Here is a 56,681-nt window from a genome sequence, read left to right on the forward strand (position 1 = left end):
CAACCCCCAGGAGCCGAAACTGAATTACTCAGTCCAACTCCCGGGGGTCAGTTCAGTAGCCCGAGGCATCCGATTCGCCGGCGCGAGGCTCGCTCGCGCGTGGTTCGCGACTAGACCTGCACGTTGTTGCTGTTGGTCGAGTGGGCGAGCGCCTTGGCCTTCAGGAGGTCGTACTCCTGCTGCGTGATGGTGCCCGAGTCGAGCAGGCCCTTGGCCTTGGCGATCTCGTCGGACGGGCTCGCCGAGGTGCCGACCGTCTGGCGGATGTATTCGTCGGTGGCCTGCCGGGCCTCGACCGCGTCGCGCTGCGCGCGCTCGGCCATGCCGCGGCCGCGTGCGATGAGGTAGACGAGGGCGGTGATGAACGGGAAGAAGATCAGGAAGATGATCCAGACGGCCTTCCACCAGCCGTTCAGCTTGTGGTCACGGAACAGGTCGCTGATGATCGCGATGACCGCCCACAGATAGGCGATGAACGCGAAGATCCAGATCGTCCACCAGATGATGTCCCAGAAACTGTTCCAGAAGCTCATGACTGGCCTTTCTTCGGTTGTGGGGGCGCGAGAGGAGTGCCCTTGGGTGCACCATATCGCGTGACGGCATCGATTGTCATGAAATACTCAGGTAACGATTTCGCCGTCGGATGGGGGCGTCGTGAGTCAGCATCAACCGGGGCCCGAGCGGCCCGATGCGAGTCAGCGCCCTGAGTTGCCCACCCCGACGCCGCGCCAGCTGCTCGTGCTCTCGGTGCCCGCGATCCTCGTCGGTGCGGCCACCGGGCTCATCCTGTGGACGGTGGACCGCGTCTCCGAGGCCGTCTCCGACGTGCTCTGGACGGCCCTGCCCGACGCCATCGGCGTCGACCCGTCAGGCTGGTGGATCCTGCTCGTGCTGACCGCGACCGGGCTCGCCGTGGGGCTGTGCCTGCGATTCCTGCCCGGCCATGGCGGGCCCGACTCGGCGACGACCGAGCTCATGGAGCCGCCGCTGCCGCTCAGGACGCTGCCGGGCCTCGCGATCGTGCTGCTGCTGGCGCTCGCGGGCGGCGTGAGCCTCGGCCCCGAGAACCCCATCATCGCGATCAACGTGGCGCTCACGGTGGCCGTGCTCGCCCGGCTCATGCCCGCCGTGACGCCGAAGCTCGCGATGCTCATGGCGGCGGCCGGCACGATCGGCGCGCTGTTCGGCACGCCCGTGGGCGCGGCGCTGCTGTTCACGGGCACGCTCGCCGCGATCCGGGGCGGGGGCGCGCTCTGGGACAAGCTGTTCCTGCCGCTCGCCTCGGCGGCCGCCGGGTCGGTGACGATGCACCTGCTCGGCCAGCCGCCGCTGTCGTTCACGGTGCCGCAGGACACGGTCGAGCCCGTCGACTTCCTGCTCGGCATCGTGCTCGCGTGCGTGTGCGCCGTGATCGGGCTGGGTGCGAACTGGCTGTTCCCGTGGGTGCACCGCACGTTCCACGCGCTGCGCAACCCGATCCTCATCCCGACGGTCGGCGGCATCGTGCTGGGCGTGCTGGGCATGATCGGCGGGCCGATCACGATGTTCAAGGGGCTCAGCCAGATGGGCGAGCTCATCGAGAACGTCGGTGAGGAGACGGCCGGCGACCTGGCGCTGATCGCCGCGATCAAGATCGTCGCGCTGCTCGTCGCGGCGAGCGCCGCGTTCCGCGGCGGCCGGGTGTTCCCCGCGGCGTTCATCGGCGTCGCGCTCGGGCTGCTCGCGCATGCGCTGCTGCCTACGTTGCCCATCGCGCTCGCGATCGGGTGCGGGCTGATCGGCATCCTGCTCGTCGTCACACGCGACGGCTGGATGACCCTGTTCCTCGCCGCGGCGGTCTGCGGCGATCTGGCGCTGTTGCCGTGGTTCTGCGTGATCGTGCTGCCCGCGTGGTTGCTGGTGTCGCGCGCGCCCGAGTTCCGGATCGTGCCAGCGGGTGGGGCGGATGCCCCGGCCAGCCCTTCCCCTCGGGCCTGAGTTGGGCCATCATCGGCATCGAGCGCACTGTGGCGCGAGGCGCGCGGTCGCCTGACGCTCGAGGGGAGTCGTCATGTGGGGCAAGCGGAAGAAGGCCGCGCGGAGCGCGGCGGGGGCCGCCGGGTCGGCGGCGGCGATGCGGTCTCCGAATGGCGACGGCAGGGCGGGGGCGCGTGCAGGCGCCGGCGTCGCCGCGGGCGGGACGATCGAGCCGGCACCGCCGCCGCATCGCACGGCGTTCATCCTGGTCGGGCTCGGCGGGGCCACCGTCGCCGCGTTCGGGCTGGCCGGGATCGGCTCGATCTTCGCGGTGTCGTTCTTCGCGCTCGTGCTGACGATCTGCGTCTACCCGATCCGGTCGTGGCTCGAACGTCACGGTGTGCCGCGCGGGCTCGCGACGGGCGCGGTGATCCTCGCGGTCGTGCTGCTGCTCGGCGCGTTCGGCGCGGCGCTGTTCGTCTCGTTCGCGCAGTTCGCGGCGCTGCTGCCGCAGTACACGGCCGAGCTGCAGTCCTGGGTCGACGACTTCGGCGCGTGGCTCACAAGCGTCGGGTTCGGGCAGGAGCAGGTCGACGGTCTCGTCTCGGGGCTCGACCCGGGGGCGATCGCGGGCGTCGTCGGCGGCGTGCTCGGCAGTGCGGCGGGACTGATCAGCGCGATCGTCATCCTCGTCACGATGCTCATCCTGATGGCGATGGACGCCTCGTACGCGAAGACGCTCACGCGGGACCTGCGCCAGCGGAAACCGTTGCTGGCCGAGGCATCCGTCGGCTACACGATCGGCGTGCGCCGCTACATGGTCGTGACGACCGCCCTCGGCGCGGCGCAGGGCATCGTGAACTGGATCGCGCTCGTGCTGCTCGGCGTGCCGGGCGCGCCGCTCTGGGGACTGCTCGCGTTCATCTGCAGCTTCATCCCGAACGTCGGGTACTTCATCGCGATCGTTCCGCCCATCGTGTTCGCCGCGCTCGTCGGCGGCTGGCCGCTCGTGATCGCGGTCATCGTGGTCTACGGCATCGTGAACGGCATCATCCAGTCGATCATCCAGCCGCGCGTCGTCGGCAACGCGGTCGCGCTCAGCCAATCGCTGACGTTCTTCTCGGTGCTGTTCTGGGCGGTCGTGCTCGGGCCGATCGGGGCGATCCTCGCGATCCCGCTCACCCTGCTCGTGCGCATGCTGCTCGTCGACTCGAACCCCGCGAACGCGTGGGTGCGGCCCGCGCTCGGCGATCTGGACGAGGCACGACGGGTCATGGACGCTGAGGACGCCGTGGCCAAGGCCGAGCGGCACCGGAGGCGGCACCCCGAGGAGATCGCCGAACCGTGACCCCGCGCCGTCTGCGCGAGGGAGCGCTGACACGACCACCCGGGGCGACGTGGTCGCGCGCGCGGTCACGGCACTGACCCCGCGCGCGCCGGCTGGAATCGGGCCTCACGTCATTCGCCTCGCGGGTTCGGGTTCGGGCTCGGTTCGGGCTCGGGCTCGGGCTCGGGTTCGGGCTCTGCGCTGTGGCGGGCTTTGCCGCCGAGTCGTGGGATTCGGTCGGGGTCGAGGTGCGGGGGTGGGATGAACCAGACGCGGCCGTTTCTTATGCGGAGGTCCCAGCCGTGGTCGTGGATCTGGTGGTGGCACCCGGTGCAGAGCATGACCCCGTTGGCCAGGTCGGTCCGCCCGCCGCGGGACCACCATCGGATGTGGTGCGCGTGGGCGTAGGTGATGTTCGCCCCGCAGGACGCGCAGCCGCCGTCGCGTTCCATCAGCGCGAGCCGTTGGAATCGTGAGAACAGCCGGGTGCTGCGGCCCAGGTCGAGTGGGACGCTGTCAGTGCCGAGCGCGGCCGGGATGAGTTCGGCATCTGCGGCGAGCTTCCGCGCGGTTCCTGCGGCGATGGGTCGGTCGATGCCGTCGATCTCCGCGACCCCGAGCCCGTCGCGGAGCGCCTCGACGCTCATCCGCACCACGACGGTCGTGGTCGGCAGCGACCCGGGCCCGGACTGACACCCCAAAGCGTGCCGGGCGAGTTCAGCGAGGGCATCGGCCTGCAGTTGCGGGATCGATCGTCGATCGTGGATCACCGCACCCGGCGTGCCATCGGCACCACTCGCTCGACCGGTTCGCTCCCGAAGCGCGGATTCGCGCGAACCCGCGGGCGCAGCCACCGGGCCGACTGGCGTCGTCGCCGAACCGACTGCTCCGGAACCGCCTGCGCCACCGGAGCCGCCGGAGCCGCCGGAGCCGCCGGAGCCGCCGGAACCGCTTGCGCCGCCTGCGCCGCCTGAGCCGCGGCAACGGAACGCGTCGCTGACGAACGCGTCCAGCGCGGCCTTGATCGGCGCGGCGGTGACCGGGTCGAGCCGGGCTTTCAGGTGGAACACCCCGTCGGGGTCTTCACGGAACGTCAGCGACCGTTCGGCATGCAACCGCTCATCAGTGCGGGCCACCTGGTCGGCGTCGAGCTGGGCTCGGGCTGCGTTCACCGCACGGACCACCAGCGACAACGGCTGCCCCGCGGCGACGCGCACCAGGCGCTCTTCGTGCGTGGCCAGCAGGCCCGGGTCGGCGCCCAGCTCGACACCGGTCAGCATGCCCGTGATCAGGTTCGCCGCCTCCACACTCACCGACCCGGCATCGAGCCCGGCCCGCACGTGGGGGGAACTTCGCCGGGAGTACTTCACCGGTGAACGACACGCGACCCCGGGTCGCCGCCCCGACCCTCAACAACCGGGACGCCGCACCCGCGTCGCCCCCGGTCGCCGCGGCGACCAGCTTCACCGGCGACGAGTGCCCGTGCTGCTTCGCGAGACTCTCCGCCCCGAACTCCGGCCGTGACCGTGCCGCGACCTCGTCCGACGCGTGCGCCAGGAACGCCTCCGCCGCACGCTTCACCGACGCCGCCTGTTCGACCACCCGCACCAGCCCCGGCCCGCTCAACGCGGCGAAGGGCTCCTCACCCGCACCGCCAGCGCCACCGCCGAACGCGGGCTGTGCCTGCGCCCACGCCAGGGTCAACGCACCGAGCGCGGTGTGCAGCCGATCCAACGGGGAAGTCGTCATGCGGGACAGTCTGCCCCCACCCACCGACATCCACCCCGCCGCCGAAACCTGTCACGATCAGCGGTTTTACCTCTGGAGAACCGGCCCACCGACGCATCCTGTGGAGGAGCCGCCGCGAACCGCCGCGGACCGTGCCAGGACGCGACCGTCTTGCCTGGCTGATCGACTGATCCGATCCAGGATCACGTCCGGACTGAGGAACTCTCCCGCATGAGCCATCCGGATCGACGGTTGGCGAGCGTGATCGCTATCACGCCCAGGATGCTCGGGGCGAGGTTTGGCAAGCACGTTCCGATGAGGAGTGACCCGCGGAGTATCCACGCGCGTTCGATCCGTCGTTCCGCGACTCGTGCTTCCTCGGCGTGGTCATCGCACCGAGCAGAGGGGCGCCCGTGCTTCCCCGGTTTCGCGGCCGTCAGGCGAGCTGCGACTCGATCCGGCCGTCGGCGACCGCGGCGAGCAGCGCGGCGTGGTCGGCCTCCGTGCGGTCGGCGTAGGCCGCGGCGAACGCCGCGAGTGCCGCGGCGAACGCCCGCCCGCCCCCGACGTAGCCTGCGATCGGCGCGGCGTCGCCGCCACGCGCGTGCGCCCGCGCGAGCACGAGCCCGCAGTACTCGGCATAGAGGAGCATCGTGTCGGGCTCCATGCGTTCCGGCGCGAACGACCCCTTCCAGTCGCGGAACTGGCGCACGTAGAAGTCCCGGTGCCGGCCGTCCAGTCCCTCCGCGCTCGTCCACCCGAGCAGCACGTCGCTCAGCGCCTGCATGAGATGCGCGCCCTCGACGACCCGTCGCCCCTGATGCTCGTACGCACTCGGCTCGTCCTCGGGCTCCAGCACCGAACGCTGGGCCTCCTTGGCCTGGAGCACGAGCAGGTCGTCGCGGCCGTTGCCGCGCAGCAGCACGATCCACGCCCGCGTGCCGACGCTGCCCACGCCGACGACCTTCAGCGCGAGGTCGACCGGCCGATAGCGCGCGAGGATCGAGCGCCGATGCGGGGGCAGGGAGCGTTCGTACCCCGAGAGGATCCCGCTGATGCGCTGCCGGACGTCGTCCGGATCGACGCCCTGCCGCTCGATGAGCTCGCGCAGCGGCAGCACGAGCGGCGCGTCGAGCCGGAAGCGCAGCTCGCCGTCGACCTCCTCGGCGAGCGAGGCTGCCGCGCTCCGGCTGTCACGGCCGACCGTCTTCTCGATGAGCTTGAGACCGCGCTTGGCGGCGCGGGCCGGGACCCGGCCCGCGAGCGAGGTGAGCACGGCGCGCGCGTCGATGTGCGAGGAGAACAGGGCCATCGTCGGTGTCCGCGCGGCCTCGTCGATCGCGGTGGCGTACGCATGGACCATCCGCTCGACGACCCGCCGGCGCGTCGCGTCGTCGAAGCCGCGAGCCCTGGCCGCGACCTCGAAGCTCGCCGCCATGCGCTTCACATCCCACTCGAACGGCCCGGTCGCGGTCTCGTCGAAGTCATTGAGGTCGAGCACGAGCGAGCGCTCGGGCGACGCGTACAGTCCGACGTTCGCGAGGTGGGCGTCGCCGCACAGCTGCGTCGTCAGGCCGCTCGTGCCCCGCTCGCGCAGGTCGCGCGCCATGACCGCGGCCGCACCCCTGAGGAACGCGAACGGCGACGCCCCCATGCGCCCGTACCGGATCGCGATCAGCTCGGGCACCCGGGTGAGCGCCTGCGACTCGAGGATCGCGACCGCGTCGCGGTCGCCCGGTCCGAGCGCGGCCTGCTCGTCGATCGGGGCGTCGGTCCGCGCGGCGCGCCCCGCGGCTCGGCGCGCCTTGCGCGTCGCGGCCGCATCCGTCGAGGCATCCGCCGATGTCGATGTCGATGCCGGTGCACCCGATGCCGGTGCACCCGATGCCGGTGCACCCGGCGCCGGCGCAGCCGCCGCCGTCAGCGAGAGATCGAGGTCCATGTCCGCCTCCTGTGGCGTCCGCCCCCGGAGTGAGGCGTTCCCAGACGGCTGACGTGCTCGGCGCATGGCGTGGCGTCCGGTGGTGACGCATCTGACTGCATGATACGAGCAGAATGCCCCTATCGCGAGCGCCACGTGAGCGATACTCTGCATCTGGATCCAGGGTGTGTGAGACCTGGGTGTCGGGCGTCCTGACGAGGGAGAGGTCATGGCTGATTTCGAGTACGGTCCGGTAGAGATCCTCGTCGTCGGGTTCGAAGGTGAGCGCCCCGATGCGCCGACCTTCGACGCGATCGCCGACCTCGTCGAGGCCGGCGACATCCGCCTGCTCGACGCCGTCATCATCTCGCGCGACGCCGACGGCAACCTCGACGCGATCGAGTTCGAAGACCTCGGCGACGAGGTCGACGTCACCGAGATCGAGCTCGAGGCGAGCGGCCTCGTCGGCGAGGACGACTACGCCGACCTCGGTCAGGTGATCCCGCCGGGCACGTCGGCCGCGATCCTCGCCGTCGAGCTCGTGTGGGCCAAGCACCTCGCGTCGAGGTTCGCCGAGTCGGGCGGTGTCATGCTGCACGCCGAGCGCATCCCGGCACCCGTGGTCAACGCCGTGCTCGCCGAGGCGAGCGCGGAGGAGTCCGCGTAGCCGGCCCGACCGTCCCACGTATGTACAGGCAAGACGAATCGAGAGGAGCGACGGGATGCCGTTCGTCAGAAGGGTCGGCCGGCCGGGCTTGATCGGCATGGCCGCACGCACCGCGGTGGTCGCAGGCACCGCGACCGCGGTGTCGGGGAGCGTCGCCCGGCACCAGCAGCGCAAGGCCGAGGAGCAGTATCAAGACCAGTACGCCGCCCAGCAGGCGCAGGCCGAGCAGGCGCAGGCCGAGCAGGCGCAGGCCGAGCAGGCCGCGACGCAGCAGGCGCCGCCGTCGGCCGGGGGTACCGACATCGTGGCCGAGTTGCAGAAGCTCGCGGCGCTCAAAGACCAGGGTGTGCTCTCCGACGCGGAGTTCACCGCGGCGAAGGCCAAGCTCATCGGGTGACACGCGACGCGTGTCGCCGCCGGTCCCGCACAGGTTCCGCCCCAGACGACGCCCGGATGCCCCGTCGACGATGCCGGGGCTCCGGGCGCCGCCGCGCGTGGCGCGGAAACGACCCGGTGTCCACCCCTTGCCCCGCGCGGTCGATGCGTACGTACCATCAGGCATGACCGTTGCGTTGCGAGGCCTGTCCACCGTCGTGCCCCCGACCGTGCTCGTGCAGGAGGAGGTGCGTGACGTGTTCTCGGCTCAGCCCGGCCTGAACCGGCTCGCGCAGCGGATCATCACGACCTCCTTCGACGTGTCGGGCATCGCCACGCGGTATACCGTGATCGAGGAGTTGAGCCGCGAGGCGCACCCCGACGAGCCCGTGTTCTTCGACCTCGAGAGCGGTGACCTGCTGCTGCCGGGCACGAAGGCGCGCAACGAGCTGTACGCGGTCGAGGCCAGCCGCCTCTACCTGGAGGCCGGCCGCGCCGCGCTCGACGCGACGCCCGGCCTCGAGGCGAGCGACGTCACGCACGTCATCACGGTGTCGTGCACCGGGTTCTACGCGCCCGGCCCCGACTACGTGCTCGCGCGCGACCTCGGCTTGCCCCCGGGGGTGCAGCGCTACCACCTCGGGTTCATGGGCTGCTACGCGTCGGTTCCGGCGCTGCGCATGGCGAAGCAGCTGTGCGAGGCGGATGCCACGGCCGTCGTGCTGGTGGTGAGCGTCGAGCTGTGCACGCTGCACCTGCGTTCGTCCAACGACCCGGACACCATCGTCGCGTCGTCGCTGTTCGCCGACGGTGCCGGTGCCGGCATCGTGACCGCGCGGCCGCTCGAGCCCGGCGAGCGCGCGTTCGACCTCGATCGCTTCGCGACCAGGATCACGCCCGTGGGCGAGGGCGACATGGCGTGGAAGATCGGCGACCACGGATTCGAGATGGTGCTCTCGAACGCGGTGCCCGCGATCATCGACGAGCACGTCACGGGTGCGCTCGAGCCGTTGTTCGAGGCTGAGCCCGCGCTGGTCACCGCGCTCGAGACGGATGCCTCGGGCGACGCGATCGAGCACTGGGCGATCCATCCGGGCGGGCGCAGCATCCTCGACAAGGTGGAGTCGCGGCTCGGTCTGTCCGAGGCGCAGCTGGTGCCGGCACGCCGCATCCTGCACGACTTCGGGAACATGTCGAGCGCGACCGTGCTGTTCGTGCTGCGCGACATCCTCGACCGGGCGGAGGCCGCCGACGGCGACCGGGTCGCCGCGATGGCGTTCGGGCCGGGGCTCACGGTCGAGTCGGCGTTGCTCACGGTGCGGGGCTGAGGGTGGCGGCCGGCGCGGACGCCTCGCGGCGCGCGGGCGGGCGCGACGAGCGGGCGGATGCCACGGGCGGGGCGTCGGACCGGGCCCGGAGCCGGGACCGGAACCGGCGCGGGGATCCGGACCGGGGCCGGGGCTCGCACCGGCGCGGGCTCGCCGCGCGCGACGAGGCCGCTCGCGAGCTCATGGACGATCCCGCGTGCGACCTCGCCATGCTGGAACGCACGTACGAGCGGTTCGGGCTCGTGAACGCGGTGGTCTCGGGCCAGCGTGCGGTGTATCGCACGTGGATCCGGCCGCGCTTGCGGCGGCGTGCCGCGGTGGGCGACGTCGGTCGCATGCTCGACGTCGGCACGGGCGGCGCCGACCTGCCGCGCCGGGTGCTGCGCTGGGCGCGCGCCGACGGCCTGCCGCTCGAGGTGGTCGCGATCGACCCCGACGAGCGCGCGATCGACTTCGCGCGGCGGCGGCCGCCGATGCCGGGCCTCGAGCTCAGGCCGGTGTCGAGCCGGGAGCTCGTCGCCGGGGGCGAGTGGTTCGACGTGGTCGCGTCGAACCATGTGCTGCACCATCTGACCGGGCAGGAGCTCGGGGCACTGCTGGCCGACTCCGAACGGCTCGTGGCGCCGGGAGGCGTCGCCGTGCACGGCGACATCGAGCGCACCCGGTACGGGTACGCGGCGTTCTGGCTCGGCACGTTGCCGTTCCAGCCGAACCTGCTGCGCGGTTCGTTCATCCGCCCCGACGGGCTGACCTCGATCCGCCGCAGTCACACCGCCGCCGAGCTCGCTGCGGGGCTGCCCGCCGAGTGGCAGGTGCGGCGCGCGTTCCCGTCCCGCCTGGAGGTCGTCTGGGAGGCGCCGCTGTGACGCCTCCCGTCGGTCGAGGAGCGCCCGGCGACCCCGTCGGTCGAGGTGCGCCCGGCGGAGGAGGGCGCGTATCGAGACCCGGCGGACCCGTGCACGACGTCGCGATCGTCGGCGCGGGCGCCGTCGGCCTGCTGCTCGCGTGCCTGCTCGCGCAGCGCGGGATCGACGTGGTCGTGCTCGAGCGACGATCCGGGCCGGGGGATCGCACCCGCGCGATCGGCATCCACCCGCCCGGGCTGCGCGCCCTCGACGCGGCCGGCGTCGGCGACGAGGTGCGCCGGCTCGGCGTGCCCATCGTCGACGGCGTGGTCACCTGCGAGGGCCATGAGCTCGGGCGGCTCGCGTTCGACGACGAGCCCGTGTGGTCGCTGCCGCAGCGCGAGACGGAGACGCTGCTCGAGACCCGCCTGGCCCGGCTCGCGCCCGGCGCCCTGCGCCGAGGCGTCGAGGTGACCGGCCTCGCCGAGCACGACCACCACGTCGACCTGCGCACTCCGGAAGAGATGCCGGTACGCGCGCGCTACGTCGTGGGCGCCGACGGGGTGCGCAGCGCCGTGCGCTCGCTCGCGGACCTCGAATGGATGTCGCGGCGCGGCAGCGCCGAGTACGTCATGGGCGACGCCGACGACACGACGGATGCGCCGGCCACCGCCCTGCTGCGCTTCGAACCGGCGGGCGTGGTCGAGTCGTTCCCGTTGCCGGGTGGCCGCCGTCGCTGGGTGGCCTGGGTGCGCCGAACCCCCGCGCCGCTCACGCCGGCGGCGCTGGCCACGATCGTGGCGGCGCGCACCGGGGCATCCGTCGACCTCTCGACCGCGACCGAGCCGAGCCCGTTCTCAGCACGTCAGCACCTCGCGGACCGGTTCGCGACCGGGCGGGTCGCACTCGTGGGCGACGCCGCCCACGAGGTGAGCCCGATCGGCGGTCAGGGCATGAACCTCGGCTGGCTCGACGCCGTACGCCTCGACGCCGAGGTCGCCCGGGCCCTCGCCGCGGGCGCACCCGCGAACCCGTTCGGACGCTACGGCCGTGCCCGCCGAGCCGCGGCGCTCCGCGCCACCCGGCAGGCCGCGTTCAACATGGCCATGGGCGCGCCCGCCGCGGGCGCGCGCCTCGCCCTGCGGAACCGGCTGGTGAGGGTGCTCGCCGTGTGGCCGCTGCGCGCGCTGCTCGCGTCGGCCTTCACCATGCGACGGCTCTGACCCCGGACGTCCACCGTCCCCTCGCGGTTCACTCCCGCGCCATTTCCTGCCCACAGCGCCACTTCCTGCCCACCGCGCTACGCCCGGCCGACTGCGCCGCGCACGACCGTCGCGGTTGGCGCAGTCCGTCAGAAGTGGCGCGGGCCGTGAACGGGAGTGCCGTTACGCGACGCGCGAGAGCACGAAGACCGGGATCTGCCGGTCGGTCTTCGTCTGGTACTCGTCGTAGTGCGGCCAGGTCTCGTTCGCGCGGCGCCACCACTCGTCGCGCTCCGCGCCCTGCACCTCGCGCGCGATGTAGTCGTGCTTCGCGGCGCCGTCCTGCAGTTCGACCTCGGGGTTCGCCACCAGGTTGTAGTACCACGCCGGCTGGTCGGGCGCGCCGCCCTTGGACGCGACCACGGCGTATTCGCCCTCGTGCTCGACGCGCATGAGCGCGGTCTTGCGGAGCTTGCCGGACTTCGCGCCGACCGAGGTCAGCACGATGATCGGGCGCCCCTGCATCTCGTTCGCCTCAGCGCCTGCGGTCTGCTCGAACGTCTCGGCCTGCGTCCGCGCCCACTCGGCGGTGCTCGGCGCGTACTCACCCTGCAACGGCATCTACGGTCCTCCTCGGTCGACGTGTGTGGTCTCTTCCCGAGGTTAACGCGTTTCGAAGCAAGCGCATTCCGACCCGGCGGTCCTCGGCGGGCCGCCGCCGAGCGTTCACCGCGGTGAAACCCGGCCGCTGCCGCTGCGCCGCCATCCGGCCACCGGCGGCCGCTAGCGTCGCCCACCCCGGCAGTCCCCGGCCCGGCCCGCGGGTGGCCCGGCGGCATGCGCCCCACCGCGACGCGGTCGGCGAGTCGCGCAACGACCTCGGATGCCTCGGGCCCGCCCCGAGGCATCCGAGCCGCCGGAGTCGCGTGCTGCCCGCGGTGCCGGCTGCGGGACACGCGAGCCGCTGAAACCGAGCGCTGCCCGCGGAGCCGGCTGCGGGAAGCGCGAGCCGCCGAGCCCGCGTGTTGCCGGCGGTACCGGCTGAGGGAAGTGCGAGCCGCCGAGCCCGCGTGTTGCCGGTGGTGCCGGCTGCGGGAAGTGCGAGCCGCCGGGGCCGAGTGCATGCCCGCGGTACCCGTCGCGGGGAGGTGCGGGCCGCTGGGGCCGCGTGCATGCCCGCGGTACCCGTTGCGGGGAGGTGCGGGCCGCTGGGGCCGCGTGCATGCCCGCGGTACCCGTCGCGGGGAGGTGCGGGCCGCTGGGGCCGCGTGCTGCCCGCGGTGCCGGCTGCGGGAAGTGCGAGCCGCCGGGGCCGCGTGCTGCCCGCGGTACCGCCTGCGGGACATGCGAGCCGCCGGGGCCGTGTGCTGCCCGCGGTACCGGTCCCGCGCGGGAGGCGGACCGCGTCGGGCGCGGGCTACTGCCCGGCGGCGGCGCGGGCAAGCGCGGGGACACCGCCGCGCGAGCGGCGTACGATCGGGGCACCGACGACGAGGAGCGTGACCATGAGCGATCGACACGGGGCGTATGGCGAAGAGCCCGAGGTGATGAGCATCGGCATCCAGGCGGCGTTCGGCACGGGGATCGTCGGCGGGCCGCAGGGGCGCCGCGGCGGCGCCGGCTCGCTCGACGACGGGGGCCACGACCCCGGCAGCCGCGCCGACGAGACGGCGGGTGAGGTCGCCGAGGACATCTCCCACCTGCACGGCGAGGACGGCGGCCAGGAGGAAACCGGGCTCGCGCCCGGCGAGTCCGACTGAGGTCGCCGATTCCGCGTGCGCGGGCGCCACTGCGGACGTTTCCGGTTCCTCGTGCGTGCGCGCCACTGCGCACGTTTCCGGTTCCGCGTGCGTGCGCGCCACTGCGCACGTTTCCGGTTCCGCGTGCGCGGGCGCCACCGCGCACCTCGCCAGTTCGCGCGCGTGCGCGCCACCGCGAGCCCCAGCGCGCCTGCACACTCCGGGTTTCGCGCCCGTGCACGCCGCCGCGGGCTTCGCGCGCGCTGACGCAGGGCCGCCGCGGTCGCTACGGTGGCTCTGTGGAAGCTGCTTCGAACGACTTCGCCGCGACGCCGACGCTCTCCGGGACCGTGACCCGGCTCGAGCCGCTCGCGGCGGATCACGCGGACGCGCTCGCCGAGGCGGTCGCGGTCGATGAGCTCTGGCGTACCTGGTACACGCGCATCCCGTCGCCCGAGGGCATGCGCGACGAGATCGAGCGTCGACGGGGGATGCAGGCCGAGGGCCGGTTGGCCCCGTGGGCCGTCGTCGACGCGACGACCGGCCGGCCCGTGGGCATGACGACCTACCTCAATCTCGACCCCGCCAACCGGCGACTCGAGATCGGGTCGACCTGGCTCGGCGTCGACGCGCAGCGGACCGGCATCAACGCCGAGGCGAAGCGGCTGCTGCTCGCGCGGGCCTTCGAGGAGCTGGGCTGCATCGCGGTCGAGTTCCGCACGCACTGGCACAACCACCAGTCGCGCGCGGCGATCGCGCGCCTCGGCGCGAAGCAGGACGGCGTGCTCCGGAAACACGTGATCTTCGAGAACGGCACCGTGCGCGACACCGTCGTGTTCTCGATCACAGACGACGAGTGGCCCGCCGTCAGGGCCGGCCTCGACGCGCGCCTCGAACGGCACGCGCGGCGCTGACCCCGACCGGCATTCGCGATGGAAGACCCGCGTTCGCGATGGAAGTCGGGAAGTGGGTTGGAGTGTCTGCAGAGCGGGACTCCAACCCACTGTTCGGCTTCCGTCACACTTGCGGTGCGGTGGCGGTGGCGGTGTCACGGCGGCAGCGGCAGGCAGCGGATGCCTCGGGGTCAGGCGCGCTGCAGCTCGAGTGAGAACTCGATGAACCCGGTCGGCTCGACCGACACGAAACCGAGGTTCGGCGCCTCGACGCCGAAGTCCGCGAACGTGATCGGGATGCTGCCCGCGACCTGACCGGTCTCGCCGTTCAGCACGGCCTCGAGCTCGACCGTGACGGTCTGCGTCACGCCCGCGAGCGTGAGGTCGCCGGTCGCCTGGACGGTCTGCACCTCGCCGACGACGGGCGCCTCGTCGGTCGTGATCGCCTCGGTGAGCACGAACGTCGCCGTCGGGTGCTCGTCGACGCGCAGGGCCGTGTCGCGGAAGTAGTCGTCGCGGTTGCCCGAGTCGGTCTCGATCGTGGCCACGTCGACGGTGAGCTCGGCTGCGGTGAGCGAGAGCTCCTCGACCTGCAGCGTGCCGGTCACCTGCTCGGTGCGGCCGACGACCGTGACATCCGTGCCGTTCAGCACCTCGTCGACGCGGTAGCCGGCGTACGAGCCGGCACCCACCGACCAGGTCCCCGACAGGTCTTCGGCCGAGTCGTCGGCGCCGGCGCCGGAGCCGGCGTCCGCCTCGGCGCTCGGCGCCGCGGTGACGCTCGGGGCCGCCTCGGCCTCGCCCACGATGACGTCGCGATAGATGACCGGACCGGCGATGGCCGCGGTGGCGCCCAGCACGACCACCCCCGCGACGATCGAGGCGACGATGATCTTGGTGCGCTTCTGCATGCGGCTCCCCGGTGCTCGCGAGACGGTGACGCACCTCAGTTTTCCGTGCGAAACCATGAAGTCGCCGAGCATTCGCCCGACGTTCGGTCAACCCCCCCCTTGACCCAGCGCGCAAAGTTGAGTTCAATAGACTCAAGTTTGAAACGAAGGGACACGACCTTGGCGAACATGCAGGGTGCGCCGAACTCCCAAGAGGAGCAGAAGTCGGCGCTCGAACAGTTCGGCGTCGACCTCACCGCGCTCGCGCGCGCCGGAAAGCTCGACCCGGTCGTCGGCCGCGACGCCGAGATCCGGCGCGTGAGCCAGGTGCTCACGCGCCGCACCAAGAACAACCCGGTGCTCATCGGCGAACCCGGCGTCGGCAAGACCGCGGTCGTCGAGGGCCTCGCCCAGCGCATCGTGGCGGGCGACGTCGCCGAGTCGCTCAAGGACAAGCGGCTCGTCTCGCTCGACATCGCCGCGCTCGTCGCGGGCGCCATGTACCGCGGACAGTTCGAAGAGCGCCTGAAGAGCGTGCTCAAAGAGATCGACGAGTCCGAGGGCGAGATCATCACGTTCGTCGACGAGCTGCACCTGCTCATGGGCGCGGGCGGCGGCGAGGGCTCGGTCGCGGCCTCCAACATGCTGAAGCCTATGCTCGCGCGCGGCGAGCTGCACCTCATCGGCGCGACGACCCTGAACGAGTACCGCGAGTACATCGAGAAGGACGCGGCGCTCGAGCGCCGTTTCCAGCAGGTCTACGTCGGCGAGCCGACGGTCGAAGACACGGTCGCGATCCTGCGCGGCCTCAAGGGCCGCTACGAGGCGCACCACGGCGTCACCATCACGGATGCCGCGCTCGTGGCCGCCGCGTCGCTCTCGAACCGGTACATCACCGCGCGGCAGCTGCCCGACAAGGCCATCGACCTCGTCGACGAGGCCATGTCGCGGCTCAAGATGGAGATCGACTCGAGCCCCGTCGAGATCGACCAGCTCAAGCGCATCGTCGATCGCATGAAGCTCGAGGAGCTCGCGCTCAAGAAGGAGAAGGACGACGCCTCGAAGGAGCGCCTCGCGAAGCTGCGCGAGAGCCTCGTCGAGAACGAGCGCGAGCTCGCCGAGCTCGAGGAGCGCTGGAGCCGCGAGCGCATGGGCCTGAACCGGGTCGGCGAGCTCAAGAAGCAGCTCGACGCCGCGATCACGCAGCGCGACCTCGCGCTGCGCGAGGGCGACTACGCGAAGGCGTCGAAGCTCGAGTACGAGACGATCGCGAACCTCAAGCGCGACCTCGACGCGGCCGAGCAGGCGGATGCCGCCGGCAATGCCGCGGGGGAGCCCCGCATGGTGAACGAGCAGGTCACCGAGGAGGACATCGCGGCCGTCATCTCGGCGTGGACCGGCATCCCGGTCGGCAAGCTCATGCAGGGCGAGACCGAGAAGCTGCTGCACCTCGAGGCCGAGCTCGGCAAACGCCTCATCGGCCAGAAGCCCGCGGTCGCCGCGGTGGCCGACGCCGTGCGCCGCTCGCGCGCGGGCCTCAGCGACCCGAACCGGCCGACGGGCTCGTTCCTCTTCCTCGGCCCGACGGGCGTCGGCAAGACCGAGCTCGCGAAGGCGCTCGCCGAGTTCCTGTTCGACGACGAGCACGCCATGGTGCGCATCGACATGTCGGAGTACGGCGAGAAGTTCTCGGTCTCGCGGCTCGTGGGCGCGCCTCCCGGCTACGTCGGGTACGAGCAGGGCGGGCAGCTGACCGAGGCCGTGCGGCGCCGGCCCTACTCGGTCATCCTGCTCGACGAGGTCGAGAAGGCGCACCCCGAGGTGTTCGACGTGCTGCTGCAGGTGCTCGACGACGGGCGGCTCACCGACGGGCAGGGCCGGACGGTCGACTTCCGCAACGTCATCCTCATCCTGACCTCCAACCTCGGCTCGCAGTACCTCGTCGACCCGACGCTGAACTGGGCCGAGAAAGAGGAGGCGGTGCTCGCGACCGTGCGGCAGGCCTTCAAGCCCGAGTTCGTGAACCGGCTCGACGACATCGTCGTGTTCTCCGCGCTCAGCGAGCAGGAGCTCGCCGAGATCGTGAACCTCTACATCGACCGGCTCGCGGCCAGGCTGCACGAGCGCCGGCTGCAGCTCGGGGTCACGCCCGACGCGAGGTCGTGGCTCGCGGAACGCGGGTACGACCCGCTGTACGGGGCGCGGCCGCTGCGCCGCCTCATGCAGAAGGAGGTCGACGACCGGCTCGCGCGTGCGCTGCTCGCGGGTGAGATCCGCGACGGCGATGCCGTCGTCGTCGGGCTCGCCGCCGACGGCGATTCGCTCACGGTCGGCCGGGCCGAGTCGATCGGCGCGGACGACGACGGCGTCATCGACGCCGAGATCGTGGAGTGACGTCCCCGAGCGGAGATCCGCCCCCCGGCGGATCTCCGCTCGTTCCTCCCGGCGATCCCCCCGGGGATGAGGCCTCCCCGTATTCGCCGCAGGCTCTGCGGCGATTCTCACAGCCCGGGTCCGGCGCCGACAACACCCCGAAGTGGGGACCGCCGGCCGGGATGACGTAGGGTGGAGGACAGCAAGGGGAGTACTCCTTCCGCGACTGCTCGTCAATACGAATGCACCGAAGCGTTTCCGGGCCGTCGGTCTCACCGCGTGTGAGATGGAGAAGACCTTGGCAAGATCCGTCTGCCAACGTCTGGAGTCCCCATGTACGTCACGCCGCTCGTCTGGGCCATCACGATCGCCGTCACGATCGCGTTCTTCGTCTACGAGTTTTTCGCCCACGTGCGCAAGCCGCACGAGCCGACGATCGGCGAGTCCGCACGCTGGTCGGTGTTCTACATCAGCCTCGCGCTGATCTTCGGCGTCGGCGTCGGGCTCGTGTCCGGATGGGACTTCGGCGGCGAGTACTTCGCGGGATACCTGACCGAGAAGGCCCTGTCGGTCGACAACCTGTTCGTCTTCCTGATCGTCATGACCGGCTTCGCCGTGCCGAAGGCGTACCAGCAGAAGGTGCTCATGATCGGCATCGTCATCGCGCTGATCATGCGCGGGGCGTTCATCATGGCGGGCGCCGCGATCATCGAGAACTTCTCGTGGGCGTTCTACCTGTTCGGTGCGCTGCTGCTCGTGCTGGCCTATCGTCAGGCGTTCGGCGGCCACGGCGGCAACCCGGCCGACAACTGGTTCGTCAGGTTCGTGCGGCGCATCCTGCCCGTGACCGACGAGTACCACGAGGACCGGCTCACCGTGAAAAAGGGCGGCAAGCGGTTCGTCACCCCGATGCTGCTCACGATCATCGCGATCGGCTTCATCGACCTCGTCTTCGCGCTCGACTCCATCCCCGCGATCTACGGCCTCACCGAGGAGGCGTATCTCGTCTTCACCGCCAACGCGTTCGCGCTCATGGGATTGCGGCAGCTCTACTTCCTGATCGGCGGGCTGCTCGAACGTCTCGTGTACCTGGCGCAGGGCCTCGCGGTCATCCTCGGCTTCATCGGCGTCAAGCTCGTGTTCCACGCGCTGCACGTCAACGAGCTGTCGTTCATCAACGGCGGCGAGGGCGTCGACTGGGCGCCCGAGATCCCGATCTGGTTCTCGCTGCTGTTCATCGCCGCGACCATCACCGTCGCCACCGTCGCGAGCCTGGTGAAGACCCGCGGCGATCGCGAGAAGTCCGATCGCGAGCGGTTCGACGGCGAGCCGATCCCGGCGGCCGAGCCCGCGAACGACCGCGCGGCGGCGCCGGGCGAGCGGGCCGGCGAGCCCGCGCGCGACTGAAGCGAGCTCGGACACCGCAGGTGCCCGAGCTCGCGTCGCGCGACCCTCAGCGGGCGGGGTATCGGATGGGTGCGCGGTGCACCCGGTCGCACGCCTCCGTGAGGACGCCGAGCAGATCGCCGTCGGCGGCGGAGAACGACTTGCCGTCGATCGCGAGCGGCGCGCCGAACACCACGACCGGCGCACCGATCTCGGGACATCCGACCGCCTGATCGATCGTGAGCCCGCCGACGGCCTGCACCGGGACCGTGGTCGCGGCCACGATCGCCTCGAGGTCGGTGAGCGGCGTGAGGCCCCAGTCGGGGTGCGCGTTCCGGTGGTCGTAGCCGATGTGGTGGATCACCATGCCGACGCCGAGCGACTCGAGGCGCGCACACTCGGCGACCCGGTCGGGAGCGCCCAGGTCGTCGCCCATGACCAGCATGCCGAACCGCTCGCCCGCGGCGACGACCGCGTCGACCGTCGCATCGTGGGCGCGGCCCATCACGATCACGGCGTCGGCGCCCGCGTCGCCCATCATCTCGGCCTCGAGGTAGCCGCCGTCCATGGTCTTCAGGTCGACGATGAGCGGATGATCCGGGAACTCCTTGCGCAACGCGCGCACCGCGTGCAGGCCCTCGGCCAGCACGAGCGGCGTGCCGACCTCGATCCAGTCGGCACCGGCCTCGACGGCGATCGCCGCCGTCTTGAGCGCCTCGGCGTTGGTGGTGAGGTCGAGCGAGACCTGCACGAGCGGGCGGGTGAGGGTCTCGCGGGTGAGCTCGCGGATGGATGTCGACACGGGTCAGGCCTCTCTGCGGGGGGTGACGAGGTTGCGCAGCGGTGCGCCGCGCAGGTGGGCGGTGAGGTTCTCCTCGATGAGCCGGGCGGCACCGAGCGGACGGCCGCCCGCCGAGTGCGGCGTGAGGATCGCGTTCGGCAGGTCCCAGAGCGGTGAGCTCGGCGGGAGCGGCTCCTGCACGGTCACGTCGAGTGCGGCGCCGCCGATCCGTTCGGCGCGGAGCGCTTCGATGAGCGCGGCCTCGTCGATCGTGCTGCCGCGGCCCACGTTCACGACCCACGCGTGCGCCGGGAGCGCCGCGATCAGGTCGGCGTCGAGCGCGCCGTCGGTCTGCGGGGTCGACGGCAGGATCATGATCAGCACGTCGGTCGCGGGCAGGATCTCCGGCAGGTCGGCGGGGGTCAACACGGACACGTCGCCGGCCCTCCGCGCCCGGGTCGCCACGCCGGTGACGTGCGCGCCGAGCGCGATCAGGTGCGGCGCGAGCGTCGAGCCGATGCTGCCGTAGCCCCAGATGACGACGTTGGCGTTGCGCAGGGTGGAGAACAGTCCGGGGCTCGGCTCGGGCTGGATGCCGCCGAGCTCGCTCGCCCAGCGGTGGCCGATCTGCGCCCGCACGAGCGAGTGCAGGCGCCGGGCCGCCGCGAGCGTGAGCGCGAGGGCGTGCTCGGCGACCGGTGCGTCGTGCAGCGAGCGGCCGCTCATGATCGCGACCTCGGGCCGGAACCCCGCGGCGAGGGCGGCATCGCTGCCAGCCGAGAGCAGCTGCAGCCACTCGAGCTGCGGCAGACGCGCCGCCGCATCGACGAACAGCTCGTTCGGCATGCCCCACGCGACGAGGCCGCGTGCGTCCGTGTGCGCGTCGGGGACCGGGACGGTCGGGTCGAAGGTGACGACCTCGACGCCCGGGATGGCGGTCTCGAAGGCGACGTGGTCGGGCACGAGCAGCTTCATGCGACGCCTCCGGCCTGGTCGGTGGCGGCCGGGTCGGTGGCCGGGAAGGGCGTGCCGCTCGCGTCGCCGAGGGCGGTGAGCTCATCCGCGGTCGCGTCCGGCAGCTCGATGCCGGACGCGAGCCGCGAACGCCGGGTGGCCTCCTCGGGCTCGCCCGGCACGAGCACCTGCGCGAAGCCCGGTGCGGGCGCCGTCGCGTGCGCGGCGTCGACGAGCCCGTCCATGCGGGCGACGAAGTCGTCGAGCGGGATGAACCGGGTGACGTCGATCGCCATCATCCAGTGTCCGACGTCCTGCGGCTTGTTGAAGTCGGTGTACATATTGCCGATGTCGCCGGCGACCGCGGCGCCGGTCAGGACACCGCCGAGCACCTCGATCAGGAAGCCGAGCCCGTACCCCTTCGGACCGCCGGCGGGCAGCAGCGCGGTCACCGCGTCGGGATCGGTGGTCGGCACGCCCTGCGCGTCGACCCCCCAGTCGCCGGGGATCTCGGTGCCCTTGGCCTGGGCGAGCAGCACCTTGCCCATCGCGCTGGTGCTCGTCGCCATGTCGAGGCTCACGGGGTCGCCGCTCGTCGGCGCCGCGAACGCGAACGGGTTGGTGCCGAGCAGCGCGTCGCGGCCGCCGAACGGCACGACGATGGGCTCGGAGTTCGACACCACGATCGCGACCTTGCCGCGTCGGGCGAGCGCGCGGGCGTAGAACCCCGCGGTGCCGAAGTGCGTGCTGCCGCGCACGGCGGCGGTCGCGATGCCGAGCTCCGAGCTCAGGCCGTCGATCTCCTCGACGGCCGTCCGCGCGGCGAGCTGCCCGGGCGCCCCGGCGGCGTCGATGCGGACGACCGCGCCCGAGCGCTCGACGACCGGGGTCGAGCCGGGGACGACCAGGCCCGCGTCGATGCGTGCGCGGTAGGCGGGGAGCCGGATGACGCCGTGCGAGTCCACACCGCGCAGGTTCGCATCGACCAGCGTCTCCGCGAGGTAGGCGGCGTCGTCGGGGCGGTAGCCCCAGGTTTCGAGCAGTGCGGCGGCCCAGGCGTGCAGGCGGCCTCCGTCGATGATCATCGCGGCATGTTCCTTTCGCGTCGTTGCGGAGCGGTGTGCTGGCGCGTCTCCAAGACCTCATAATAGTCTTACTCGTATGACTTTTATATTCAATGACGAACGGGAGTGTCGATGAGGATCAGCGTGTTCCCCAAGGGGGACCTGGATGCACTGGCCGTGCAGCGCACCATGACGGTGTTCGAGTGGATCGAGAAGGCCAAGCCGCTTCCGGCCGAGGGGCTCGAGCTCTACAGCGGCATGTTCTGGCAGACCGACGACGCCTTCGTCGACTCGGTCGGCGAGGCCCTCGCGAACGCCGGGTTCGAGATGCCGATGCTGTGCGCCTCGCCGGACTTCACCAACCCCGAGGCATCCGTGCGCCAGGCCGAGTTCGACCGTGAGGTCGAGATGATCCGGATCACCGCGCGACTCGGCGGCCGCGGCGCCAGCACGCGAGTCCTCTCGGGGCAGCGGCACCCGGGCGTCGCGGTCGAGCAGGGCATCGAATGGGTCGTCGACGCCTACACCCGGCTCATCCCGATCGCGCGCGAGCTCGGTGTGACCCTCGCGATGGAGAACCACTACAAGGACGGCCACTGGACGTACCCCGAGTTCGCCCAGAAGGCTGAGATCTTCACGGCGATCGTCGACGCGATCGACGACCGGGCCACGTTCGGCGTGCAGTACGACCCGTCGAACGCGATCGTCGCGGGTGACGACTCCGCCGAGTTCCTCGAGCAGGTCATCGACCGTGTCGTGACGATGCAGGCCTCCGACCGCTCGCTCGCCCCCGGGGCGAGCCTCGACGAGCTGCGCCAGAGCGACGGCACGATCGGCTACTCGCCGCTGCTGCAGCACGGCGTCATCGGGCGAGGCATGAACGACTACCCCCGGATCTTCCGGACGCTCGCGGCCGCCGGCTACGACGGCTGGATCAGCATCGAGGACGGCGTCAACGGCATGGGCGAGATGGCCGAGTCGGTCGACTACCTGCGTGAGGCGCGCGACGTCTACTTCGGCGGATCGACCGCGGTCCGCGTGCAGAAGCACGAGGAGGCGCTCGCCGCGGCCGGACTTCCGAGCATCGCCAAGCCCGAGCTGGAGCGCGCGCGATGAAGGCGCTCGTGAAGTACGGGCTCGAGGACGGCGACGTGGAGGTCCGCGACGTCGCGGAGCCCGTGCTGCTGCCCGGCACGGTGCTCGTCAGCGCGCGCGCCGTGGGCGTGTGCGGCTCCGACATCCACATGTGGCGGAACGGGCAGAGCTGGGATGTCGCGCTTCCGGTGACCCTCGGCCACGAGACGGCCGGCGTGATCGCGGCCGTGGCCGACGACGTCACCGGCTGGCAGGTCGGCGATCGCGTCGTGTGCGAGACCGCGGCCTCGATCTGCGGCAGCTGCGCACTGTGCCGGACCGGCCGGTACAACCTCTGCCCGGAGCGGCAGGGCTACGGCGCGGTCCGCGACGGCGCGTTCGGCGAGCTGCTGCTCGCCGAGCCGCGGGTGCTGCACCGCATCCCCGACACCGTCTCCTTCGAGCAGGCCGCCATGACCGAGCCGTTCGCGGTCGCGTTCAACGCACTGGTCGAACGCGCGTCGGTGACGCCCGGCGACCTCGTGGTCATCCAGGGCGCCGGTGCGATCGGAGCGCTGTCGCTGCTCATCGCCAAGCTGCGCGGCGCGGGCACGACGGTCGTGCTCGGCACCCCGGTCGACGAGCACCGGCTCGCCACGCTGCGGGGTCTCGGCGCCGACCACACGCTCGACATCACCAAGGAGGACCCGGTCGAGCTCATCCGCTCGCTCGGTGACGGGAACGGCGCCGACCTCGTCGTCGACGCGACGGGCGTGAGCGTCGCGCTCAAGCAGGCGCTCGAGCTCGTCCGCCCGTTCGGATCGATCGCGAAGGTCGGCTGGGGCCCGCAGCCGCTGAACTTCAGCCTCGACCCGCTCGTGGCCAAGGCGGTGACCCTGTACGGCTCGTTCTCGCACACCTGGACGACGTGGGAGCGCGTGCTGTCGCTGTTCGCGTCGGGCGCGCTCGACACCAGCGCCGTGCTCGGCGGCGTGTACGAGCTCGCCGACTGGGAGCGGGCGTTCGAGGACATGGAGTCGGGGCGGAACATCAAGTCCGTCATGGTCATGCCGGGCTGAGATCCGCCGCTCGATGCGAAAGACGAGGGTGCGCGCCGCTGGGCGCGCACCCTCGTCTCGTGTTCGACCGGCGTGCGCGGCTACTGCGCGCGGACCCGGGTGTGAGTCTGCTCGAACTCGGCGAGCGTGAGCTCGACCAGTTCGAGCGCCCAGGCCTGCGCGCGTTCGGCATCGCGCGCGACCAGTGCCTCGGCGAGCCGCACGTGCGACTCGACCGCCTCGGCGGTCATGTCCACCATGCCCGGCCGGGTGTCCTGACCGCGCAGGTGCAGCGTCACGCCGATGGTGTCGGCGAGCTGGGCGATCACGGCGTTCTGCGTGCCCTCGAGCATGAGCCGGTGGAAGGTCTCATCGGACTCGAAGAACGTCCGCGTGTCACCGTTCCGGTACGACTCGCGCATCACGAGCGCGTGCCTGAGCATCTCTTGGGCGAGCTCTGGTGAGAGTCGCGCGGCCGAGAGCCCCGCAGCGGCGTGCTCGAGCCCGAGCCGCAGCTCGAGGAGCTCCTTCATCTGGTCGATGTAGCCGGGACCCTGACCGCGCCACTTCACGACGTACGGGTTGAGCAGATCCCAGTTGCTCGGCGGGAGCACGCGCGTGCCCACCTGCGGGCGCGCCTCGAGCAGCCCCATCGAGCCGAGCGTGCGCATGCCCTCGCGCACGACGGACCGCGAGACCGAGAGGCGCTCGCACAGCTGATCGGCGTGCAGGATGGTGCCGACCGGGATGTCGCCGTCGATGATCTCCTGACCGAGCACGTCGACGACCTGCGCGTAGAGGCCGGTTCCGATGCGTGCTCGGTATCGTGCGGTCCCGCCTCTGAGGTCTGCCACCGTCCAGCCTTCCGTCATTCGAGCGCCGCGAACTCGTATTCGCCGGCGGCTGCGGCGGCTTCGTAAGCGAGCCGGGGGACCTGCGTCGCAAGCTTTCCGCCGCTGATATCGATGAGCGTACCGGTGATGTAACCCGCAAGGTCGGAAGAGAGGAAGCAGATCAGGCTGGCAATGTCCGTTTTCGATCCCCACCGGCGGAGGGTCAGCGTGTCGAGCAGGCGGTCCTGTTCGGCCTGCGGCAGTTCGTCGAAGTGGTTCATCGCGGTCGGCACCATGCCGGGCGCGTACGCGTTCGCGGTGATGTTCCACGGGCCGACCTCACCCGCGAGCGCCCTCGTGAAGTGCGCGACCGCGATCTTCGACGAGGCGTATGCGCCGCTCGCGTAGATCGGCGAGATGGCCGCGAACGATGCGGCGTTCAGGATGCGTCCCGAACGCTGCCGCTTCATGACGGGCAGCACCGCCCGGCACATCAGGAAGGTGCCCTTGAGGTTGACGTCGTGCACGAGGTCCCAGGTCGCCTCGTCCAAACCGTCGATCGGTCCGTTCCCGACCACGCCCGCGTTGTTCACGAGGATGTCGATACGGCCGAACTCCTGCTCGACGGCCGCGACGACCTCGTTCACGCGGGCACTGTCGCGGATGTCGCACGCGAACTCGCGATGCGCGGCACCCTGCTCGTCGAGGAGGCGGCCGGTCGCCTCGAGGTCTGCGGTGCTCACGTCGACCGACACCGTGGTGACGCCTTCGCGTGCGAGGGTGCTCACGATCTCGCGACCGATTCCGCGCCCGACTCCGGTGACGATCGCGACCTTTCCGCGCAGGTCGATCTCCATGGCACTCCTTCGTCCGTCTTGTGTCGCAGTGAAACGACTAGTATGAATTATTAGAGTAATCATACGGCCGCACCAAGGCCGCGCGAAGTAGCGCGATCACCGAGAGGAGATGCGATGACGCATCGTAAGGGACTGAAGGCTGCCGCCCTGGCAGTGGGCGTACTGACCGCCGGCGCGCTCGCCGGCTGCGCAGGCGGAGGGGGTGAGAGCTCCGATGTCCTCCGCGTGACCCTCGCGAACCACGTGTGGACCGACATCATCAAGGACAAGATCCCCGAGTTCGAAGAGGAGACCGGGCTGACCGTCGAGCTCACCCAGCTCGGCGAGGACCAGCTCTCCGACCAGTACAACGTCAAGCTCAACGCGGGCACCGACGAGATCGACGTCATGATGTACCGCCCGCTGCAGGAGGGCAAGCTCTTCGCGCAGAACGGCTACCTGGCCGACCTCACCGACCGCGCCGAGGGTGCGGAGGACTGGGACTGGAGCGACTTCCAGGCCGGCCCCGTCGAGGCCACCTCCTACGAGGACACGGTCGTCGGCGTGCCGCTGATCACCGAGTCCGAGGTGCTCTACTACCGCACCGACCTGCTCGAGGCGGCCGGGCTCGAGGTGCCGACCACGCTCGACGAGCTCGAGAACGCGGCCAAGGTCATCTCCGAGGCGAACCCCGGCACGGCCGGCTTCATCGCCCGCACCGGCAAGTCCGCGGCCGTGACCCAGTTCTCGAGCTACCTCTTCAGCTTCGGCGGCGACTTCAGCGACGGCGACTCCGCCACGGTCAACTCGCCCGAGGCGGTCGAGGCCTACGAGTACTACGGCGGCCTCATCAACAAGTACGGCCCCGAGAACGTCAGCACCGACATGAACTGGGCCGAGGCATCCGCCATCTTCGCCCAGGGCCAGGCCGCGTTCTACACCGACGCGAGCAGCCTGTACCAGAACATGGCGCTGCCCGAGAACTCGACGGTCTCCGACAAGCTCGGCTACGCGCCGTTCCCTGAGGGGCCCGCAGGATCGAAGCCCTACTCGATCCCCGCGTGGGCGCTCGGCATCAACGCCGACTCGCCGAACCAGGACAACGCGTGGCAGTTCATCGAGTGGGCCACGAGCTTCGACACGGTGCTCGCGACCCAGGAGGAGGGCGTGCCCGGGGCCCGCGCCTCGGTCTGGGCCGACCCGGCCGGCACGGCCAGCTTCCCGCCCGCGCTCGCCGAGGCGATCAACGCCAACGCCGAGAACGGCGTCGGCTACGACCGGCCGCAGGTCGTCAACGTCGCCGAGGCGCGTGAGATCGTCGGCGACCCGATCGTCGTGGGCATCACCGGCGGCGACGTGGCCGGTGCGGCCGAGAGCGCCGAGGAGAAGTTCCAGGCCTTCCTCGACGACGAGAACCAGTAACGACATCGCATCCGAGCCGGTGGGCCGCGCACCCCGCGACCCACCGGCTCGCCTCGACCAAAGGAGGTGACCCGTGAGCACGACGGCCCAACACGACGTCGGCGCGTGGGAGAAGTACTCGCGCTGGGTGAACAAGCGCCGGAAATGGGTGTTCGCGGCACCCGCGATGATCTTCATCGCGCTGCTGCTGATCTTCCCGCTCGCCTGGACGCTGGTCCTCAGCCTCACGAACTCGAGGGGCTCCGTTCGGGCGCCGTTCGACTTCATCGGCCTCGAGAACTACCTGAACATCCTCACCGACACCGAACGGTTCTGGCCGGCGGTCGGGCGCACCGTGTATTTCACGGGCGGCGCGCTCATCTTCGAGGTCGTCCTCGGCATCGCGATCGCCCTGCTGCTCTGGAAGCCGTTCAAGGGCGAGAAGTGGGTCCGGGTCGCCATCCTCCTCCCGCTGGTCGCGACGCCCGTGGCGATCGGCATGATGTGGCGGCTCATCTTCGAACCGAGCATCGGCTTCGCCAACGAGTTCCTGTCCTGGTTCGGCATCCCGGCGCAGCCCTGGCTGAGCAGCCCGGACACCGCGCTCAGCACGCTGATCTTCGTCGACGTGTGGCAGTGGACGCCCATGGTCACGCTCATCATCCTGGCCGGCCTCACGGCGCTGCCCGAGGAGCCCGACGAAGCCGCCCGCGTCGACGGCGCGAACTGGTGGCAGCGGCTCTGGTTCGTGACGCTCCCGCTGCTCGCGCCGACGATCGCGGCCGCGGTCATCCTGCGCGGGATCGACGCGCTGAAGACGTTCGACATCCTGTACGCGACCAAGGGCAAGGGCGGCGGCTCGTTCCATGAGGTCGAGACGCTGAACATCTACGCGTACGGGCTCAGCTTCGACTACAACCGGTACGGGCAGTCCTCGGCCGTGCTGATCGTCTTCTTCCTGATGATCATCGGCCTGATCTGGATCATGTCCCTGCGCAAGAAGGCGGTGAACAAATGAGCACCCGGAACCTGACCCTGCCGCCCGCCGGCGGCCAGGCCGAGACCGACAGCACGCGCAGCGTGACCGTGCCCCGGGAAGGACGGCGCAAGCGGTTCCCGTGGCCGACGTTCGGCCGTGGTGTCGGGCTCGTGGCCGTGATCGTCACGTTCGTCGCACCGATCCTCTGGATGGTGCTCGCGAGCTTCAAGACGAACGTCGACATCTACGATCCGTCGAAGATGTTCAGCTTCGTGCCGACGTTCGACAACTACGGCACCGTCTTCGGGCAGGCGAACTATGGCGCGTTCATCTGGAACTCGTTCTTCGTCGCGTTCGTCGCGACCGCGCTCTCGCTCGTGCTCGCCGTGCCGGCCGCGTACAGCATGAGCCGGTTCGTCATGGGCAAGTCGGCCATGGCCGTGCTGCTCGCGCGCATCATCCCCGGTGTGAGCCTGCTCGTGCCGTGGTACATCGTGTTCTCGCAGATGCGGCTCGTCGGCAGTTTCGCCGTGCTCATCCTGTCGATGATGTTCGTGTCGCTGCCGCTGATCCTCTACATCATGATGTCGTACTTCCAGTCGATGCCCGAGGAGCTCGAGGAGGCCGCGCAGGTCGACGGTCTGACCCCGATCGGCGCGTTCCTGCGGATCACGCTGCCGCTGTCGATGCCCGGCGTCGCGACGGCCGGGATCCTGTCGTTCATCTTCGCCTGGAACAACTTCATGTTCGCGCTCGTGCTCTCGGGCGCGAGCACGAAGACCCTCCCGGTCGCGATCTTCGACTTCGTGGGCTACGCGAGCATCGACTGGGGCGGGCTCATGGCCGCCGCGGTGATCGTCACGCTGCCGATCATGGTGATCGCGCTGTTCACGCAGAAGTACATCGTTTCGGGCCTGACGGCCGGCGCGACCAAGGGCTGACCCCCCGATCGGGTCGACCGTGCGGCGGGGCCGCGGAGTTCGCTCCGCGGCCCCGCCGTCGTTCATGCGACCGTGTGCACGCGCGCCGAGCTCACTCGGTCACGCGGCGATACGTGCTCACGACGACGCCGCCGTCGAGGGTCCGGCTGTCGACGAGCGCCAGCCGGCGGAGCGGGAACCCCTCGGAGAACAGCCGCTTGCCGGTGCCGAGCACGATCGGGTAGACCATGAGCCGGTACTCGTCGATCAGGTCGTGCTCGGCGAGCGACCTGATCAGCACGGTGCTGCCCCAGATGCGGATCTCGCCGCCCGGCTCGTCGCGGAGCCGCGCCACCGCGGCGGGGACGTCGTCGCCGAGCAGATGCGAGTTCTTCCACCCGACCTCGGTCAGCGTGCGCGAGGCGACGTACTTGGGCACCCGGTTGTAGAGCCTCGTGAGCTCGCCATCCGGCCCTTCGGCGTCCTCGTCCCACACGCCCCAGGAGCGCGAGAAGATGTCGTACGTCTTGCGGCCGAGCAGGAGTGCCTCGGTCCGCGACTCCCACTCGCCCACGAGCTCGCCCACCTCGGCCATGTCGTACGTGAACTGCCAGCCCCCGTGCTCGAAGCCGTCCTCACGGTCTTCGTCCGACCCGCCGGGCGCCTGCGCGATGCCGTCGAGGGTCAGGAAGGTCTGTACCACGATCGAGCTCATCGGAACGTCCTCTCGTCGAGACTCGCCGTGCGCTCGCCGTCGAGCGCATCGGCCCGACCATACCCATCCCGCCGCGTGCCCGACACCCCCTGGGGCGCGCTGCGCCATCTCAGTGTTCGGATTCCTGCTGACCTGCGCCCGATTCGAGATCGGCGCCGGCCCAGATGCCGGCTTCGCCGGAAGCTTCCCATTCGTCGAGTGCGGCCGAGTAGGCATCGCCGAACTCAGCTTCGCGGCCGAGACGCACAGTGCGGCACCACTTGATTGGCATGCAACCAGGATAGTGGTATTCAGCGACCCCGTACCCGTCGGTCTCGACCGACGTCCGGGTCAGGCTGCGACGGTGACGAGTTCCTCGAGCGGCAGCCGCTCGCGCCGGACGTGTTCGCGCTCGCGCAGCGCGTCGGGCAGGTTTGCGGCGTCGCCCAGTACGCCGATCGCCGTGACCGACACGACCTCGAGCCGGTCGTCGAGGCCGAAGGCGTCGCGGATGCGGGTCGCGTCGAAGCCGCCCATCTGATGGGTGTGCAGTCCCTCGTGCTGCGCCTGCACGGTGAGGTGCGCGACGGCCTGGCCGAGGTCGTACCTGGCCCACGGGCGGACCTTGCCCTCGGCGTCGACGGTCTCGGCGAGGTTCACGACGAGCACGGCCGCCGAGTCGGCCCAGGCCTGGTTGAACCCGAGCAGCGCATCGTGGATCGTGGCGAAGCCGTCGGTGCCACGGCGCGCGACGATAAAACGCCACGGCTGCACATTGTTCGCCGAAGGCGCCCAGCGGGCGGCCTCGAAGACGGTACGGAGAGTCTCGGTGGGCACGTCGGCCGTGGGGTCGTAGGCGCGGGGGCTCCACCGCGCGACGAGCGCGTCGATAAGCGGAGCCGTGGTGTCGGCGTTGCGGTTCTGCGTGGCGAGGGTCATCGGACGTCAGCTTTCGTGGTGCGGTGGATCAGTGCCGGGGCGCCGTCGTCCCGGTCGATTACAACGCATGAAAGCCCGGCGTATTCCGTTCCGCTTCCCGCTGGTCGATTGAGCTACGCGCCAGCGAGCGTATTGAGACCCCGCCCCTCAGCCCGTCGCGAGCTCTTCCCTGATCCCCGCGACGAACGCGTCGATGTCGGCCTCGCTCGTGTCGAACGAGCACATCCAGCGCACCTCTCCGCGCGAGGCATCCCAGTCGTAGAACCGGAAGCCGCGCTCGCGCAGCCGGTCGGCGACGCCCGCCGGGAGCGTCGCGAACACGCCGTTCGACTGCGTCTCCTGCGTGAACCCGAGCCCGGGCAGCTCGCCCGCCGAGATACCGGCGTCGAGCGCGTCGCGCAGGCGACGCGCCATGGCGTTCGCGTGCGCCGCGCTCCGCAGCCACAGGTCGCCCTCGAGCAGTGCGATGAGCTGCGCCGAGACGAAGCGCATCTTCGAGGCGAGCTGCATGTTCAGCTTGCGCAAGTAGGTCAGGCCATCGGATGCCTCGGGGTTCAGCACCACGATCGCCTCGGCGCCGAGCGCACCGTTCTTGGTGCCGCCGAAGCTCAGGACGTCGACCCCGGCGTCGCGCGTGAACGCGCGGAGCGGCAGGCCGAGCGACGCGGCGGCGTTCGCGAGCCGCGCGCCGTCGAGGTGCACGCGCATGCCGAGCCCGTGCGCATGCTCGGCGATGGCACGGATCTCGTCGGCCGTGTAGGCCGTGCCGAGCTCGGTGGTCTGCGTGATCGACACCACGAGCGGTTGCGCGCGGTGCTCGTCGCCCCAGCCCCATGCCTCGCGGTCGATGAGCTCGGGCGTGAGCTTGCCGTCGGGGGTCGGCACGTTGAGGATCTTGATCCCCGCGACGCGTTCGGGTGCGCCGCCCTCGTCGGTGTTGATGTGGGCCGTGCCCGCGGCGACGACCGCGCCCCAGCGCGGCAACATCGACTGCAGCCCCGTGACGTTCGCGCCCGTGCCGTTGAACACGGGGAGCGCCTCGACGCCCTCGCCGAACTGCGCCGCGAACACCTCCTGCAGGCGCGCGGTGTACACGTCCTCGCCGTAGGCGACCTGGTGGCCGTCGTTCGCGGCCGCGACGGCGGCGAGCACCTCGGGGTGCACGCCGGAGTAGTTGTCGGAGGCGAAGCCCCGGAAGCCGGGGTCATGGAGCTGCGAGGTCACCGCACCATCCTGCCACCCACGGCACCCGTGCCGGGTGCTCCCTCCGGGGACGGAGCACCCGGGCGCCTACTTCCCGTCCCAGGCGAACGCAGGGTCCGCAGTGCAGGTCATCCGCACGAACGCCCACGGGTCGGCGAACCAGTCGATGCCCACCCTGATGTCGAGGCCGCCGGCCGCCTGCCCGCTGGGATGCGATCGGTAGCGGGTGTGGCCGGACTTCGTGAACGTCGTGAGAGATGAACTCGTATCCACGACGAAGCCTCTGCCGACATTCTTGCCCGGTGTGCCTGCCCGCGAGTCGAGCCACATCCCTGCGGGGCAGTCGCCGTGCACGAGCTTGTCGATGGGGAGCGCTGAGAAGATGTCGTCGAAGAGGACCCGGTGGTAACTCCCACGGTCATCGAACCAGTGGTCGGCGATCTCCAAGGTCCAGCTGACCGAGGTCGAGGTCTGCACTCTGCCCGGAAGCGATGGGTGCGCGGTCGCCGTGACCGTGATCGTGTACTTCCCCGGTTCGGCGTGCTCGGGTGAGCCGGTGATGAGGCCGTCAGCGCTGATCGAATACCCGGTCGGCAGTCCACTTGCCGTGAAGGTGAGTGATGAGGTGTCTGCGGGCGCATTCGCCGTCACCTGATAGGAGAATGCTCGGTTCTGGAAGGGCAGCGGCGGTGCGCTGGTGATCACGGGCGCGTTGTCGGCCACGGGAAGGGGCACCCACTGCTCGACGAGCTGCATCGTGTTCCAGTCGAATGCGGCGAGCTTGACGATGCTGTCTGGATTCGCCTCGGTCGGCAGGCCGGTGACCAGACCGGTCGGGTCCATGCTCAGTCCCGGCGGCAGGTGCTCGGCCAGGATCGACTTGGCGTTGCCGGCAAAAGTGAACTGGTGGGTGAAGGGGACGTTCACCTTGGCGGCCGGCGCTTCATTGAAGAGTGTGCCTGACGGAGCCGAATTCCCTTCGGCGTGCTGCAGAGTCTGGGCGGGCACTGTGCCGGCTTGCGCTGACTCGGTCGCGTGGGCCGCCGTTGACATCGCGATGCTTGCGGCGACTGCGCAACCGATGGACGCCAGCAGCCGTCGAGTTCGCTTCGAGCCCATGTGCGTCGTTTCCTTGTTGCTTGTTCCATGATGCATGATGCACACCAGCATATCACGACTAATATATGAGCTTTGCCGCGTGCGGCACGAAGCGAGAACATTCGCCGGCCCCGCCCTGGATGGGCGGGGCCGGCGAACGACCTGGCGTCCGCGGCTCAGCCGCGCAGCGCCTGCAGGAACGGCACGCGCGCCCCCGTGCGCAGCAGCGAGTTGCGGTAGACGCGCTCGCCGATGAGCACCGCGAGCGCGGCCGTCGCGGCGAGGATGAGGAGCGACAGGATCGGCTCCCACCACTCGGCCTGCCCGAGGAAGACCCGCACCGGCATGCCCACAGGCGCCGAGAACGGCACGTAGCTCATGATCGTGAGCACGGTCGGGTTGTCGTTGAAGAAGATGATCAGGAAGTACGGGATCATGATCAGCATCGTCACGGGCGTGGTCACGCCGCCGACGTCCTCCGAGCGCGAGACGGTCGCGGCCGTCGCGGCGAACAGCGCCGCGAGCATGATGAACCCGACGATGAAGAACGCCACGAACCACAGCACCGACGGGCCGAGCCCGCCCAGCAGGATCCGTTGCCCCGTGACGGCGAGCCCGAGGATCGCGAGCGCCGCGATCGCGATGATCTGCCCGAACGCCAGGATGCTGTTGCCGAGCACCTTGCCCGTGAGCAGCTGACGCGCCGACACCGTCGACAGCAGGATCTCGACGATCCGGGTCTGCTTCTCCTCGACGACCGACGCCGCGATGGTGCTGCCGAACGTGAGGGCCGCGAAGAAGAACACGATGCCGAACCCGAACGCCACGAAGTACGCGAGCAGCGGGTCGGCCGTGGCCGGCTCGAGGATCGCGGTCGGCGGCTGGATCGCGAGCGCGCTCGCGACCGAGCCGGGCGCCTGGTCGAGTCCGATGACGGTCACGTCGAGGCCGGCGGATGCCGCGTCGGCGCTGCCGGGCGAGGCCGCCGTGAGCCCGGCATCCGCCACCGCGTCGGTCGGCGCGACGATCGCGTCGACCTCCTCGTCGCGCAGCAGCTGCTCGGCTGCCGCGAGGTCGTCGGCCGGGACGGACTCGAGGCCGGAAGGCTCCGTCACGACGCTCGACGCATCGCCCACGACCGCGACCTTGGTCGGGCCCGACGCCGTGCCGCTCAGCACCGAGCTGAGGATCACGGTCGCGAGCACCGCGAGCATGAGCAGCCCCGTGGTGATGAGGAACGCCTTGCTGCGGAGCTTCGTCGAGACCTCGCGGCCCGCGACGAGCCCTGCGCCGTGACTGAAGCCCGGCGTGCGCCAGTCGCTTGTGGCGCGCGCGGCGCGCTGATCGACCTTGCTCATTGCACGACCTCCCGGAAGATCTGGGCGAGCGTCGTCTGCTCGCGCGTGAAGCTCACGACATCGCCACGGCGCACCGCCTCGGCGAGCACCGCCTGCCGCGAGGCATCCGTCTCGGCCTCGAAGAGGGCCCAGCCGCCGTCGAAGCTCGCGACCGTGACGCCGGGGATGTCGCGCACCCAGCCGGCGTCGCCGGCCGTGAGCAGCTCCCAGCGGTCGGAGCCGTGCTGTTCGCGCAGCTCATCGCGCGACCCTGCGGCGCGGATGCGGCCGCCCGCGATGATGACGAGGTCGTCGCACAGGCGCTCGACCACGTCGAGCTGGTGCGACGAGAACAGCACGGGCGCGCCCTTGGCGGCCTCGTCGGCGAGCACCGACTGCACGGTGTCGACGGCCATCGGGTCGAGACCCGAGAACGGCTCGTCGAGCACGAGCACCTCGGGCTGGTGCACGAGCGCGGCGGCGATCTGCGCGCGCTGCTGGTTGCCGAGCGAGAGCGACTCGACCGTGTCGTTCAGGCGCTCGCCGAGGCCGAGCCGCTCGAGCAGGTCGGTCGCGTTGCGGCGCGCCGCGGCCGGGGTCCAGCCGTGCAGGCGCGCGAGGTAGACCGTCTGCTCGAGCACCTTCATCTTCGGGTAGAGGCCGCGCTCCTCGGGCATGTAGCCGAAGCGGCGGCGGTCGGCCGCAGTGATCGGGGCGCCGTCGAGCCGCACGCTGCCGCCATCCGAGGCGAGCACGCCGAGGGCGATGCGCATGGTCGTGGTCTTGCCTGCGCCGTTGCCGCCGACGAAGCCCGTCAGCCGGCCGTCGCCGACGGTGAAGGTCACGTCGTCGAGCGCGAGGCGGTCGCCGTAGCGCTTGGTGAGATGGTCGAGTTCCAGCATGGTGCTCACGCTACGGATGCCTCGGGGCGGGCGGAATCCGTCACGCGACGGAATTCGCGGGCTCCGCCGTGCGGTGGAGGGCTGCGCTTCCGGATGTCGGAGGGGGTGGGTAACGTCGCACGCGTGACTGAGGAAGGCTCGACCCAGGCGGCGGCGAGCGGCGCGGCGGCCGGCGACGCGGCGGCCGGCGGCGTGGTGCCGCCGCCGAACGGCATGCGCACGTTCCTGCAGATCCTGGGCAACACCCTCATCGCGAACGTCACGACGAGTTTCCTGTGGTTCGCGCTCACGTTCTGGGTGTATCTCGAGACGCGTTCGGTGCTCGCCACGGGCATCATCGGCGGCGCGTACATGCTGTTGATCGCGGTCTTCGCGATGATCTTCGGCACCATCGTCGACCGGCACCGCAAGCTCCAGGTCATGATCTTCTCGACCGTGGTCACGCTCGCGTCGTTCGTGATCGCGGGCGTGCTCTACCTCGTGCAGCCCGAGGCTGCGCTCCTCGATCTCGGCGGACCGTGGTTCTGGCTGTTCTCGGGCATCATCCTGTTCGGCGCCGTGATCGAGCACATGCGCAACATCGCGCTGTCGACGACGGTCACGCTGCTCGTACCGGTCGAGCGGCACGCGAACGCGAACGGCCTGGTCGGCACCGTGCAGGGTGTGGCGTTCATGGTGACGAGCGTGTTCAGCGGGCTCGCGATCGGCCTGCTCGGCATGGGGTGGACCCTCGTGATCGCGATCGCCCTGACGCTCGTCGCGCTCGTGCACCTGCTGTTCCTACGCGTGCCCGAGCCGAAGCCCGAACCCGAGGGCGGGCACGCGCCGGCCATCGACCTGCGTGGCAGCATCGCCGCGATCCGGTCGGCCCCGGGGCTGTTCGCGCTGATCCTGTTCTCGACGTTCAACAACCTCATCGGCGGCGTCTACATGGCGCTCATGGACCCGTACGGCCTCACGCTCTTCCCAGTCGAGATCTGGGGCGTCGTGCTGGGTGTGACCTCGACCGGGTTCATCATCGGCGGGCTCGCGATCGCGAAGTTCGGGCTCGGCAAGAACCCGATCCGCACCATGCTGCTCGCCGTGATCGGCATGGGCCTGCTGGGCGCACTCTTCACGATCCGCGAGTGGTGGGTGCTCTACGGGCTCGGCATCTGGGTGTACATGGCCATCGTGCCGATCATCGAGGCGGCCGAGCAGACCGTGATCCAGAAGGTCGTGACCTTCACGCGCCAGGGCCGGGTGTTCGGGTTCGCGGCCGCGGTCGAGTCGGCGGCCGCGCCGGTCACGGCGTTCCTGATCGCGCCGATCGCCGAGTTCTGGATCATCCCCTACATGGAGTCCGACGGCGGGTCGCAGACCTGGGGCTGGCTGCTCGGCGAGGGCGACGCGCGCGGCATCGCGCTGGTCTTCCTCTTCGCCGGCCTCACCATGGTCGTGCTCGCGCTCCTCGCCTTCGCGAGCCGCGCCTACCGCCTCCTCTCCGCCGAATATCAGCAGGCGCCTCCGGCGGAGGCCGCAACGTTGGTCGAGTAGCGAAGCGTATCGAGACCCGGTGACCCGGGCTCGAGAGCGCCTCGCCTGGGTCTCGATACGCTCGCTGGCGCGTAGCTCGCTCGACCAGCGGCTCGGGCCGGGTCAGCGCAGGCGATAGGTGAGGCCGACGTGGCCGCTCTCCATGGGCACGGCGCGTTCGAGCTCGAGGCGCCGCTCGCTGAGCGCTGCCGGCGTGAATGAGCGCCCTGCGCCGATCAGTGTGGGCACGACGCGGAGGCGCAGCGTGTCGACGAGGTTCGCCTCGAAGAGGGCGTCGGCGAGCGTGAGGCTGCCCCACACGATCACGTGATCGAACCGCGCTGTGAGCGCGGTGATCGACTCGATCGCGTCGCCGCGGAGGATCTCGACCGCGCCGGTGTCACCCCACGGGGCATCCGCCAGCGTGTTGGACACGACGAACTTCGGGAGCCGGTTGATCGGCTCGGCAACGATCTCGACGTCCGGGTCGGCCGTCGGCCAGTAGCCCGCGAACATGCGGTAGGTGTTCGCGCCGAGCAGGATCGCGTCGACGTCCTGGATGAACGCGAGCTGATCGGCGTCGTTCGGGTTGCCCGCCTCGGCGGCCTCCGCGAAACGCATCCCGCCGTCGGGTTCGGCGGCGTAGCCGTCGACGCTCACGATCTGTTCGACGGTGAGACGGCCCATCAGCGTGGCTCGGTTTCGCCGTCGGACATGCCTTCGAGGTGGGCGTCCAGCTCTTCGAACGCCTCGGTCCAGCCGTCGTGGACGTTGTCGTCGCCGGGCGCGCCGGCGATGCCGACCAGGTGGAAGGTCTGCAGGGTCTGCCGTCCGGCGTCGCCGTGTTCGGCGAGGTCGACCGTGATGACGGGCATGCGCTCGTCGGCGTCGTCGGGCGAGCCCCAGGTGAAGACCAGGCGCGACGGCTCGGTGACCTCCAGGTACGTGCCGGCGGTGGGATACGCGGTGCCGTCCGCGGTGACCATGGTGTACCGGTACCGCCCGCCGGGGCGCACGTCGAGCTCGACCTGTTCGCGCGGGGTCGTCAGCCCGTGCGGATGCATCCAGAACGGGGCTTCGTCGGGGTCGGTCCACGCTCGCCACACGGTCTCGCGCGGGGCGTCGAACACGCGCGTGATCGTGAACTGCGGGGCCTCGGCGCCGAGCTTCGCTGCGGTGACCGCTGTCTGGTCGGTCTGTTCAGTCATCGTTCGCTCCGTTCATCTCGCGGAGTCGCCGATCGAGCAGGTCGAAGCGCTCGCCCCACTCCTCGCGGTGTCGGTCGACCCAGGCGGATGCCTCGTCGAGCGGCGCCGTGCGCAGCGTGCATCGCCGCCACTGCGCGTCGGCGGTGCGTTCGATGAGGCCCGCGCGCTCGAGCACCTTGAGGTGCTGCGAGATCGCCGGCCGGCTCATCGCGAACGGCTCAGCCAGCTCGCTCACGGTGGTCGGCCCCTCGCGCAGCCGCGAGATGATCGCGCGCCGCGTCGGGTCGGCCAGCGCCTGGAACACCGCACTGAGCTCATCCGCCGCCACGTAAGCAACTCCTTAATTAATGATTCGCTTACGCTACCGCACATGGCGACCATCGGCAAGCGCCCGCGTGACGCGTTTCGCATGCCGTGACCGCGTGCTCGACACTCCACGACCTCGCGAACGGTCGCGGATGGCGGGTGCCCCGGTACCGCACGACCTCGAGAACGGTCGCGGGTGGCGGGTGCCCCGGCGCCGCACGACTTTGCGAACGGTCGCGGGTGGCGGGTATCCGCGCGCTGCACCCGCCATCTGCGCCCGTTCGAGTTGGGTGTCCGGCGCGGCGCGGCGCGGCGCGGCGCGGGGAGCGGGCCGGGGTCAGGCGTGGGGGCGGACGATGCCGTGCTCGTAGGCGTAGACGACGGCGTGCACGCGGTCGCGGAGGCCGAGCTTCATGAGCACCTTGGAGACGTGCGTCTTCACGGTCGCCTCGCCGACGTACAGGCGCTCGGCGATCTGCACGTTCGAGATGCCCTCGGCGAGCAGCTCGAGCACCTCGCGTTCGCGCTCGGTGAGGGTCTCGAGCTCTGCAGGCGCCGCCGCCGCCTCGCTCGGTCGTTCCACACCGTCCTGGATGTGCGATCTTGGCTGTGAATCCGCCGGTTCGGCCGCCAGGATCGCGCGTTCGGCACGGCTTCCGGGCGAGGCATCCGTCGCCCGAGCCCTGGTACGCGAGACCGCCTGGATGACGTGGCGCGTCACATCGGGGGAGAGCAGCGCGTCGCCGCGCGCGACGACCTGCACCGCGTCGATGAGCTGCTCGGGGCTCGAGTTCTTGAGCAGGAAGCCGCTCGCGCCGGCCTCGAGCGCCTGGAACAGGTAGTCCTCGCGGTTGAACGTCGTGAGCACGAGCACCGCGGGCCGGTCGCCGCCCCGGGCGACGATGCGCCGGGTGGCCTCGAGGCCGTCCATGCCGGGCATCTGCACGTCCATGCATACGACGTCGGGGTCGAGCTCCGCCACGGCGGCGATCGCCGCGTGGCCGTCGGCCGCCTCGCCGACGACCTCGAGCCCCGGCTCGGAGTCGAGGATCGTGCGGAACCCGCCGCGCACGAGCGCCTGGTCGTCGACGACGAGGATCCGGACCGTCACGCGATCTCCTTTCGGCGAGCGGGCAGGCTCGCCCGCACGAGATAGCCTCCGTGGCGCCGCGCGCCCAGCTCGAGCGTGCCGCCGACCGCGGCCACGCGCTCGCGCATGCCGACCTGACCGAGCCCGCCCGCGCCTCCCGCGGGTCCCGCATCGGTGCGCCCGCGGCCCGTGTCGCCCACCTCGACCTCGAGCGCATCGTCGGTCCAGCGCAGACGCACCTCGGCGGACGCGCCGGGGCCCGCATGCTTGCGCACGTTCGTCAGCGCCTCCTGGACCAGCCGGTACGCCGTCAGCGCGACGACCGTGCTCGCCGACCGGGCCTCGCCGATCACCGCGATGGTCGTCGGCACGCCGTTCGCGGTCGACTCGGCCGCGAGCGCATCGAGGTCGTCGAGCCCGTGCGGCGCCGCCGCGACCGGGCCGGTCGGCGGATGCGCGTCGTCCCCGCCGTTCGCGCCGTGCCGGAGCGTTCCGAGCAGGCCGTGCAGCTCGGACACCGCCTCGCGCGCGCTCTCCTCGATCGCGGAGAGCGATGCGATCGCCCGCTCCGGATCTCGTTCGAGCACACGTCGGGCCGCCCCGGCCTGCACGCCGATCACCGACACGTGATGCGCGACCACGTCATGCAGCTCACGCGCGATGCGGAGCCGTTCGAGCGCCACGGCCCGATCGCGTGAGCGTTCGCGCTCGACCGCGAGCTCCTCGGTGCGCTGCTCGAGCGCCGCGCGACTGCGTGCCGAGCGGTACGCGGTGTCGCCGAAGTACCACGCGCCGCCGAAGAACAGCACGTTGGTGAGCACGTTGATGAGCGCATAGCCCACATAGGGGGAGATCGGCCCGTTCGTCGCCTCGTCGGAGAACGGCATCTCGGGCGCGTTCGACGAGATGATGAGCCCCCAGAACAGCCACGCGAACATGACGAGCACGACGAGCCCGCGCACGAGGCCCGCGATCCGGCGGCTGCGCCCCCACGCACCCACCGTGTACACCGCGATGAACAGGCAGATGTTGTAGACGAGCAGCTCGGCGATGCCGGTCGTGCCGCCGATGACGAGCGCCACGCTGCACACGATGACGACGATCTCGGGCGCGACGCGGCGGAACGCGAGGGGGAGCGACATGGTCGCCGCCCAGATCGCCTGGTGCCAGAACGGCGCGTCGTCGCCGACGCCGGTCGTGCGGTACAGCAGGCAGCTGATCAGCATGCCGCCGAAGAGCACGAGTGCGAGCCAGAGGTCGCCCCGCCGTTGAGCGGACGTCGGCCGCGGGCGGACCCACTCCACGCCGTCGATCACCGGCGGCGCGGCCGATGCGGACGGCCGGGCCGGCGCGGCCGATGCTGGCTGCCGTGCCGGGGCGGGCGACGCCGAGGGCGCGCCGTCCTGGCGCATCGGGCCGGGCGAGACGGGGGAGGTCACCTGGTTCACGCTAGCCGCGCGTGCCGCCCGAGACATCCGTCACGCGACGGAGGCGGAGCGACCCGGGTCAGCGCGCGTTCTTCGGAGTGTGCGCGTGCGTCCGCTCATACGGGCGCAGCAGATACCGGGTGCCGAGCCAGCCGAGCAGCGCCGTGATGACCCATACGACGACCGCGGCGAGGATCCAGCCGCCGATCCCGTCGAAGCTCACGCCGCCCGGGAACAGCGACGCGATCCACAGCGCGAGGAAGGTCGAGATGAGGCCGGCGACGCCGGCGACCGCGGGGGCCGACCGGTCGAACACCTTGCGCACGAGCCAGTCGAGCGCGGCCTGCACGACCGCGAAGACGACGATCGCGACCAGCAGGCCGGCCCACTCCAGGTGGAACGCACGAACCAGCAGTGCGGCCAGCGCGAGCGCGAGCGCGGCGCTTCCGAGGAAGATTCCGAGACGGATGAGCACACGCACCATGATCCGGAGCGTACTCCCCGTCGAGGCATCCGTTGCCGAGGCCTGCCGACCGGAGCATGATGATCGCGTGAGCGGACGAGGGTGGTTCGGGTGAGCACCACCGGCGGCACCACCGGCGGCACCGCCGGCGACGTGCGGCACACCGCGCGGCGCGTGCAGGGCGTGTACTTCACGTTGCTCATCGGGAACACGCTCGCGGCCTCGTTCATCTGGGGCGTGAACACGCTCTTCCTGCTCGACGCCGGGCTGTCGAACCTCGAGGCGTTCGCCGCGAACGCGTTCTTCTCGGTCGGCATGCTCATCTTCGAGGTGCCGACGGGCGTGGTCGCCGACACGCTCGGCCGCCGGGTGTCCTACATGCTCGGCACGATCACGCTGTCGGTCACGACCGTGCTCTATTACCTGCTCTGGCTCACCTCGGCGCCGTTCTGGGCGTGGGCGGTCGTCTCGGTGCTGCTCGGACTCGGCTTCACGTTCTTCTCGGGCGCCGTCGAGGCGTGGCTCGTCGACGCGCTCACCGCGACCGGGTATCAGGGCGATCTCGAGCGCGTCTTCGGCCGCGGCCTCGCGCTGTCGGGCGCGGCGATGTTCGTCGGGTCGCTGCTCGGCGGCGTCGTCGCGCAGGCGACGAACCTGGGCGTGCCGTTCCTGATCCGGGCCGGCATCCTCGTGGTCATGTTCGTGGTCGCGGCGCTCGTGATGCGCGACCTCGGGTTCACGCCCGCGGGGCGCGCGCACCCGATCGAGGCGACCAAGCAGGTCATGCGCGCCTCACTGAAGTACGGGCTCGGCCGCCCGTCGGTGCGGTACGTCATGTTCGCGTCGTTCTTCACGTCGGGCGTCGGCTTCTACGTGTTCTACGCCCTGCAGCCCTACCTCGTGGAGCTGTGGGGCGATGAGGGCGCGTACACGATCGCCGGTCTGGCCGCGGCCATCCTGTCGGGATCGCAGGTCATCGGCGGCTGGCTCGCGCCGTGGGTGCGCCGTCGGTTCCGGCGGCGGACGACGACGATCCTGCTGAGCCTCGTCGTCGGCAGCGTCGTGCTGGTGGCGCTCGGCGTGTTCCAGAACTTCTGGGTCGCGCTCGTGCTGCTCGTCGTGTGGGGGCTCGTCGACGCCGCGGCCGGACCGGTGCAGCAGGCGTACCTGAACGGCATGATCCCGTCTCAGCAGCGCGCGACGGTGCTGTCGTTCGACTCGCTGCTCGGCAGCGCGGGCGGCGCGGTCGTGCAGCCCGTGCTCGGGCGCTCGGCCGACGTATGGGGGTACGCGGGCTCGCTCGCGTTGAGCGGGGCGATCCAGGTGCTCGCGGTGCCGTTCATGTGGCTGAGCCGGCGGCAGGGCGCGTCGGCCGATGTCGAGTGACACGCCGAGGCCCCCCTTGCGGGGGACACAATGGTCCGTTTAGGGTGGCTCGCGATGCCCGAGACCTCGCGAGCCGGCCGGCGGACACGTTCGTCGCGGTTCGGCGAGCGTCGTCGCGCGCTGCGCCGGCGTCCTGTGGTGCTGGCGCTCAGCATCGGCGTCGCCGCACTGTGTGCGGCGGGCGTGGGGTTCGGCGCCTACGCGGCGATCGGCGACGGAGCCGGGCCCGCGGCGCTCGGCTCGCAGATCGGCATCAAGACGCCCGGGCAGGCCGGGGACGAGGTCGTCGCCGAGGGCCGCGCCGATGCGGGTGACGTCGACGGCGTCCCGGTCACCGAGCCGCCGGCGTCCGGCGCGCCGCCCGAGACGGCACCGCCGGCGACCGCGCCGCCGACCGCTGCACCGCAGCCGTCGCCGGGCCCCGAGCCCAGCACGCCACCCGTTCGAGACCCGTCCGACCCGTTGTCACCCGGCTACAACCCGCACCTGACGCCCGGGGACCCGGCGTACGTCCCCGAGGAGGAGCGCGCCGCGTGGCTCGGCCGCCAGGAGCTGATCCGCCAATGCATGAACGCGGCGGGCTTCGAGTACCTCGAGTGGGAGTGGTGGGAGGGCGGCAGCCCGATGCCCGCCGGACTCGACGCGGAGGCCGAGGCGGCGTGGATGACCGCGCTCCGCGGACCCGAGCCCGCTGAGGCGGCGGCCGGCGAGCCGGCCGGTGGCTGCGAGGCGGCCGCGCAGCAGGCCGCCGACGAGGGCAACGACGCCGGCGACCCGGTCACCGCCCCCGTGCCCGGTCGCGATCCGGCAGCGCCGACCGAGCGTGAGCGGTGGCTCGCGTTCCAGGACGCGGTGCGGGCGTGCATGGCCGAGCAGGGCTTCGTCTACGAGTACTGGGAGTACTGGAACCCCGAGGACCAGACGTCGGGCGGCTCTCCCGCGATGCCGGCCGGGCTGAGTGCGGACGAGCGCGCCGCGTGGAACACCGCCGCGTTCGGTTCGCCCGACGCCTCGGGGGCCGAGCACCCGCTCGACGGCGGCGGCTGCTGGACCACGGGCGCCGAGGCCGTCGACTACCGCGAGTTCCAGTAGCGCGCTCGCCGGACCGGGGGCTACCCCTCCCCCAACGGCACACCATCGAGGATGACGCGCGGCCGCCGCTCGGCCCACAGCAGCGACGGATCCTCCAGCGGGTTCCCGCTGAACACCAGCACGTCGCCGCGGGCGCCGGGCGCGATGCGTCCGAGGCCGTCCTCACGCAGCAGCGCCGCGTTCACGGACGTCACGCTGCGCAGCAGCTCGAGCACGCCGGTGACCTCGCTCTGGAGCCGGAGCCCGTGCAGCTGCTCGCGCTCGAGGTCGCCCATGAGGTCGGTCCCGAATCCGACGGGCACGCCCGCGGCCCGCGCGCGTTCGATGGCGACCCGGCCGTGCTCGAGCACCTCCCCGTTCTTCGCGAGGCCGACGTCGGTCATGCCGAGTGCGGCGCCGTGGCGCGACATCGCGTCGTAGGTCGCGAGCGTGGGCACGAGGTAGGCGTCCGCGGCGGCCATGGCTGCGGCGGTCTCGTCGTCGAGCAGGTTGCCGTGCTCGATCGAGCGGATGCCGCCGCGCAGCGCGTGGACGATCGCGTCGGGCGAGTAGGCGTGCGCCGCGACGTAGCGGTCGCGGCGGGTCGCCTCGTCCGAGACCGCGAGGAGCTCCTCGAGCGAGTACTGCGGGAGCTTGAGCGGATCGGCCGGTGAGATCACGCCGCCCGACGCCATGACCTTGATCGCGTGGGCGCCGCCCCGCAGCCGGGCGCGGACCGCGATCCGGAGCGGGTCGACCCCGTCGACGATCTCCAGGCCGGGGCCGTCGTGGAAGCACAGCGTGTCGTCGACCGCGGTCGGGTCGCCGTGGCCGCCGGTCTGGCTGAGCGCCGCCCCGGTGTAGAAGTAGCGCGGCGACTCGAGCTTGCCCTCCTCGATGGCGCGGTGCAGGCCCGCGTCGCCGCCCGCGACGTCCCGGACGGTCGTGAAGCCCCGGCGGAGCGCCGCACCCAGGCGCAGTCGCGCCGTGAGCGCGGTGTAGCTGAGGTGACGGGTCTCGTTGTGTAGCAGGTTGAGGGACACGGCGTACGCGTGCAGGTGGGCATCGATGAAGCCGGGCGTGACCACGCCGCCGCGCGCGTCGATGACCTGGTCCGGCTCGTCCGCCTCCGCACCGTCCTCGGCGATGAGTCCGTCGCGGATCAGGAGGTCCCGCGGCTCGAGCTCATCGGAGACGCCGTCGAAGACGAGCGCGTTGCGGATGAGCACCGAGCCCCCGCGTCCGGCGAACTCGGTCATGAGGCCAGCTCCGGGAACGCCGCGGCGCGTGCCGCGACGACGGCGGGCGTCGCGTCGCGCACGATGTCGAGCGCGACGGGCACGGATGCCTCGTCGAGGCTGCCTTCCGGACCGAGGAAGTTGATCGACGCGATCGTCTCGCCCCCGTGCACGACGGGTGCGTTGACGATGGCGCCGCAGCCGAGCGCCTCGATCGTCTCCCAGTCGAAGAAGAACTCGCGCACCGCGGTGCGGTCGGCGCCGAGGAACGGACGTTGTCCCGAGATGACCTGCTCCGACCAGATCGGCGAGGTCTGCGACGGGTCGGTGCGCTTGCGCCCGCCCACGGCGTACACCTCGGGGTGCGACGAGTACACGCGCGAGATCTCACCGCCGTCCGGGGTCAGGACGGTGACGGTGAAGAGCACCGTTCCGAGCAGGTCGCGCGCCTGATCGGCGGCTTGGGCGAGGGTCGTCGGCGTCATGGGGATGGAGCTCCTGTTCATGGTCGTTGCGGTGGTGGGTCGGTGGTGGCCGGGGGCGTGACCGGGGTCGGGGTCGTCGCGGTGGTCGTGGTCGCGTGCTGGTCGAGCACGGCCAGGAGGAGATGCGTCGAGAGCTGCTGGTCGGGTTCGTCCAGCCGGACGCCGAGCTCGACCGCCCGGCGCAGGCGGAGCTGGAGCGTGTTGCGGTGGACGCCGAGTGATTCCGCCGCCGCGGTCACCGACCCCGCGTGCCCGAGGTAGGCGACCACCGCGGCCCGCACCTCGGCAGCGTGCGGGTCGGCGAGGAGCCGGGGGAAGGTGCTCTCGGCCAGCTCGCGCGCGTCCTCGACGGGCAGCAGCCGCTGGAGGAGCGGCGTGCCGAGCCGCCGGAAGTCGACGACGCGCCCGTCGGGCTCGGCGAGACGCGCGGCGAACCAGGCGCGGGCGAGCAGCCGGGTGGGCGTCGTCACCGGCTCCCGGTCGAGGGCGACGCCGACGGCGACCCCGAGCGGCCCGAAGGCCGACCGGGTGAGCTCGCGCAGCTCGGGAAGGACGGTCGAATCCTCCGGTGTGAGCGGGATGAACGCGAACCATCCGGTCCGGGTCCGCGCCAGCGGCATCTGTCGGAACTGGCGCCGCCAGCGCTCGCCGAGGACCGGCGCGATCCGATCGGCCTGCGGCCCGGCGTCGCCGCGGGCGACGCGCAGGACGACCGCGAGCAACGGCGTGCCGGGGGGCCAGGGCGGCTCGATCGAGGTCCGGCCGTCCGCCCCGGCCTGCGAGACGGGGGCCTCGGCGACCTCGCCGTCGACGATGCCCTGAGCTCGGGTCGCGGTCAGCGCGGCGAACGAGAGCAGCGGTGCGGCACGCGCGGCGCCGTCGAGCTCGTGTGCGAGGAGGAGCGCACGGACCGTGGCCCGCGCGCGCGTCAGCGCGTGATGCGCGAGCTGCTGGTGCGCGGGGTCCACGATGGCGACGAGCTGCTGGTCGCCGCCCTGCGCCTGGCTCTGCGCCTGGGTCTGCGCCGGGCTCTGCACCGGTGCGAGCGGCACACGGGTCACGCCGGTCGCATCGCCGGCCGCCCCGGACTCGGCGACCGGGATCCCGGCGACGTGGAGTTGCACGAGCGCGCCGTCGAGCTCGCGCGAGAGCTCGTCGAGCACCTCGCCGAGGGTCGCCGCGCGGTTCACCCTGGCGTGCAACGCGTCCAAGCGGGTCAGCACGCCGGCCTCGAGGGCGCCGAGCTCGCGCGCGAGGGCGAGCGCCGTGTGGTCGATGCCCTGGTCCGTCGTGAACAGGGCCACGCCGAACCGGCGCGCGAGCTCGACCACCGTCTCCGAGAACGCCTGGGCCGGCACGATCAGGGCGACCGCCCTGCGCTCCCAGGCGTAGCGCAGTGCGACGGACACGACCCAGCCTCCGAGCGTGAGCTCCTCGCGCAGCAGGACGACGGTGTCGGGGCCGACCGTGAGCACGCGGTCCACGTCGGAGATGATCACGACGTCGCGCACGGACTGGTCGTGGGCGGGCACGTGGTGCGCGGTGAGGGCTCCGCTCCCGAAGGCCGCGAGCAGCTCGGCCAGGAGCACGCCACGCCGGTCGGCGTTCATGTGCCGTCCCGCCCGCGGGTCGCACCCACGACGTGCGTCGCCATCGGCTCGACCATCGCGCGTCCCGCCGGCGAGTACCACTGCGGAGCCGCCGGGAACGAGATGAGGTCGAGCTTGTTGCCGATCCACAGGTCTTCGAGGCTGGCCACGCCGGCGCCCTCGGGCCTGACCATCGTGATGATGTCGGGCACGATCGCCTGCACGCTTCCGTCGACGAGCATCATGAGGATCTCGTTCTGGATCTCCAGCCGGACGATCCGCCCCTGCGCCTCATCGACGAGCGTGACGCTGAACGGCCGGTCCGGCAGGCCCGAGAAGGTGGGGCGGGAGAGCCCTTCGATGTCTGCGACCCGGGCCCTGATGACCTTGCGGATGCCGAGCAGCCGCGAGAGCTCCGCATACTTGGCCTGGGTGGGCTTCGACGAGTGCAGGATCTCACCGATCTCGATGAGCCGGCTCATGCTCCCCTGCACGCCGTGCCGGGCGAGGTCGTCGGCCGACACCGGGTACGAGGCGGTCGCCGCCCAGCCGCCGAACTCGGCGGCGAGGGCGCGGATGAGGCGCTCGGCACGGTCGGGGACCGACACGCCGACGATCGCGGTCTCGCCGGTCGGGCCCGTGAGCCCGACGGGCCCGGCGCTCAGCCCGGCGAGCGCGAGGGTGGTCTGGCTCACGAGCGGGAAGACCCGGCCCATGGGATCCGCGTCGATGACGGGCAGCCCGATCTGCATGGCGACGTAGACGGGCACCATCGCGTTCACGCTCGCCGCCGCGAGCGGGAAGATCCCCTGGACCGACTCGCCGAGCCGGTCTTCCAAGAGCGAGAGCGCGAGGGGGAACTCGTCGCCGACGGGGATCATCTCGGTGGGCAGCAGGCCTTTGTTGACGAACCCCAGCGACGCCGTGCGCGCCTCCGGGTCGAGCTCGTCGACCGAGCACAGCAGCGCGGCGCGTCCGCTCCGGCCGAGGAGCTCGAGCGCGAGGTCGCGATAGTGCAGGCAGCTCGAGTGCTCGACGGTGCACGCGACGAACATCGCACCCGTGCAGAGGTGCTCGATGTCGGCGGCCTCGAGCGGGCGACGGCTCATGCCGCCGCTCGATCCGTCGTGCCGGGCGCGGCCGGGTCGCTCGTGCCGGGCATGGCCGAGCCCGGCGTGGCGGCGATGCCCCGGATGCGGATGTTCACCATCTGCGCCTCGCCGTACGTGGTGGCCACGACGCGGGACTCGGGGATCCGCACGGCCAGCGGATCCGCACCCGAAGCCACCAGGTTCGCGCGCGCGATCGCCTCGCCCTCGCGCAGCGCGCCGTCGACCTCGCTCGCGCTGGTCACCCGCGCGACCCGGTTGTGCCAGTACGACATGGGGACCACGGCCGCTCCCACGGCGATGAGATCGACCTCGGTGGTCACGGCGGGAGTGAGGCCGAACGGTGCGAGCTCGTCGATCGCGCCGTGCGCGAGGACGGTGTAAGGCGGATCGGCCGACCCCGAGACCAGCAGATCCGTGAGCGGGACGACGTGCGCGAAGCTGGAGGCGAGCGGGGTGCCGTCGGCGAGCACGGTCCGGGTGACGACCGAGGGCAGCCCGTCGATGAACTCCCCGATGCGCGCGGCGCCCGGCCTCGCGACGATCACCCGCCCCGCCGTGCGTCCGGCCACGGTCGCCGCACCGATCATCTCTCCGGCGACGTTCGACCGGAGCGAGTGCACCGGCGTGATCGGGAGGCGGTTCAACGGCGTGCATCCTCCCTCGTTCGTCGCAACGTAGGCGCGCGCGTCGGGTCCCACGCTCTGTGCGACCGCATCCGCGAGCTGTGCCGCGAGACGCTCTGAGCTTCCGAGCAGGAGCGCGTTCTGCACCGCCGTGTACTCGCGGACGAGGAGGCTCTCCGAGTAGAACGAGCTCGACTGGGTGATGCTCCCGGAGCGTGAGCCCGCGCGCAGGATCTCGGCCGCGCGACGTTCGTGGTCGGGGCTCACGAGCGATCCGGCCGCCGAGACCACGACGTGCGCCCCGCGGGGTATGGCGGCGGCGAGCCGGTGCAGCGCGGGCTCCTCGAGCGGGATCAGCTCGTTGCCGAGCGCACCGTGCCCACCCTGGACGTTGGTCACGGTGACGGGCAGGTCGGCGGCTCGCCACAGATGCGGCCGGGGCTCGGCCGGGTGCCGGGGTTCGATGAGCACCGAGACGACACCGGCCCCGGGCTCGCGGGCGAGGGCACGGCTCACGTCGAACACGACCGACGCCACGGGTGCCGGGCAGGACGCCGCGAGCGTCATGAGCACCGCCTCCACCGCGCCGGGGAGATCGCCGTCCACCGCCCGCGCGGCGAACTCGAAGTCACCGCCGGGACGCCGGCCGGCACCCGAGACCGCCTCGTCCGTGACACGTACGCCGATTCGCATGCTGTCCTTCCCGTCGGCGGGGGTCGCTCGATGAAGGTCGCCGTCGCGTCTATACTCGCGCGCGGCGGGATCTCCGGGAAAGCCACGCGTCGGCGGCGACCGCGACGAGGATCAGGGCACCGGTCACGACCTGCTGATAGGTGGTGTCCCACCTGAGCAGGTTGAAGCCGTTGCCGATGATCGTCAGGATGATGACGCCGACCACCGTGCGCCAGACGGCCCCGGTGCCGCCGAGGATGCTCGTGCCGCCGATGACGACGGCGGCGATCGCGGTGAGCTCCATGCCGATCCCCATCGACGGTTGCGCGGATCCGGCGCGCGAGGCGAGCACCATGCCGGCCGCGGCCGCGCAGACTCCGTTGATCGCGAACACGGAGATGTGGATGAGCGGGGTGCGGACACCGCTGAGCCGGGCGGCCTCCTCGTTCCCGCCGACGGCGTAGATGCGGCGTCCGAACGTCGTCCCCCACAGCACCAGGCCGAGCACGACGGTCACGATGATGAGCAGGACCGTGCCGCCCGAGATCCCGCCCCACACGGGAAGGGCCCAGACCCGGAACGCCTGCAGCTGGTCGCTCGGCACGGCCAGGATCATCCCCCCGGTGAGCACGATCGCGAGCCCCCGGTAGATGATGCTGATGGCGAGCGATCCGATGAACGAGTTCACCCTCGTGGCGACGATGATGGTGCCCGTGATCGTGCCGAGGACGGCCCCGACCACGAGCGCGCCGACGAAGCCGAGCGCCACGCCGAGGTGCGTCGTGAGGAACACGCCGGCCACCGCGGACACGGCGAGCGTGGCCGAGGCCGACAGGTCGAACACCCCCGAGACGATGCAGAGCGTCGCACCGACGGCGAGCAGGCCGATGACGACGGCCTGATCCAGCAGGTTGACGATGTTCTGGCTCGTGAGGAAGGTGTTCGTCGCGAGACTCAGGAAGAGGACGATGGCGAGCAGACCGCCCAGGATGCCGAAGTCCTTGAGGTCGATGCGGCGGCGTCGGGGTTTCGGCTGGGCCGGCGGGGCGAGCTCCTGCGTGGAAGTCACGGATTCATCTCCTAGAGGAATGCGGCGGACATGATGTCCTCGCGGTCGGCTGGCGCGGTGAACTCGGCGACGGTTCGGCCCCGTCGGAGGACGAGGATCCGGTGGGAGAGCGCCATGACCTCTTCGAGTTCGGAGCTGACGACGATCACGGCGGTGCCGGCCGCGGCGAGGTCGAGGATCAGGGTGTGGATGTTGACCTTCGCGGCGATGTCCACTCCGCGGGTCGGCTCGTCGATGAGCAGCACGATCGGCGGCTCGACGAGCCATTTGGCGAACAGCGCCTTCTGCTGGTTCCCGCCCGAGAGCGCGCCGACGGGCACGTGGCCGACGCTTCCGCGCACGTCGACCGTCGTGATGACCCGGTCGACGGCGGCACGTTCGGCGCCGCGGCGCACCACGCCGCCGACCTGGCGGCGCCCGAGGGAGGCGAGGGCGACGTTCTCCGTCGTGTCCCGCGCGAGCACGAGGCCCTCGTCCTTCCGCGACTCCGGCACGAGCGCGAGACCGCGGTCGATCATGCGCCGGATCGAGCCGCGGCGGATGACCCGGCCGCCGATCTCGATGGTGCCCGATCTCCGGCGGTCCGCGCCGAACAGCGCGCGCAGCGTCTCGGAGCGGCCGCTGCCGACCAGGCCCGCGAGCCCGAGGACCTCGCCGGCCCGCACCTCCAGCGACACGTCGGCGATCCGGTCGGTCGTCAGCCGTTCGGTGCGCAGTACGACCGGCGCATCGTCGGGCACCGGATCGGGTGTCCTCGACAGCGCCGCGACCTCACGGCCGACCATGAGGCGCACCAGCGATTCGGTCGTGTGGCCGGCCGCGTCCTCGGTGACGATCTGGGCGCCGTCCCTGAGGACCGTGATCCGGTCGGCGAGACCGAGGATCTCCTCGAGGAAGTGCGAGACGATCACGATCGTGGTGCCCTGCCGCGCGAGCGTGCGGAGGACGGTGAGCAACTGCGCCGTCTCGGTCTCGCCGAGCGCGGCGGTCGGCTCGTCGAGGCACAGGACCCGCGATCCCCGCGCGAGCGCCTTGAGGATCTCGACCTGCTGCGCCGTGCCGAGCGGCAGGGACGCGACGAGGCGGTCCGGGTCGAGGTCGAAGCCGCTCTGCTCGCACAGCTCGTCGAAGCGCGCCCGGTCGGCGCCGGGCCGCACGATCCCCGACGTGTTCGCCCAGTGTCCGAGGAAGACGTTCTCCAGGACGGTGCGATTCGGGACGAGCGCGAGCTCCTGGGCGATCAGGGAGACGCCGTGCGCGATCGACTCCCGTGGACTGCCGAGGCGCGCGGGCGTGCCGTCGAACAGCAGCGTGCCCGCGTCGGCCGTGATCGAGCCGCCGAGGATCTTCAGGAGCGTGGACTTCCCGGCCCCGTTCTCGCCCAGCAGCCCGTGGATCTCACCCGGTGCGATCTCGAGCGTGACGTCGTGCAGGACGGTCACGCCGTGGTACGACTTCCCGATCCCTTCGAGCCCGATGACCGGCGCGCCGACCGGCGCTCTGACCGAGGTGCCCATCGTCATCGCACCCCTCCCTTCCATTGCGTCTGGCTGAGGTGGCGCGGGCGGTGGGCGTCCGGGCGAGGCCGGACGCCCACTGTCCGTGCCGGGGTCAGTCGTCGTAGGTCGCCTCGAACCCTTCGAGGTTCTCGGCCGTGCCGATCGCCCCGAACGACGTGAGGTCCGCCTGGGAGATCGCGACCTCGACGTCCTCGCCGTTGTGCTGCTTGATGCCGAGCTCCGCGGCCGTGAACCCGTTCAGGTAGAGGTCGAGCGCGTAGGTCGCGAACCAGTCGCCGCTGCGCACGGCTTCGACGGCCTGGCGGGATGAGCCGTTGCCGACGAACAGCACCGGGCTGTCCGCTCCGGCCGCGAGGCGCGCGCCGCCGACCGCCTGGGACGAGCCGATGACGACGTTCACGTCGGGGTTGGCGGTGATGATGTCCTGGAACGCGGCCTGACCGCTGTCCGCGGTGTATCCGCCCTCGACCTGGGCCACGACCTCGGCGCCGCCGGCGGTCAGCGTCTCGACGACGGCCTGGGTGCGTGCGTTGTCGAGCGGGAGCGCGCGGAAGCCCTCCATGTACCCGACCTGGCACGGGTCGGCGCCCGCCTCCTCGCACGCGAGCAGTCCCATCTCGCCGAGCTTCTCACCGTTGATCACCGCGGGGTCCACGATCGAGATCGCTCCGTCGATCTGCGGCTCGGCGGTCTCGAAGTCCGGTCCGACCGCGGTGAACTCGACGACGACCGTGATGCCCGCGGCGATGGCCTGCTCGAGCGGGGCCTGGACGACGAGGTTGTCGTTGGCCTGGATGATGATGATGTCGAACTGGCCCGACGTGACGGCGTCGGTGATCTGCTGTGCCTGGAGCTGGCCGTCGAAGTTCGGGTCGACGAACTCGACCGAGGCGCCGTACTCCTCGGCCGCGGCCTCGACGCCGTCGTAGACGCCCTGCGCGAACGAGTTCGCCGCGGCGAACCCGAAGAAGCCGATGCTGAGCGCGTCGTCACCCTCGGTGGGCTCGGACTCGGCCGGTCCGCTGCAGCCGGCGAACGCGACTCCGGCCGCGATGGCCAGGGCCGGAATGGCGAGGTGCTTCCTTCTCATGGTGAATGCCGATCCTCTCGTGAAGTGGTGCGTTCGGGTGGTGCCGGGCTGTGGTGGGCGTGGTCGGCCCGCGTCGCGGGATCCGTCGTCCAGGTTCAGTCCGCGTCGCGGAATCCGTAGTCCGCGGTCGCGCGTTCGGGGGAGATGTAGCCGTTCTCGACGTCGTATCGCACCGCGTCCGGGTCCCGGAGCGCCGCGTCGCCGTACCCGCCGCCCCCGCCGACGGCGAGCCGCACGATCGTGCCCTTCGTCGCGGGGTGGGCGTTGAGTTTGAGCGTGCGGAACTCGTCGGGCTGACCCGGGTTGATGACGACCTCGGGACCCGTCGCCCCTTCACCGCCGAACAGTCCCCATGCGGGGGTGAGGGACCGCTCGAACCACAGACCGAAGACCCCGTCGGCGAGGAACTCGTACTCGCGGACGACGCCGTTCCCGCCGCGCCATTGCCCGGACCCGCCCGAATCCGTCCGGATCGAGTACTCGCGGATCCGGAACGGCCACTTGGTCTCGACCATCTCGATCGGGAAGTCCTGGAGCGAGCCGTTGACGTTGTTGATGAGCGCCGACTCGCCGTCCGAGCCGTCCCAGGCACCCCAGCCGCCGAGGGTCGCCTCCATCGAGACCCAGTCGCGCCCGACCCGCGGATCGAACCCGGCGCTCGTGATGATCATCGAGTCCCCGTGGCTGGCCGCCGCGACCCGGTCGGGCATGGCCGGCGCGAGCGCGCGCGAGACCATGTCGATGAGCATCCCGAGGTGGGAGAAGTACCACTGGCAGGGCGCAGGTGAGACCGCACCGAGGACCGATCCTTCGCGCACCTTGACGGTGAGCGGCCGGAACGACCCGCCGTTGGAGTTGGTCTCGGGGCTGACGAGGATCTTGTAGCCGACCCGGAGCGCCGAGATCGCCTGCGCGACCCCGCAGTTCACGGGCCCGCGGGTCTGGTCTGCGGACTCCGTGACGTCGAACTCGATCTGGTTGCCCGAGACGGTGACCTTGAGCTTGATCGGGATCGGCGTGCCGAGGTCGATGCCGTCGTTGTCGAGGACGCCCTCGGCCGTGTAGACGCCGTCGGGGATCTGGCGCACGCGTTCGAGCTCGAGCTCCTCGGTCTGGCGGAAGATCTCGTCGCGCGCGGCCTCGATGACCTCGAGACCGTACTTGCGGACGAGCTCCTGCATGCGGATCGTCCCGAGTCGCAGCGCCGCGACCATCGCGTGCATGTCACCGACCGTCTGGTACGGGAACCGCGTGTTCGTCTGGATGAGCTCGACCACGTCGGTCTCGACGCCGTCGGCGACCAGTTTGACGGGTCCCATCCGGAACCCCTCCTGGAAGATGTCGGTCGAGTCCATGGACGCGCCGACGTCCTTGCCGCCCATGTCCATCCAGTGCGCCCGCGTCGCGGAGAACCCCACGAGGTCGGCGTCGACGAAGACGGGTGCGAAGATCGTCACGTCATTGAGGTGCGTGCCGCCGATGTAGGCGTCGTTGAGGATCCAGACGTCGCCCTCCTTCCAGACGTCGCGCCCGTACTTCTCCTCGACCGCCTTCGAGCAGGTCTCGATGTTGCCGAGGAAGAGCGGCAGGCCCGCGGACTGGCCGAGCACCTGGTGGTGCTGGTCGAGCAGCGCGACGACGCAGTCGCCGCCCTCGTAGATGATCATCGAGTACGCGGAACGGATGAGCGTGGCGTTCATGTCCTCTGCAGCGCTGGTCAGCGCGTTGCGGAGGATCTCCACGGTGACCGGATCGACCGTCACCTGCGTCGTCGCGGTGGGGTCCGTGTTCGTGAGCGTCATGGCGTTCAGGCCTCGCTTTCGATCTCGAGATTGGTGATGACGAGGGAACCGTGGGCGTCGACCCGCACGGTGAACCCAGGGGGGACGACGGTCGTCGCCGTGGCCTCGATGACGATCGCGGGGCCGGTGAACTCGTGCCCGGCGCCCAGGTCGTCGCGTTCGGTCACGATGGTGTCGACCGCCTCGCCGTCGAACACCACCTGCCGGATCTCGTGCACGAACTCGGCGCTCGCCGCATCCGCCACGGTGAACGCGCTCGGGTTCTCGAGCCGTCCGACCACCCGGGTGCGCAGCGTCACGATCTCGATCGGCGCCCCGAGCGTCGAGTGCCCGTAGCGGGCCTCGTACGCGGTCGCGAAGCGCCGGCCGAGCGCGTCCAGGAAGTCCGCGTCCAGCGGCTCGTCGGCGTCGCGAAGCGGCACCGTGAGGAAGTACTCCTGGCCGAGGTAGCGCACGTCGACCGCGTGCTCGGCGTACCGGTCGGCCGAGGGGATGCCCTCGCTCTCGAGGGACGTGAGCGCCTCGGCCTCGACGCCGCGGAGCACGCGCGACATGTCCGTCGGGTCGATGTCCTCGTCGAGAAAGTAGTACGGCTCGGTGAAGTCGCGCCGGATGTCGCCCTGGAGCATGCCCCATGCGGAGAAGGCACCGGGGAAGCGGGGCACGATGGTCTCGCGGATGCCGAGCTCCTTGGCCAGGAACACCGCGTGCATGGGGCCCGCGCCGCCGAAGGCGACGAGCGAGAAGTCGCGCGGCTCGATGCCGCGCGAGATCGTGATGGTGCGGATGGCCTGCGCCATCTGCGAGTTCGCGACGTTGCAGATCCCCTCGGCGATCTCGATCGCATCGAACCCGAGCCGGTTGCCCACGGTCTCGAGGGCGCGGACGGCGGCCTCACGATCCAACTGCATCTGGCCGCCCGCGAAGTTCTCGGCGTCGACGCGGCCGAGCACGAAGTTCGCGTCGGTCACGGTCGGCTCGGTTCCGCCGCGCCCGTAGCACGCGGGACCCGGCTGTGCGCCCGCGGAGCGCGGGCCGACGCGGAGGCCGCCGGCCTCGATCCAGGCCACCGACCCGCCACCGGCGCCGATGGTGTGGATGTTCACGATGCTCATGAGCATGGGCAGGCCCTCGAGCGCCGCCTCGGTCGACACGTCGGGGGTGCCGTCCACGACGAGCGAGACGTCGAACGACGTGCCGCCCATGTCGACGCCGATGAGGTTGCGGTTGCCGACGATCTTCGTCAGCGCCTCGCCGCCGATCGCGCCGCCCACCGGGCCCGAGAGCAGCGTCTGCAGCGGCCGCTCGCGTGCCGACTTGGCGGTGAGCACGCCGCCCGAGGACTGCATGATGTGCAGCGGCGCGTCGACCCCGCGGCCCCCGAGCTGCTCCTCGAGGTCGAGCAGGTACGAGCGGACGACCGGCCCCGTGTACGCCTCGATGACGGCCGACGAGGTCCGCTCGTACTCGCGCCATTCCTTCGCGGCCTCGTGCGAGAGCGAGACGGTGAAGTCCTCGCCGAGGACCTCGCGCAGGATCTCACGGGTTCGCAGCTCGTGCGTCGGGTTGCGGTAGCTGAACAGGTAGCCGACGGCGACCGCGCCGTACCCTTCGTCCTTCGCGCGGTGCGCGGCCGCGCGCACGGCCTCCTCGTCGAGCGGCGCGAGCTCGCTGCCGTCGTACTGGAACCGCCCGGGGATGCCGACCACGTCGCGTCGTTCGATGAGCGGCTCGGGCTTGCGGTACTGCGCGTCGTACAGGCGGTGCCGCGGACCGCGAGCGATGTGGTAGACGTCCTGCGCCCCGTCCGTCGCGAGCAGCAGCACCCGCACGCCGCGCCGTTCGAGGAATGCGTTCAGGCCCTGCGTCGTGCCGTGGACGATGAAGTCGATGTCGGCGAGATCGTCGATGAGCGATTCGAGGCCGCCCAGCACCCCGGTGCTGAGATGCCCCGGAGTCGTCGACGCCTTCGCGGCCCGGAACTGCCCGGTCGTCTCGTCGAACGTCACGATGTCCGTGAATGTCCCGCCGATGTCCATCGACACCCTGTAGCTGGTCACGTGCTGCCCTCCCGGTCCGTCTGATAAGCGTGAATGCTATGCACGGCCGAGATCGGCGCCGTGTGCAGAACGCCGCAGGGGAGGGTGCGCGAGCGGGCACATTGCCCGATCTCAGTGGGATGGATGCGCCTCGCGCCGGAAAATTCGGGCTTGACCGGTGTGGTTCGGCCGTTCCCGAAGGATGTTTCGGCGAGGTAAAACCTGTGCGGGGCGGTCGCTATTCGACCAGCGGGAGGGTCGCGCCGTCGCGCG

General features: G+C 71.1%; 53 protein-coding genes (1 of these 53 running past the window's edge). 19 read left to right on the forward strand and 34 right to left on the reverse strand.

Going from position 1 to position 56,681, the window contains the following annotated elements:
- Positions 1–110: 110 nt before the first annotated feature.
- On the reverse strand, positions 111–533 hold the full coding sequence (locus tag RH864_RS14690; protein ID WP_310518315.1) for an SHOCT domain-containing protein: 423 nt from the start codon (positions 531–533) through the stop codon (positions 111–113).
- Between the two features lie 121 nt (positions 534–654).
- Here RH864_RS14690 and RH864_RS14695 point away from each other — a divergent pair, with 121 nt between their 5' ends.
- On the forward strand, positions 655–1,977 hold the full coding sequence (locus RH864_RS14695) for an ion channel protein (protein ID WP_310518316.1): 1,323 nt from the start codon (positions 655–657) through the stop codon (positions 1,975–1,977).
- A gap of 136 nt (positions 1,978–2,113) precedes the next feature.
- A complete protein-coding gene (locus tag RH864_RS14700) occupies positions 2,114–3,304 on the forward strand; it encodes an AI-2E family transporter (protein ID WP_310518317.1) in 1,191 nt (396 codons plus the stop codon).
- A gap of 110 nt (positions 3,305–3,414) precedes the next feature.
- Here RH864_RS14700 and RH864_RS14705 read toward each other — a convergent pair whose 3' ends face one another.
- Positions 3,415–4,653 carry an HNH endonuclease gene (locus tag RH864_RS14705; protein WP_310518318.1) on the reverse strand — a complete coding sequence of 413 codons (1,239 nt, stop codon included), beginning with the start codon at positions 4,651–4,653 and terminating at the stop codon, positions 3,415–3,417.
- Between the two features lie 794 nt (positions 4,654–5,447).
- Positions 5,448–6,953: a DUF2252 domain-containing protein gene (locus tag RH864_RS14710; RefSeq protein WP_310518319.1), complete on the reverse strand. Its 1,506-nt coding sequence runs from the start codon at positions 6,951–6,953 to the stop codon at positions 5,448–5,450.
- Positions 6,954–7,161: 208 nt separating this feature from the next.
- On the opposite strand from RH864_RS14710, the gene RH864_RS14715 reads away from it, so the two are divergent.
- The 5 genes from RH864_RS14715 to RH864_RS14735 all read left to right on the forward strand — a co-directional run bounded on the left by RH864_RS14715 (position 7,162) and on the right by RH864_RS14735 (position 11,370).
- Positions 7,162–7,599: a DUF6325 family protein gene (locus RH864_RS14715; protein WP_310518320.1), complete on the forward strand. Its 438-nt coding sequence runs from the start codon at positions 7,162–7,164 to the stop codon at positions 7,597–7,599.
- A gap of 55 nt (positions 7,600–7,654) precedes the next feature.
- Positions 7,655–7,996 carry an SHOCT domain-containing protein gene (locus RH864_RS14720; protein ID WP_310518321.1) on the forward strand — a complete coding sequence of 114 codons (342 nt, stop codon included), beginning with the start codon at positions 7,655–7,657 and terminating at the stop codon, positions 7,994–7,996.
- A gap of 163 nt (positions 7,997–8,159) precedes the next feature.
- Positions 8,160–9,302, forward strand: a complete 1,143-nt coding sequence (locus RH864_RS14725) for a type III polyketide synthase (protein WP_310518322.1) — start codon at positions 8,160–8,162, stop codon at positions 9,300–9,302.
- A gap of 2 nt (positions 9,303–9,304) precedes the next feature.
- A complete protein-coding gene (locus RH864_RS14730) occupies positions 9,305–10,168 on the forward strand; it encodes a methyltransferase domain-containing protein (RefSeq protein WP_310518323.1) in 864 nt (287 codons plus the stop codon).
- A gap of 89 nt (positions 10,169–10,257) precedes the next feature.
- Positions 10,258–11,370 (forward strand): FAD-dependent oxidoreductase, encoded by a 1,113-nt coding sequence (locus tag RH864_RS14735; protein ID WP_310518324.1) that lies wholly within the window; start codon positions 10,258–10,260, stop codon positions 11,368–11,370.
- Positions 11,371–11,532: 162 nt separating this feature from the next.
- Here the strand turns inward: RH864_RS14735 and RH864_RS14740 are convergent, their stop codons facing one another.
- Positions 11,533–11,970 carry a nitroreductase family deazaflavin-dependent oxidoreductase gene (locus RH864_RS14740; protein WP_310518325.1) on the reverse strand — a complete coding sequence of 146 codons (438 nt, stop codon included), beginning with the start codon at positions 11,968–11,970 and terminating at the stop codon, positions 11,533–11,535.
- 884 nt (positions 11,971–12,854) lie between these two features.
- Between RH864_RS14740 and RH864_RS14745 the strand changes: the two genes are divergently transcribed.
- Both RH864_RS14745 and RH864_RS14750 read left to right on the forward strand, forming a co-directional pair.
- Complete coding sequence (locus RH864_RS14745; RefSeq protein ID WP_310518326.1) at positions 12,855–13,109, forward strand: hypothetical protein; 255 nt, start codon at positions 12,855–12,857, stop codon at positions 13,107–13,109.
- Between the two features lie 278 nt (positions 13,110–13,387).
- Positions 13,388–14,002 carry a GNAT family N-acetyltransferase gene (locus RH864_RS14750; RefSeq protein ID WP_310518327.1) on the forward strand — a complete coding sequence of 205 codons (615 nt, stop codon included), beginning with the start codon at positions 13,388–13,390 and terminating at the stop codon, positions 14,000–14,002.
- A gap of 170 nt (positions 14,003–14,172) precedes the next feature.
- Here RH864_RS14750 and RH864_RS14755 read toward each other — a convergent pair whose 3' ends face one another.
- Positions 14,173–14,892 (reverse strand): YceI family protein, encoded by a 720-nt coding sequence (locus RH864_RS14755; RefSeq protein ID WP_310518328.1) that lies wholly within the window; start codon positions 14,890–14,892, stop codon positions 14,173–14,175.
- Positions 14,893–15,060: 168 nt separating this feature from the next.
- Here RH864_RS14755 and RH864_RS14760 point away from each other — a divergent pair, with 168 nt between their 5' ends.
- Together RH864_RS14760 and RH864_RS14765 are read left to right on the forward strand one after the other, a co-directional pair.
- A complete protein-coding gene (locus RH864_RS14760) occupies positions 15,061–17,265 on the forward strand; it encodes an ATP-dependent Clp protease ATP-binding subunit (protein WP_310518406.1) in 2,205 nt (734 codons plus the stop codon).
- 312 nt (positions 17,266–17,577) lie between these two features.
- Positions 17,578–18,651 carry a TerC family protein gene (locus tag RH864_RS14765; protein ID WP_310518329.1) on the forward strand — a complete coding sequence of 358 codons (1,074 nt, stop codon included), beginning with the start codon at positions 17,578–17,580 and terminating at the stop codon, positions 18,649–18,651.
- 46 nt (positions 18,652–18,697) lie between these two features.
- On the opposite strand, the gene RH864_RS14770 is transcribed toward RH864_RS14765, so the two are convergent.
- From RH864_RS14770 to RH864_RS14780, 3 genes are read right to left on the reverse strand one after another with little or no spacing between them, the layout of a single operon-like run.
- Positions 18,698–19,432: an orotidine 5'-phosphate decarboxylase / HUMPS family protein gene (locus RH864_RS14770; RefSeq protein WP_310518330.1), complete on the reverse strand. Its 735-nt coding sequence runs from the start codon at positions 19,430–19,432 to the stop codon at positions 18,698–18,700.
- 3 nt (positions 19,433–19,435) lie between these two features.
- Entirely contained in the window at positions 19,436–20,386 is a 951-nt protein-coding gene (locus RH864_RS14775; protein WP_310518331.1) for an NAD(P)-dependent oxidoreductase, read from the reverse strand.
- Entirely contained in the window at positions 20,383–21,450 is a 1,068-nt protein-coding gene (locus tag RH864_RS14780; protein ID WP_310518332.1) for an Ldh family oxidoreductase, read from the reverse strand. Before RH864_RS14780 ends, RH864_RS14775 begins: the two co-directional genes overlap by 4 nt.
- Before the next feature lie 123 nt (positions 21,451–21,573).
- On the opposite strand from RH864_RS14780, the gene RH864_RS14785 reads away from it, so the two are divergent.
- A complete protein-coding gene (locus tag RH864_RS14785) occupies positions 21,574–22,545 on the forward strand; it encodes a sugar phosphate isomerase/epimerase family protein (protein WP_310518333.1) in 972 nt (323 codons plus the stop codon).
- Positions 22,542–23,582 carry a zinc-dependent alcohol dehydrogenase gene (locus tag RH864_RS14790; protein WP_310518334.1) on the forward strand — a complete coding sequence of 347 codons (1,041 nt, stop codon included), beginning with the start codon at positions 22,542–22,544 and terminating at the stop codon, positions 23,580–23,582. The genes RH864_RS14785 and RH864_RS14790 overlap by 4 nt, the downstream gene beginning before the upstream one ends.
- A gap of 80 nt (positions 23,583–23,662) precedes the next feature.
- Here RH864_RS14790 and RH864_RS14795 read toward each other — a convergent pair whose 3' ends face one another.
- Both RH864_RS14795 and RH864_RS14800 read right to left on the reverse strand, forming a co-directional pair.
- Positions 23,663–24,415: a FadR/GntR family transcriptional regulator gene (locus RH864_RS14795; RefSeq protein WP_310518335.1), complete on the reverse strand. Its 753-nt coding sequence runs from the start codon at positions 24,413–24,415 to the stop codon at positions 23,663–23,665.
- Positions 24,416–24,429: 14 nt separating this feature from the next.
- Positions 24,430–25,251, reverse strand: a complete 822-nt coding sequence (locus RH864_RS14800) for an SDR family NAD(P)-dependent oxidoreductase (RefSeq protein WP_310518336.1) — start codon at positions 25,249–25,251, stop codon at positions 24,430–24,432.
- Positions 25,252–25,365: 114 nt separating this feature from the next.
- Here RH864_RS14800 and RH864_RS14805 point away from each other — a divergent pair, with 114 nt between their 5' ends.
- From RH864_RS14805 to RH864_RS14815, 3 genes are all read left to right on the forward strand, one after another.
- A complete protein-coding gene (locus RH864_RS14805) occupies positions 25,366–26,652 on the forward strand; it encodes an ABC transporter substrate-binding protein (RefSeq protein WP_310518337.1) in 1,287 nt (428 codons plus the stop codon).
- Between the two features lie 73 nt (positions 26,653–26,725).
- On the forward strand, positions 26,726–27,649 hold the full coding sequence (locus RH864_RS14810; RefSeq protein ID WP_310518338.1) for a carbohydrate ABC transporter permease: 924 nt from the start codon (positions 26,726–26,728) through the stop codon (positions 27,647–27,649).
- Positions 27,646–28,551, forward strand: a complete 906-nt coding sequence (locus RH864_RS14815; protein WP_310518339.1) for a carbohydrate ABC transporter permease — start codon at positions 27,646–27,648, stop codon at positions 28,549–28,551. The genes RH864_RS14810 and RH864_RS14815 overlap by 4 nt, the downstream gene beginning before the upstream one ends.
- Positions 28,552–28,642: 91 nt before the next feature.
- On the opposite strand, the gene RH864_RS14820 is transcribed toward RH864_RS14815, so the two are convergent.
- The 7 genes from RH864_RS14820 to RH864_RS14850 form a co-directional block, all read right to left on the reverse strand.
- Positions 28,643–29,245 (reverse strand): dihydrofolate reductase family protein, encoded by a 603-nt coding sequence (locus RH864_RS14820; protein WP_310518340.1) that lies wholly within the window; start codon positions 29,243–29,245, stop codon positions 28,643–28,645.
- Positions 29,246–29,354: 109 nt separating this feature from the next.
- Complete coding sequence (locus RH864_RS14825) at positions 29,355–29,516, reverse strand: hypothetical protein (RefSeq protein WP_310518341.1); 162 nt, start codon at positions 29,514–29,516, stop codon at positions 29,355–29,357.
- Positions 29,517–29,575: 59 nt separating this feature from the next.
- Positions 29,576–30,163, reverse strand: a complete 588-nt coding sequence (locus RH864_RS14830) for a nitroreductase family protein (protein ID WP_310518342.1) — start codon at positions 30,161–30,163, stop codon at positions 29,576–29,578.
- A gap of 147 nt (positions 30,164–30,310) precedes the next feature.
- Positions 30,311–31,387 carry a threonine aldolase family protein gene (locus RH864_RS14835; RefSeq protein WP_310518343.1) on the reverse strand — a complete coding sequence of 359 codons (1,077 nt, stop codon included), beginning with the start codon at positions 31,385–31,387 and terminating at the stop codon, positions 30,311–30,313.
- A gap of 66 nt (positions 31,388–31,453) precedes the next feature.
- Positions 31,454–32,536, reverse strand: a complete 1,083-nt coding sequence (locus RH864_RS14840) for an Ig domain-containing protein (RefSeq protein ID WP_310518344.1) — start codon at positions 32,534–32,536, stop codon at positions 31,454–31,456.
- A gap of 104 nt (positions 32,537–32,640) precedes the next feature.
- Positions 32,641–33,822 (reverse strand): ABC transporter permease, encoded by a 1,182-nt coding sequence (locus RH864_RS14845; RefSeq protein WP_310518345.1) that lies wholly within the window; start codon positions 33,820–33,822, stop codon positions 32,641–32,643.
- Positions 33,819–34,703, reverse strand: a complete 885-nt coding sequence (locus tag RH864_RS14850) for an ABC transporter ATP-binding protein (RefSeq protein ID WP_310518346.1) — start codon at positions 34,701–34,703, stop codon at positions 33,819–33,821. Before RH864_RS14850 ends, RH864_RS14845 begins: the two co-directional genes overlap by 4 nt.
- A gap of 213 nt (positions 34,704–34,916) precedes the next feature.
- Here RH864_RS14850 and RH864_RS14855 point away from each other — a divergent pair, with 213 nt between their 5' ends.
- Positions 34,917–36,239 (forward strand): MFS transporter, encoded by a 1,323-nt coding sequence (locus tag RH864_RS14855; RefSeq protein ID WP_310518407.1) that lies wholly within the window; start codon positions 34,917–34,919, stop codon positions 36,237–36,239.
- Positions 36,240–36,341: 102 nt separating this feature from the next.
- Here the strand turns inward: RH864_RS14855 and RH864_RS14860 are convergent, their stop codons facing one another.
- The 6 genes from RH864_RS14860 to RH864_RS14885 form a co-directional block, all read right to left on the reverse strand.
- Positions 36,342–36,905 carry a dihydrofolate reductase family protein gene (locus tag RH864_RS14860; protein WP_310518347.1) on the reverse strand — a complete coding sequence of 188 codons (564 nt, stop codon included), beginning with the start codon at positions 36,903–36,905 and terminating at the stop codon, positions 36,342–36,344.
- Positions 36,905–37,426: an SRPBCC family protein gene (locus tag RH864_RS14865; RefSeq protein ID WP_310518348.1), complete on the reverse strand. Its 522-nt coding sequence runs from the start codon at positions 37,424–37,426 to the stop codon at positions 36,905–36,907. The genes RH864_RS14860 and RH864_RS14865 overlap by 1 nt, the downstream gene beginning before the upstream one ends.
- On the reverse strand, positions 37,419–37,754 hold the full coding sequence (locus RH864_RS14870) for an ArsR/SmtB family transcription factor (protein ID WP_310518349.1): 336 nt from the start codon (positions 37,752–37,754) through the stop codon (positions 37,419–37,421). The genes RH864_RS14865 and RH864_RS14870 overlap by 8 nt, the downstream gene beginning before the upstream one ends.
- A gap of 315 nt (positions 37,755–38,069) precedes the next feature.
- Entirely contained in the window at positions 38,070–38,843 is a 774-nt protein-coding gene (locus RH864_RS14875; protein WP_310518350.1) for a response regulator transcription factor, read from the reverse strand.
- A complete protein-coding gene (locus RH864_RS14880) occupies positions 38,840–40,261 on the reverse strand; it encodes a sensor histidine kinase (protein WP_310518351.1) in 1,422 nt (473 codons plus the stop codon). The genes RH864_RS14875 and RH864_RS14880 overlap by 4 nt, the downstream gene beginning before the upstream one ends.
- A gap of 67 nt (positions 40,262–40,328) precedes the next feature.
- Positions 40,329–40,733, reverse strand: coding sequence for a phage holin family protein (locus RH864_RS14885; protein ID WP_310518352.1), 405 nt, complete (start codon positions 40,731–40,733; stop codon positions 40,329–40,331).
- Positions 40,734–40,865: 132 nt separating this feature from the next.
- Between RH864_RS14885 and RH864_RS14890 the strand changes: the two genes are divergently transcribed.
- Positions 40,866–42,098 carry an MFS transporter gene (locus RH864_RS14890; protein WP_310518408.1) on the forward strand — a complete coding sequence of 411 codons (1,233 nt, stop codon included), beginning with the start codon at positions 40,866–40,868 and terminating at the stop codon, positions 42,096–42,098.
- Positions 42,099–42,152: 54 nt separating this feature from the next.
- Positions 42,153–43,190 carry a hypothetical protein gene (locus RH864_RS14895; protein WP_310518353.1) on the forward strand — a complete coding sequence of 346 codons (1,038 nt, stop codon included), beginning with the start codon at positions 42,153–42,155 and terminating at the stop codon, positions 43,188–43,190.
- Between the two features lie 20 nt (positions 43,191–43,210).
- On the opposite strand, the gene RH864_RS14900 is transcribed toward RH864_RS14895, so the two are convergent.
- The 11 genes from RH864_RS14900 to RH864_RS14950 all read right to left on the reverse strand — a co-directional run.
- Positions 43,211–44,428: a metal-dependent hydrolase family protein gene (locus RH864_RS14900; protein WP_310518354.1), complete on the reverse strand. Its 1,218-nt coding sequence runs from the start codon at positions 44,426–44,428 to the stop codon at positions 43,211–43,213.
- Positions 44,425–44,892: a GAF domain-containing protein gene (locus RH864_RS14905; protein WP_310518355.1), complete on the reverse strand. Its 468-nt coding sequence runs from the start codon at positions 44,890–44,892 to the stop codon at positions 44,425–44,427. The genes RH864_RS14900 and RH864_RS14905 overlap by 4 nt, the downstream gene beginning before the upstream one ends.
- Before the next feature lie 17 nt (positions 44,893–44,909).
- Positions 44,910–46,502, reverse strand: a complete 1,593-nt coding sequence (locus RH864_RS14910) for a helix-turn-helix domain-containing protein (RefSeq protein WP_310518356.1) — start codon at positions 46,500–46,502, stop codon at positions 44,910–44,912.
- Positions 46,499–47,590, reverse strand: coding sequence for a DUF917 domain-containing protein (locus RH864_RS14915; RefSeq protein WP_310518357.1), 1,092 nt, complete (start codon positions 47,588–47,590; stop codon positions 46,499–46,501). The genes RH864_RS14910 and RH864_RS14915 overlap by 4 nt, the downstream gene beginning before the upstream one ends.
- The gene (locus RH864_RS14920) at positions 47,587–48,909 is read right to left on the reverse strand and encodes a hydantoinase/oxoprolinase family protein (protein WP_310518358.1); all 1,323 of its coding nucleotides are present in this window, start codon (positions 48,907–48,909) and stop codon (positions 47,587–47,589) included. Before RH864_RS14920 ends, RH864_RS14915 begins: the two co-directional genes overlap by 4 nt.
- A gap of 49 nt (positions 48,910–48,958) precedes the next feature.
- A complete protein-coding gene (locus tag RH864_RS14925; RefSeq protein WP_310518359.1) occupies positions 48,959–49,957 on the reverse strand; it encodes an ABC transporter permease in 999 nt (332 codons plus the stop codon).
- Between the two features lie 11 nt (positions 49,958–49,968).
- Positions 49,969–51,480 (reverse strand): sugar ABC transporter ATP-binding protein, encoded by a 1,512-nt coding sequence (locus RH864_RS14930; protein ID WP_310518360.1) that lies wholly within the window; start codon positions 51,478–51,480, stop codon positions 49,969–49,971.
- Between the two features lie 88 nt (positions 51,481–51,568).
- Positions 51,569–52,567, reverse strand: a complete 999-nt coding sequence (locus RH864_RS14935; protein ID WP_310518361.1) for a sugar ABC transporter substrate-binding protein — start codon at positions 52,565–52,567, stop codon at positions 51,569–51,571.
- 95 nt (positions 52,568–52,662) lie between these two features.
- The gene (locus RH864_RS14940; protein ID WP_310518362.1) at positions 52,663–54,369 is read right to left on the reverse strand and encodes a hydantoinase B/oxoprolinase family protein; all 1,707 of its coding nucleotides are present in this window, start codon (positions 54,367–54,369) and stop codon (positions 52,663–52,665) included.
- Between the two features lie 5 nt (positions 54,370–54,374).
- Positions 54,375–56,429, reverse strand: coding sequence for a hydantoinase/oxoprolinase family protein (locus tag RH864_RS14945; protein WP_310518363.1), 2,055 nt, complete (start codon positions 56,427–56,429; stop codon positions 54,375–54,377).
- Positions 56,430–56,646: 217 nt separating this feature from the next.
- Positions 56,647–56,681, reverse strand: the 3' portion of a protein-coding gene (locus tag RH864_RS14950) for an SDR family NAD(P)-dependent oxidoreductase (protein WP_310518364.1). Its footprint extends 670 nt past the window's final position; the window shows 35 of its 705 coding nt (coding positions 671–705); the start codon falls outside the window, past its right edge; its stop codon occupies positions 56,647–56,649.

It is taken from the genome of Agromyces aerolatus, from assembly GCF_031432255.1.
GTDB lineage: Bacteria > Actinomycetota > Actinomycetes > Actinomycetales > Microbacteriaceae > Agromyces.

What these genes read in the sequence shown, in the direction of transcription:
- RH864_RS14905 (WP_310518355.1), bottom strand. Translation starts at nt 44,892, where the DNA reads ATGACGCCGACGACCCTCGCCCAAGCCGCCGATCAGGCGCGCGACCTG.
- RH864_RS14915 (WP_310518357.1), bottom strand. Translation starts at nt 47,590, where the DNA reads ATGAGCCGTCGCCCGCTCGAGGCCGCCGACATCGAGCACCTCTGCACG.
- RH864_RS14920 (WP_310518358.1), bottom strand. Translation starts at nt 48,909, where the DNA reads ATGCGAATCGGCGTACGTGTCACGGACGAGGCGGTCTCGGGTGCCGGC.
- RH864_RS14935 (WP_310518361.1), bottom strand. Translation starts at nt 52,567, where the DNA reads ATGAGAAGGAAGCACCTCGCCATTCCGGCCCTGGCCATCGCGGCCGGA.
- RH864_RS14930 (WP_310518360.1), bottom strand. Translation starts at nt 51,480, where the DNA reads ATGACGATGGGCACCTCGGTCAGAGCGCCGGTCGGCGCGCCGGTCATC.
- RH864_RS14690 (WP_310518315.1), bottom strand. Translation starts at nt 533, where the DNA reads ATGAGCTTCTGGAACAGTTTCTGGGACATCATCTGGTGGACGATCTGG.
- RH864_RS14845 (WP_310518345.1), bottom strand. Translation starts at nt 33,822, where the DNA reads ATGAGCAAGGTCGATCAGCGCGCCGCGCGCGCCACAAGCGACTGGCGC.
- RH864_RS14815 (WP_310518339.1), top strand. Translation starts at nt 27,646, where the DNA reads ATGAGCACCCGGAACCTGACCCTGCCGCCCGCCGGCGGCCAGGCCGAG.
- RH864_RS14910 (WP_310518356.1), bottom strand. Translation starts at nt 46,502, where the DNA reads ATGAACGCCGACCGGCGTGGCGTGCTCCTGGCCGAGCTGCTCGCGGCC.
- RH864_RS14805 (WP_310518337.1), top strand. Translation starts at nt 25,366, where the DNA reads ATGACGCATCGTAAGGGACTGAAGGCTGCCGCCCTGGCAGTGGGCGTA.
- RH864_RS14800 (WP_310518336.1), bottom strand. Translation starts at nt 25,251, where the DNA reads ATGGAGATCGACCTGCGCGGAAAGGTCGCGATCGTCACCGGAGTCGGG.
- RH864_RS14885 (WP_310518352.1), bottom strand. Translation starts at nt 40,733, where the DNA reads ATGGTGCGTGTGCTCATCCGTCTCGGAATCTTCCTCGGAAGCGCCGCG.
- RH864_RS14715 (WP_310518320.1), top strand. Translation starts at nt 7,162, where the DNA reads ATGGCTGATTTCGAGTACGGTCCGGTAGAGATCCTCGTCGTCGGGTTC.
- RH864_RS14710 (WP_310518319.1), bottom strand. Translation starts at nt 6,953, where the DNA reads ATGGACCTCGATCTCTCGCTGACGGCGGCGGCTGCGCCGGCGCCGGGT.
- RH864_RS14725 (WP_310518322.1), top strand. Translation starts at nt 8,160, where the DNA reads ATGACCGTTGCGTTGCGAGGCCTGTCCACCGTCGTGCCCCCGACCGTG.
- RH864_RS14720 (WP_310518321.1), top strand. Translation starts at nt 7,655, where the DNA reads ATGCCGTTCGTCAGAAGGGTCGGCCGGCCGGGCTTGATCGGCATGGCC.
- RH864_RS14755 (WP_310518328.1), bottom strand. Translation starts at nt 14,892, where the DNA reads ATGCAGAAGCGCACCAAGATCATCGTCGCCTCGATCGTCGCGGGGGTG.
- RH864_RS14765 (WP_310518329.1), top strand. Translation starts at nt 17,578, where the DNA reads ATGTACGTCACGCCGCTCGTCTGGGCCATCACGATCGCCGTCACGATC.
- RH864_RS14745 (WP_310518326.1), top strand. Translation starts at nt 12,855, where the DNA reads ATGAGCGATCGACACGGGGCGTATGGCGAAGAGCCCGAGGTGATGAGC.
- RH864_RS14740 (WP_310518325.1), bottom strand. Translation starts at nt 11,970, where the DNA reads ATGCCGTTGCAGGGTGAGTACGCGCCGAGCACCGCCGAGTGGGCGCGG.
- RH864_RS14895 (WP_310518353.1), top strand. Translation starts at nt 42,153, where the DNA reads ATGCCCGAGACCTCGCGAGCCGGCCGGCGGACACGTTCGTCGCGGTTC.
- RH864_RS14940 (WP_310518362.1), bottom strand. Translation starts at nt 54,369, where the DNA reads ATGACGCTCACGAACACGGACCCCACCGCGACGACGCAGGTGACGGTC.
- RH864_RS14775 (WP_310518331.1), bottom strand. Translation starts at nt 20,386, where the DNA reads ATGAAGCTGCTCGTGCCCGACCACGTCGCCTTCGAGACCGCCATCCCG.
- RH864_RS14820 (WP_310518340.1), bottom strand. Translation starts at nt 29,245, where the DNA reads ATGAGCTCGATCGTGGTACAGACCTTCCTGACCCTCGACGGCATCGCG.
- RH864_RS14900 (WP_310518354.1), bottom strand. Translation starts at nt 44,428, where the DNA reads ATGACCGAGTTCGCCGGACGCGGGGGCTCGGTGCTCATCCGCAACGCG.
- RH864_RS14850 (WP_310518346.1), bottom strand. Translation starts at nt 34,703, where the DNA reads ATGCTGGAACTCGACCATCTCACCAAGCGCTACGGCGACCGCCTCGCG.
- RH864_RS14830 (WP_310518342.1), bottom strand. Translation starts at nt 30,163, where the DNA reads ATGACCCTCGCCACGCAGAACCGCAACGCCGACACCACGGCTCCGCTT.
- RH864_RS14760 (WP_310518406.1), top strand. Translation starts at nt 15,061, where the DNA reads ATGCAGGGTGCGCCGAACTCCCAAGAGGAGCAGAAGTCGGCGCTCGAA.
- RH864_RS14865 (WP_310518348.1), bottom strand. Translation starts at nt 37,426, where the DNA reads ATGACTGAACAGACCGACCAGACAGCGGTCACCGCAGCGAAGCTCGGC.
- RH864_RS14790 (WP_310518334.1), top strand. Translation starts at nt 22,542, where the DNA reads ATGAAGGCGCTCGTGAAGTACGGGCTCGAGGACGGCGACGTGGAGGTC.
- RH864_RS14780 (WP_310518332.1), bottom strand. Translation starts at nt 21,450, where the DNA reads ATGATCATCGACGGAGGCCGCCTGCACGCCTGGGCCGCCGCACTGCTC.
- RH864_RS14855 (WP_310518407.1), top strand. Translation starts at nt 34,917, where the DNA reads ATGCGCACGTTCCTGCAGATCCTGGGCAACACCCTCATCGCGAACGTC.
- RH864_RS14825 (WP_310518341.1), bottom strand. Translation starts at nt 29,516, where the DNA reads ATGCCAATCAAGTGGTGCCGCACTGTGCGTCTCGGCCGCGAAGCTGAG.
- RH864_RS14700 (WP_310518317.1), top strand. Translation starts at nt 2,114, where the DNA reads ATGCGGTCTCCGAATGGCGACGGCAGGGCGGGGGCGCGTGCAGGCGCC.
- RH864_RS14860 (WP_310518347.1), bottom strand. Translation starts at nt 36,905, where the DNA reads ATGGGCCGTCTCACCGTCGAACAGATCGTGAGCGTCGACGGCTACGCC.
- RH864_RS14840 (WP_310518344.1), bottom strand. Translation starts at nt 32,536, where the DNA reads ATGCTGGTGTGCATCATGCATCATGGAACAAGCAACAAGGAAACGACG.